This window comes from Aminobacter aganoensis, from assembly GCF_014206975.1.
Classification (GTDB): Bacteria; Pseudomonadota; Alphaproteobacteria; order Rhizobiales; family Rhizobiaceae; genus Aminobacter; species Aminobacter aganoensis.
Window position 1 is genome coordinate 560,974 of sequence record NZ_JACHOU010000001.1, and the last position, 56,475, is coordinate 617,448.

The following is a 56,475-nucleotide window of genomic DNA, read 5'->3' on the forward strand; positions in this document are numbered from 1 at the left end:
CTCCAGCAGATAGGCGCCGGTCGCAGCGGAGTTCTCGATCAGCCCCTCGTCGTAAAGCACGTTGAGCGTCTCAATTGCAGTGATGCAGCCTTCGCCGATGCCGCCGAAAGTCGCCATAGCGTGGATCATCGCCGTCTTGGGGGTGCCGTAGGATTTCATGTAGACGTCGCGGCGGGCGATCATCGCCGCCATGGCCGCCTTGCCGCCGCCGAGCGACTTGGCGACGGCTGTGATGTCGGGCACGACATCGTAATGCTCGAAGGCGTAGAAACGGCCCGAGCGACCGACACCGCATTGCACCTCGTCGGCAACCCAGATGACGCCGTACTTGTCACAGAGCGCGCGCAGCTTCTGCCAGTATTCAGCCGGTGCCTGGTTGATGCCGCCACCGCCCTGGATGGTTTCGAGCACGATGGCACCGATTGCCGGATCGGAACGGAACGCATTCTCGACAGCGTCGATGTCACCGAAGGGCACGCGCGCGGTGTTGTCGGTGAGCCGAAACTCACCACGATAAAGCGCGCCGTCGGTGATCGAGAGCACGCCCTTGGTCTTGCCGTGAAACGAGTTCTCGGCATAGACGATCTTGGGACGCGCCGGACCCGCCGCGCGCTCGGCAAGCTTGACCGCCGCCTCCATCGCTTCCGAGCCGGACGAGCCGAAGAAGACCATGTCGAGGTCGCCGGGCGAAATCTGGGCCAGATTGTAGGCCAGCGCCGACGCGTATTGCGACATGAAGGCGATCCCGATCTCGTGACGCTTCTCGTCCTGGAATTTCTTGCGCGCCTCGGTCACGCGCGGATGGTTGTGGCCGAGCGCCAGCGAGCCGAATCCGCCGAAGAAGTCGAGGATCTTGCGGCCGTTCTGGTCGATGTAGTGCATGCCCTCGGCACGCTCGATCTTGATCTTGTGAAAGCCGAGCAGCTTCATGAAATGCAGCTGGCCCGGGTTGAGATGCGCTTTGAACAGGTCGGTCATCTTGACTACGTCGAGCGACTTGGCCTGCTCGACGGTCATCAGCTTCGGCTTGGCGATCGCCGTGGCCGACATTGCGGGGGCACCGCCAATGGCGAGGGAACTGGCCGCATCCGGCTTGGTAACGAGCGTCATGGTCATATCCTTCATTCGGCCGGGGCGTGGTGCGCGCCAGCAGCGACGCCGTCCTTCTTGGCGCGGTATTCCTTGTAGGCAGCGATCAGCATGTCTTCGTCGCGATACTTTGGCACCCAGCCGAGCTGACGGTCGCCCTTGCTGACGTCGAGCACGCATTCCTCGTCGGCGATCAGATATTGCTCGGGGTCCATGATCGGCATTTTCAGGAGGTCGAGCAGGTCGAGCGTCCGCTTGACCGCCCAGGCCGGCGTCGGCAGCAGGATCGACTTCGAGCCGGCATGCTTGACCAGGTCGCCGAGGAGTTTGCGCACCGGCGGCGGGTTGAGCGAACCGAGGTTGTAGGCCTCGTTGGGCACGCCGGCCTTCCAGGCCAGACGTGCCGCCTCGGCGCAATCGAACACCGAGATGAACTGATACGGGTTCCTGCCCGAGCCGATCATCGGCACGGGAAGGTTCCAGTCGATCAGCTTGAACAGCTTTTCCAGGATACCGAGACGGCCGGGGCCGATGATCAGGCGTGGCCGGAACAGCGAAATGTTCATGCCGCGGCCGCGCCACACCGCGGCCAGTTCCTCGGTCTTCTGCTTCGACCAGCCATATTCGCCCAGCGGCGCCACCGGATGCTCCTCTGTCATCGGATAGGTGACCGTGTGGCCGTAGATCATGTCGGTCGTGTAGTGCACGAGCTTCGACGCGCCCGCATGGTCCATCGCCTTGATGATGTTCTCGGTGCCGAAATAGTTGACCGGGAAGAAGAAGTCGTGCCGCTTGGCCCGGACCTGGATCGGCGACAGCATCTTGGCCGACAGATTGTAGACCACGTCATCGATCTTGAGGCCGAGTGCCGCGATCGACGCAGGGTCGGTCACGTCGCACTGGACGAAACGCACGTTTCGATAATGCGCCAGCTCGCTCTTGACGATGTCCGCGACGATAACTTCCTCGCCGTCGGCGATCAGCTTTGGCGCAAGATGGCGACCGACGAAACCGTCGCCTCCGAAAATGACGTGTCTCATCGCAGGAGCTCGCTTGTCTTGGTGGGTTCGGTGGAGGCGGTGACGACCGTTTCATCATGGTCGCGGCCGCTCTGGGCGATCAGCACGGTGCCGACGCAGATGAAAGCAATGCCGGCGATGCGCCAGGCATTCAGGTCTTCCCGGAAAACGAAATAGGCAAACACCGCGACCGCGACATAGGCCAGGCTGAGGAACGGATAGGCAAAGCTGAGCTCGACCTTCGACAGCACATAGAGGTGCGACGCCATCGAAATGACAAAGGTCAGAAGTCCGGCAAAGACCCACGGACTGAAGACAATCTGCAGCAGCTTTACCAAGGGATTTGCACCCTCGAACGAAATCGCTCCAAGCGACATCATGCCTTGCTTGAGCATCAACTGTGCAGCGGCGTTGGTCATCACTGTGAAAAGAATGAAGGGCAGGTATTTCATTGCTTTATCCGTTCTCTTCACAAGCTAGCGGCAAGCCGCGAATATTCCGTGAAACTTTCCGTACAATTTGAAACGCCTGTGCATTTCTCAACCGATTGCAGGCTGCCTACTCGGCCGCTTGCGCAGCCCTACCGTTGCGCGACGCCAGTCGACCCGCGGTGCGCACCCAGAAATCCGACATGAACGCTGGATCGCGCATCGTTTCGAGCCGCTGCCAATCCGGAAAGGAGGCCGCGAAGGTCGCTGCCGACATGCGGGCGTCCTTGTAGGGATTGACCGCGCCACCGGCCTCTACCGTGATGCGGTCGAGTTCGGCGAGAAGCTTCAGCGTGCGCTGGCCATGGTTGGGAAAATCCAGCGTCAGCGTGTAGCCGGGCCGGGCAAACGACATCAGGGCTGGCGACCGCTGCGCGCCGAAACGCTTGAGCACCGTCAGGAACGAGCCCTGCCCCGCCTGTCGTGTCGCCGCCAGCAATGCCGACATGGTCTCGCGCGCCGCATCGACCGGCACGGCACTCTGGTGCTGGAAAAGCCCATTCGGGCCATAGAGCCGGTTCCAGCCAGCCACGCGGTCGAGCGGAAAGAAGAATTTCCGGTAGCTTGCCGTGCTGGTCGCGGCCCGTCCGCGCCGCCAGCCATAGGCAGCGTTGAACAGCCTCAGGAACGGCCGGTTGAGCAGGGTCAGCGGCGGCTGGAACGGCACCGACAGTCTCGCCGCCCCTTGCTCGACCGCGCGCGCACCATCGGCAGCGTGATTGCCGGCGAGCAAGAGGCCGCGCCCGGCGCTTCTTCCGCCCGCCATTTGGTCGATCCAGGCGACCGCATATTCATTATCGCGGTCGGCCGCCTCGGCCAGGTCGAAATATTCTTCCAGGCTGCCGAACGGCTTGACCGTCTCGGCGATGTCGAGCGACGGCACGCGCATGAGACGGATGGCGGCGGAAAGAATGATGCCGGTCAGCCCCATCCCGCCGATCGTCGCCCAAAACAGCCGTGCGTTTTCCAATGGCGAACAGGCATAGGTGAGGCCATCGGAGCGCAGCAGCGTCAGCCGTTCGACATGGCAGCCGAAGCTGCCGCGGCGATGATGGTTCTTGCCATGGACGTCATTGGCGACCGCGCCGCCGAGCGTGACGAACTGGGTACCGGGCACCACGGCAGGGAAAAAGCCGTGCGGCGCTCCCGCCGCGATGATATCGGCAAGCAGCACACCTGCCTCGGCCTCGATCACGCCGGTCTCCACATTAAAGGAGAGGATTCGATCGTGCGAGCGCATGTCAACGACGGCGCCGCCACTGTTCTGGCAACTGTCGCCGTAGCTGCGGCCATTGCCATAGGCGAGCAGCGACGCTGCGCGCGCCGATCCGCTGGTCAGCAATTCGGTCGCCTCGGCAACATCGATCGCCTGGCGAGCAGGTGGGTTGGTGCGGCCGAAGCTTTGGTAGTCGCCAGCCGCCATGCTCACCACCCCGCGACCAGAAGCAAGGCAGCACCGATCAGAACCACGATCTGGCTGCGCCAGTCGCGAATGATGAAGACCACAGGATCGTCATGCAGTTCGTCGCGGCGGGCGAGTATCCAGACGCGCATGGTGAGGTAGAGCACGATGGGCGCCAGCGGCCATATCAGCCAAGGCTCCCGGTAAAGTTCGCGCACGGCGCTGCTGTCGATGTAGAGCGCCAGCACCAGCACCGACGAAAAGGCCGAGGCCATGCCAGCCTGTGCGACGATGTCCTGGTCTTCGATGCGGTAGCCGCGCCCGGCAATGCGTTCGCCGACATTCAGCGTCGACGAACGCAGTTCGACGTAGCGCTTCACCAGCGCCAGCGACAGAAAGAAAAAGATGGAGAAGGCAAGCAGCCAGAACGAAACGTCGACGCCAGTCGCTGCCGCACCCGCCAGGATGCGCAGGGTATAAAGTCCCGCCAGCGTCAGCACATCGAGCAGCAGCATGCGCTTGACCGCCAGCGAATAGGCGGTCGTGGCGACGAGGTAGATGAGCAGTACAGCCAGAAATTCGATCGACGTGAAGGCAGCCGTCGCCAGGCTGATGACGAGCAGGATGGCAACCGAGGCAAGCCCGAAGGGTATCGATAGCTTGCCGCTGGCGAACGGTCGATCGCGCTTCGTCGGATGCGACCGGTCGAGCGTCAGGTCGAAGAAATCATTGACGATGTAGATGGCCGATGCCGCCGCACTGAACGACACGAACGCCAGCAAGGCCGGCGCCAGCATGTCGAGATTGACGTATTTGTGCGCCAGCACCAGAGGTACCGCGATCAGCGAATTCTTGAGCCACTGGTGGACACGCAGCATCTTGAGGATCGTACGCAGGCTCGGCTGCTGCGTCGCGATCAGCTCCGAGCCGTGGCTTGCCTGCCAGCGCGCGGCGGCGCGGTCGGGGGCAACGACGATCGCCGCGCGCGCGGCCTCGAATACCTTGAGATCGTGACGGCTGTTGCCGGCATAATCGAAGCCGCCGTCGCCATAAGCCGCCACCAGGGCGTTGCGCTTGCGCTCGGAGGTCAGGTTTTCGCCGCCGTCACTGGCAAGCACGGCATCGAACAAACCAAGATGCCGGGCAATCGCATCGGCAAACTTTCGCGGAGTGCCGGTGGCAAGCACGATCTTGCGGCCATTGGACTGTTCGTCACGAAGCCGCTTCAGAACTTCAGGCCTGTAAGGCAGCGTTGCCGGATCGATGTCGACCGCAGCCGCAATCGCCTGCTTCAGACGGGCCGGCCCCCCGAGCAGCCAGAACGGCACCAGAAAGATGTTCAGAGGGTTCTTCTTGAGAAGTGCAAACAGCCCTTCCCATAGCAAATCGGTCGCAATCAGCGTACCGTCGAGATCGACCGCGAGCGGTATTGCGCTGTTTTCTGATCGCGCGTCCATCGTCCTGCCTGCCCTGCCCTTGCCGGACGGCATTACCCTCCGGACCCCCACCAGTCCGCTATAGCGGGCCACCGGGTTCGGGATGGTTAAGGCGGCAGCGGAATGCTGGAGGCGCGCCGGTCATTTCCTCGGTCATGCTTAAACAGATGTTAGCAACATACGCAAAAGGCCGAGCATCCGCCCGGCCTTTCGATCAGTTGCCAGCAATGGGCCGCGATTTACTTGATGCGGGCGACCCCGCCCGAAATCTCTACCGTCTCCGCACCGGTCAGCGCTTCGCGGTCGCCATTCGGCATCGTCACGAAGCAGCCATTCGAGCAGAATTCGACCGTCTCGCCGGCGGCAAGAGCGAGTTCGGTCTTGGAACCGCCCTCCGTCACGATCAGCGTACGCGGCTCGGTATCGAGGTTTACCGCGCTCGCGGCATGCGCCGCACCCGACATGGCCAGGAAGAGCGCGCCTGCGGCGACAAGAAACCTTTTCATTCTCATCATCGGTGTTTCCACCGCCTCTGTTCATTTTCGCAAGGCATTCTCGCCGTTTGCAAGAGAGCTTATATGAGTCCGAAGCTGAACGGCAACTGAATGCCTTGTTCATGCCACAATTGGTTGGCGCGACGCCGACGTTTCATTCCGGGTCGGCTTTTTTCCTTCCAGGCTTGCGCCTGGCCGCAGCTTCGGCGGTGCGTTTGCTGCGCGCTTCTTCCACCTCCGCCACCAGCGCTTCGGCCTGCTCGTCATCGGCAGGCCATTTCTCGGCGGGCTTGGGGTCGTGCGCGCGCGGTGTCGACGGGATAAAGATATGCTCGCGCTCGAAGGCTTCCAGGATGGCGAAACGGATGTCGTTCTGGACCGAATTGCTGCCCGTCACGTCACCGAGGAAGAAGCGAATCTCGAATTCCAGCGCCGCCGTGCCGAAATTTGCGAACAGCACGAAGGGTTCCGGGTTCCTCAGGATCATCGGATGCGCCCGCACGATGTCGAGCATGACGTCATGGGCGCGCTTGACGTCCGAATCGTAGGCGACGCCAACCTTGATGTCGACGCGGCCGAGCTTGTTGCGATGGGTCCAGTTGCCGACGGCGCTGTTGATCAGGTCAGAATTCGGCAGGATCACCGACTGGCGCTGGAACGTCTCGATCTCGGTGGCGCGCACGCTGATCTTCTTGACCGTGCCCGACACCTGGCCGGCAACGATCCAGTCACCGACCTTGAAGGGCCGCTCGGCAAGCAGGATCAGGCCCGAGACGAAGTTGGAGACCACGTTCTGCAGGCCGAAACCGATGCCGAGGGAAAGCGCACCGGCAACGAGCGCGAGATTGGAAAGGTCGATGCCTGCCGCCGACACGGCGATCAGCCCGGCAATCGCCACGCCGGCATAGCCGACGGCCAGCCGGATCGAATTGCGCACACCGGCATCAACCTTGCCGCGCGCCATGACCGAGCCGTCGAGCCAACCCTGGAACCAGCGCGTCACGAAATAGCCGATGGCAAACACCATGACGCCCGAAAGCAGACCGGCCGGCGAGAAGTTGAAGCTGCCGATCTGGAAGCCCGAGCCGATGCGGTAGAGCCAGGTGATCATGTCGCCGGGCTGGAAACCCCAGGTAAACAGGATCAGCGGCACACCGACGATCAGCACCAGCAGGTTGATGATCATGCTGGTGACGAGGCCAAGCTGGTCGAGCGTTGCATCGTCGAGGGTGAACATCCGCTTGATGCGCCGGCCGACAGTCGTCTTGATGAAGGCGTCTTCCTCGTTGATCGCCTGGGACGACAGGAAGCCGATATACATGGTGGCCAGGATCGTGCCGGTAATGACGATCTGCTGCGACACGAAGCGGGCCAGGCCGATGTACCCCAGCAGGGCCGCGGCGATGGTGACCCCGCCCAGCGCAAGCACGATGTAACGGAAAAGCCGCGGCCAGGGCTTCGGACGGCCGTCTTCATCGACGAACGGTCGCACCAGTCCGATGAGGATGACCAGCACGCCGATCACGACCGTCGACGTCAGCGCCTCGCCCACCGTCAATGCCAACGGCGAACCGAGCACCTGGTAGACCGAACTCAGGAAATAATCGAGGCCGGTAAAGAAGGCGGTAGCGGTGATGAGCAGCATCAGCCAGCGCGCCGCGCCGCTTTCGACCGGAATCAGCCGCCATTTGGGCAGCCTGGGCGAAAGCACCGCCACGCCGAGGCGCGAGACGAAGAACACGATGGCGATGACATAGAACAGCGACCACAGCATCGCGCCGATATCACCACGCAGCACCTCGAAATAATCGAACAGGTAGTAGGTGACGCCGAGGAACACGACCAGCGCCGTCGACTGCATGAAGGTCGACCAGAACGCCACCGAAAGCCGGCTGAGATAGGACGGCTCCTCTACCCTGCCGTCGGGCTCGAACATCCGGCCGAACATGCGCCGGCCGCCGAGAATGATGACCGCCGCCGCGCCAAGGGCGAAGAATGTTGCCGCAAGCATCGACTTGAGCTTGAAGCTGACAACGAAACGGACCCAGGACGAGACCGTGCGGTAGAGGTCGCTCATCTCCGTCCTGAAGGCGTCGACCACCTCCGATCCCAAGGCGAAATTGATCTGGTAGCGCTTGGTCAGGAGGTTCTGGAACAGGCTGCGGCGTATCTCTGTGATCTGGCTGATCAGCTTGTCGATACGGATCGAGAGGTTTTCGGCAACGCCGAGCACGGCGTTGATCTCGGTTTTCTCCGCGGCCAGGGCCTCGCGCTCGCTGGTCACCACCGCAGGTTCAGCCGGCTGGCCCTCCGCGGGCGGTTTGCCGAGCTGCTCCAGGCGGGTGTTGATCTCGGTCAGGCGCGGACGGAATGCGACACCGCTTTGCAGCAGGTCGCGCGACAGCTGCTCGAGCTGCAGTCGGATGTCGACAAGCCCGGCATCGTCCTCGGCGCTGGCATCCATCTTCTTCTGCAGCCCGTCGACCTTCGACGACAGGCTGGCGATGACTTCCTGCTGGTCTGCAATGACACCGGCAGGCGCTTTGCCGAGATCTTGCGCGACGGCCTGCGACAGGAGCACCGCCGCGAAAATGAACAGGGTGGCGCCGATGCGCCGGACTGCGGAGAAAAGCATGGTTTGTCAGCGACTCACGGTCTGTTTGCCAAGTTCACGGCGCGCCATTGATAAAGACGCCCAACCTGCCGGGCAAGCCGGCCCCGGATGGGCTGGTGGGAAAGTCGGCCTAGCGAAAGGCCATGGCGGAATATTGGCTTTGAATTCCGGAAGCTGCCTGTAGTGTCCGCCCACAGCCCATGGGATGATTTGCAGTATGGCGGAATATTCGGCCTTTTCGCTTCTCAGGAACGCGCTCAGCGGAAACCGCGACTGGAAACCGGCATGGCGCAAGCCAAGTCCCAAGGCATCCTACGATGTGGTGGTCATCGGCGGCGGCGGGCACGGGCTGTCGACTGCGTATTATCTCGCCAAGGAACACGGCATCACCAATGTGGCGGTGCTCGAGAAAGGCTACCTCGGTTCCGGCAATGTCGGCCGCAACACCACCGCCGTCCGCTCGAACTACCTCTTGCCGCAGAACACGCGCTTCTACGAGCACTCGATGAAGATGTGGGAAAACCTTTCCCACGAATTGAACTACAATGTCATGTTCTCGCAGCGCGGCGTGCTCAACCTCGCCCACACCCCGGGACAGCTCGACGACCTGGCGCGCAAGGGCAACGCCATGCGTCATCTCGGCGTCGATGCCGACCTGATGACGCCGGCCCAGATCGGCCGCCGCGTGCCCGGGCTCGACATGTCGCAGTCAGCACGTTTCCCGATCTATGGCGGACTGATCCAGGAGAGCGCGGGCACTGCACGGCACGATGCGGTTGCCTGGGGCTATGCCCGCGGCGCCGACCGCCGCGGCGTCGACATCATCGAGAATTGCGAAGTCACCGGCTTCCTGCGCGACGGTGACCGGGTCACCGGCGTCACCACCAGCCGTGGCGAGATCCGTGCCAAGAAGATTGCGGTCGCGGTCGCCGGCAGCACCGGACGCGTCATGCAGCTTGCCGGCATCGAACGCATGCCGATCGAAAGCCACGTCCTTCAGGCCTTCGTGTCGGAATCGCTCAAGCCGTTCCTCGACACGGTGGTGACTTTCGGCATGGGGCACTTCTATGTCGGCCAGTCCGACAAGGGCGGCCTGATCTATGGCGGCGACCTCGACGGCTACAATTCATATGCCCAGCGCGGCAGCCTGCCCATCGTCGAGGAAGTGATGAGCGAAATGCTGGCGCTGTTCCCGTCGCTCGCGACGGTCCGCGTTCTGCGGTCATGGGGCGGGGTCTGCGACATGTCGATGGACGGTTCGCCTATCATCGCCACGGGGCCCCTGCCCGGCATGTATCTCAATTGCGGCTGGTGCTACGGCGGCTTCAAGGCGACGCCGGCCTCCGGCTTCTGCTTTGCCCACACCATCGCCCGGGACGCGCCACACGAACTCAACGCGCCCTTCACGCTCGACCGTTTCAGCCGCGGCACCGTCATCGACGACAAGGGCCAGGGTCCGACACCGCGCATGCACTAGGGTTTGAACCATGCTGATCACCTGCCCCTATTGCGGTCCCCGCGACGTTTCCGAATTCGCCTACCAGGGTGACGGCAACCGCAGCCGGCCCGACCCGTCCTCGACCGACCTGGCCGCCTGGAACGCCTATGTCTATGACCGGCTCAACCCGGCCGGCGCGCATAACGAGATCTGGCAGCATGCCGGCGGCTGCCGGGCCCATCTGGCAGTGGTGCGCGATACGCTGAGCCATGAGATATCAAGCGTGCGCTTTGCCCGCGAAAAGGGCGCGCCTGCCCATGGCCGCCGCAAGTCGGGAGCCAAGCCATGAGCCCGCGCCGCAGGCCCTCGGGTGGCCGGATCGACCGGCTCCGCACCATCCGCTTCACCTTCGACGGCACGGCCTTTACCGGTCACCAGGGCGACACGCTGGCGTCCGCGCTGCTTGCCAACGGCGTTTCCCTGTTCGGCCGTTCGTTCAAGTACCATCGCCCGCGCGGCCTGCTGACCGCGGGCGTCGACGAACCCAACGCGCTGGTGACGGTGTTGCGCGGCGATGTTCGCGAACCCAACATTCCAGCGACAATGGTCGAAATCCACGACGGCCTTGTTGCCGTCAGCCAGAACCGCTTCCCCTCGCTCGCCTACGACGTCAGCGCCGTCAACCAGCTCGGCGGCAAGGTCCTTTCGGCCGGCTTCTACTACAAGACCTTCATGGGACCGGTGGTTGGCCCGCTGAAGGGCACACGCTTCTGGATGCTGTGCGAGAAGATCATCCGCCGCGCCGCCGGCCTCGGTCGCGCCGGCCATGCGCCCGACACTGCCCGCTACGAGCGCATGAACGCCTTCTGCGACGTGCTCGTCGTCGGCTCAGGTCCGGCCGGGCTCGCCGCTGCGCGCGAGGCAGCGGCTTCAGGCGCCAACGTCATCCTTGCCGAGCTCGACCCGCAATTCGGCGGCTCGGCCAACTGGTCCGGCGAAACGATCGACGGCGAACCGGCAGCCGCCTGGGCGTCCGACATCGTCGGCGAACTCAGGGACCAGGCCAACGTCCGCCTGCTCAAGCGCACCACCGTCTGGGGCTATTATGACGACAATACGCTTGCCGCCGTCGAGCGCGTCAGCGACCACAAGGCCTCCCCCGCCAAGGGTGCGCCGCGCCACCGCCATTGGACGATCAGGGCCGGCAAGGTGGTGCTCGCCACCGGCGCGTTCGAGCGGCCGCTGGTGTTTCCCGGCAACGACCGCCCGGGAGTGGTAATGGCGAGCGCGGCACAGCGCTATGCCAACGAGTTTGGCGTGCTTCCGGGCGACAAGGTCGCGGTGTTCACCAACAACGACAGCGCCTACCGGTCGGCCGTCGCCCTCAACAACGCCGGAGCAACGGTGGCGACCATCGTCGACGTGCGCGCCGAAATCTCCGAGGAGTGCCATACGCTTGCCCGCCAATGCGGCGCCGAGCTGATCGTAGGCCATGCCGTAACCGCCACCGAAGGCGGCAAGAAGCTGACCGGCATCAAGCTCGCGCCATTCACCGAGGCAGCCGGAGCACTGTCCTCCGGCGCCCGCAGCGTCGAGGCTGACTGCCTGCTGATGTCCGGCGGCTGGTCGCCGACGATCCACCTCGCCAGCCAGGCCGGCGCACGGCCGCTCTGGGATGCCGAGCTCCAGGCATTCCTGCCGCCCGAGGCCGGCAAGGGCTGGGTTGGCGCCGGCGCATTCAACGGCACCTTCTCGACCGCGCAAGCCATCGCCGAGGGTTTTGCTGCCGGCCGTGTCGCGGCAGACCTTGCCATGGTGGAGATCGGCACGCTGCCCGACGTCGAGCCGGCGGCACTCGATCCGCGCCCGGCGCCGGTTTTCGAGATCAGGGCCAAGGGCAAGTCGTTCGTCGACTTCCAGCACGACGTGACGTCCGACGATGTGCGCCTTGCCCATATCGAAGGCTTCGTCTCGGTCGAGCACCTCAAGCGCTACACCACGCTCGGCATGGCAACCGACCAGGGCAAGGGCTCGAACGTTCCAGGCCTCGCCATCATGGCCGAAGCCCTGGGCAAGCCGATCCCCGAGGTCGGCACCACGCGGTTCCGGCCACCCTATGCGCCGGTTTCGGTCGGTGCGCTCGCCGCCGAGCGCTTCGGCGATCTCAAGCCCGAACGGCTGACGCCTATGCACGACTGGCACCTCGACAACGAGGCCACCATGTATTCGGCCGGGCTCTGGTTCCGCCCCATGATCTATGGCGGCCCGGGCGAAACCATCGAGCAGGCCTATGTCAGGGAAGCGCGAGTGACCCGCGAGACAGCCGGCATCGTCGACGTCTCGACCCTGGGCAAGATCGCCGTGCAGGGGCCGGACGCAGCGGAACTCCTCGACCGCGCCTATTCCAACGTCTTTTCGACCCTGCCGGTCGGCAAGGCACGCTACGGCCTGATGCTGCGCGAGGATGGACTGGTCTTCGACGACGGCACCACCTGGAGGCTTGGCGACAATGACTTCCTGATGACGACCACCACGGCCAATGCCGGCAAGGTCATGCAGCACCTCGAATATTTCCTCGATGTTGTCTGGCCCGATCTCAAGGTGCATCTGACCTCGGTCACCGACCAGTGGGCGGGGGCGGCGATCGGCGGGCCGAAGGCACGCGAAATCCTCGCCGCCTGCGTCACCGGCACCAAGGTCGACAACGAGGCCCTGCCTTTCATGGGCATCGTCCATGGCGAGATCGCGGGTGCCCCCGTCATGATCTGCCGCCTCTCCTTTTCCGGCGAAATGGCCTTCGAGGTCTATTCCGGCGCCGGCCATGGCATCCACGTCTGGGAAGCGCTGATCGAGGCCGGACAGCCTTTCGGCATGGTGCCCTACGGGCTCGAGGCGCTGGGCACGATGCGCATCGAGAAGGGCCATGTAACCGGCGCCGAGATCGACGGCCGCACCTCGGCCCGCGACCTGCATCTCGGTTGGATGCTGTCCCGGAAAAAGCCCTTCATCGGTTCGGCCATGATGGATCGCGAAGGCCTGGTTGCCTCGGGCCGGCTCGAACTCGTCGGCCTGGTTTCGCTCGACAATCGCCCGCTCAGCGGCGGCGCCCACATCGTCGAGGACGTCGACATGGACAACCCGCACGGCTCGCTCGGCCACATCACCGCGGCATGCTTCTCGCCGGCACTCGAAAAATACATCGCGTTGGCGCTTGTCGCGGACGGCAAGGCAAGGCACGGCAAGCGCGCCCATGTCTCAGATCCCCTGCGCGACCGGTTCGGCCCGGTCGAGATCGTCAGCCACCACTTCTTCGACCCCGAAGGGAAGCGCATGCATGGTTGAGCAGCTTTCACCGCTCGCAGCAGTGTTCCGGCCCGGTTCGCACGGCAATTTCGTCGACGGCGTCGGCGTGACCCTTTCCGAGATGGCTCCTGGTTCCATCGTCCAGCTTGCCGCCTGGCCGGGCGAGGAGAAGAAACTGATCGCAGCCATCACCTCCCTCACCGGGCTCAAGCTTGCCGATGGCGCCGGCGCCGGGGCCGCATCCGAACGCCACACTGTCTTCGGCTTCGCACCGGGCAAGTTCTTGCTCACCGACACGGCGGAAGGGCTTGTATCTGCGGCCGGTGTAGTCACCCCGGCCATGGGCACCATTACCGACCTGTCCCATGGCCGAACCGCCATTCGCGTTGCCGGCCCAAGGTCCGAATGGGTGCTGGCAAAGCTGTTCGCCGTCGATTTCTCGCTCGTCGCCTTCCCCCAGGGGTCCGGCATCTCGACCGCCCACCACGACATCTTCGCCCAGATCCAGCGCAGCGGTCCCGACCGCTTCGACCTCTACGTCTTCCGTTCCTTCGCCCGATCGTTCTGGAAGATGCTGTGCCATGCCTCCGACGAGGTCGGCTACGAGGTGAGGTAGCGGTGGCCGGCCCCTCTGCGATGGACTAGGATCCCCGTAGCCCGCCATGCCCTGGCGAGGCCGATCTCGGTGTCTGAAGGTGCCGGGCCATGGCGAGCAATTCGTTCCGCTTCGATGAGGTCTGGGAAATTCGTGAGGTTCCGCCGCAAGAGGTGTGGGAGGTGCTGGCCGATCCCCGCCTGCTGCCGCTCTGGTGGGGCGACGTCTACAAGGAGGTCGAGAAACTGACCTCGCATGACCGGCCAACGGTCGGCGCCAGGGCGCGCGCCCGCGCCCGCGGCTTCCTGCCCTACGAACTGAATTTCATTCTCGAAGCGGTCGAACTCGAGCCCGGCAAGGTCGTCGGCGTCAGGACCACGGGCGATTTCGACGGCCATTGGCGTGCCGTGCTGTCGCCGGCCGATGAGGGAACCCACATAGACCTCACCTGGCAGGTGCTGGTCGAACGGCCGATCCTGCGCCTGCTTTCGCCCCTGCTCCGCCCGGCCTTCGCGTGGAACCATCGCTGGACGACGCCGCGCGGCGAAGCAGGCCTGCGCCGCTATCTCGCCGAGCGGCACAAGAAATCAGGCTAGCCGGCCTGCCTTCCAGCCGGCAATATGCGGCCACCGAGGGGAAAAATCATGGAATTCATCAATTCGGCAGAAGCCAAGGCACTCAAGCTGCCGTTCAGCCAGGCCGTCCGCGTCGGCGACGTGCTCTATCTCTCCGGCGCCCTGGGCAACCGCCCCGGCACGCTGGAACTCGTTGCCGGCGGCATGGAAGCCGAAACGCGCCAGACGATGGAGAACATCAAGGCGGTGCTGGAAGAGAACGGCCTCGGCATGGCCGATATCTTCAAATGCACGGCCATGCTGGCCGACATGTCGAGATGGCCCGACTTCAACAAGGTCTATGCCGGTTATTTCGACCCCGACCGACTGCCGGCACGGTCCGCATTCGGCGCCAATGGCCTGGCGCTCGGGGCGCTGGTCGAACTGGAATGCTGCGCCTACATGGGCAACCGGCCCAAGGTCTGACCTATTTCAGGAACTGCACCCATTGGTCCTGCGGGGCGCGCTCCGTGCGGAAGGTGCTTTCCGGCTTGCTGGTGTCCTCGTGGCCAAGCGCCATGCCGCAGACCACCACCTCTTCTTCGGGAATGCCGAGCACCGGCCTGATCTGGCGGTGGTAGGGCGCAAACGCCGCCTGCGGGCAGGTATGCAGTCCCCTCGCCCGTGCCGCAATCATGATGTTCTGCAGGAACATGCCGTAGTCGATCCACGAACCCTGGTTCAGCCGGCGGTCGATGGTGAAGATCATGCCCACGGGCGCGTCGAAGAAAACGAAGTTGCGGTCGTGCTGCGCGCGCATCCTGTCGACATCGCGGCGACCGATGCCAAGCACGCCATAGAGGCCAAAACCGTTGGCGCGGCGACGGCCAAGATAGGGTTCGAAAAACTGGTCGGGATAATATTTGTACTCGTCCCAGACCGCCTTTTCGGCACGCACACCCGAGTTGAGGATAGCGTCGCTGATGCCGCGCAGCGTCTCGCCCGAGGTCACGTAGACCTTCCAAGGCTGCATGTTGGTACCCGAAGGCGCGCGCGCAGCGACTTCAAGGATGTCGCTGATGACGCTGTCTTCAACAGGAGTCGGCAAGAAAGCGCGCACCGAACGCCGAGAGACAATCGCTTCGTCGACGATTTCTGTGTCAGTCAGTTCCAACGGTTTTTGGTCCGGTGCCAGCATCAGCTGTCCCTATGGCATCGATATTGTCGGAACGCCCCTCACCGCCCGTTCGAAATCGAGCCTTTGCACTCTCTCCCGGAGTCTCGCAAGCGAAACTTGCTGGGTCATGAAAATGAGCTTGAATTTTTCACAGCGATGACGTTTCATGAAATTCTGCAGTAAATTTTCACGAGGCCATTTTGAGTCCGACCGCAACAGCCTCCCTTCGCAAGGAAAGCGATGTCGCGAGCGACCTGCTCGCCAACGACCTGCGCGCGCTGCGCAAGTCGCGCGGACTGACGCTGGCCGAAATAGCCCTGAAGCTGGGCCGCTCCGTTGGCTGGGTCAGCCAGGTCGAGCGCGGACTGTCGACGCCGTCGATCGGCGATCTCAGGGAGTTCGCCGCGCTGTTCGGCGTGCCCATCAGCCTGTTCTTCGCCCATGAAGCCCCCGTCGAAGCCGAGCGCGGCGTTGTTGTCCGCTCCGGCCGCCGCCGGACATTGGGCAGCAGCGAATCCGGCCTTGTGGAAGAACTACTGTCGCCCGACCTTGGCGGCAGCTTCGAAATGCTGCGTTCGATCTTCGCCCCGGGCGCCGGCATGGCCAAGCCGGTGACGCGCCCCACCGAGGAGGCCGGCTACGTCGTCTCGGGCGGCTTCGACATCGAGATCGACGGCACCTGGCATAGCCTTGGCGAAGGCGACAGCTTCCGCTTCGACCACAAGCCGTTCCGGTGGAGGAACCCGGGAACGGCACCGGCAGTGGTCATCTGGGTCGTATCGCCGCCAGTCTATTGATTGCGTTTCTGGGGAGAAAGTCATGGCTGAGTTGCCGAGCACGGCACGCGTGGTGATCATCGGCGGAGGCGCGGTCGGCGTCTCCTCGCTCTACCACCTCGCCAAGGCGGGCTGGACCGATTGCGTGCTGCTCGAAAAGAACGAGCTGACCTCGGGCTCGACCTGGCATGCGGCCGGCAACGTGCCGACATTCTCGTCGTCCTGGTCGCTCATGAACATGCAGCGCTATTCGACCGAGCTCTATCGCGGGCTGGCGGCGGAAGTCGACTATCCGATGAACTACCACGTCACCGGCTCGATCCGGCTCGCCCACTCCAGGGAGCGCATGCAGGAATTCCAGCGCGCCAAGGGCATGGGCCGCTACCAGGGCATGGACATCGACGTCATCGGGCTCGAGGAGATCAAGCGCCGCTATCCCTTCATCGAGACGCACGACCTCAAGGGCGCGCTCTATGACCCCAATGACGGCGACATCGACCCGGCCCAGTTGACCCAGGCCCTGGCCAAGGGCGCGCGTGACATGGGCGCGAAGATCGTCCGCTTCTGCCCGGTGATTTCAGTCCGTCGCGACAAGGGCGAATGGGTCGTCGCGACCGAAAAGGGCGAAATCCGCTGCGAGAAGGTGGTCAACGCCGCAGGCTACCGCGCCGCCGAGGTCGGAAAGATGTTCGGCCGCGACGTGCCGATGATGGTCATCAGCCACCAGTACATCCTGTTCGACGAAATCCCCGAGCTCGCCGCATGGTCGCGGGAAGCCGGCCACAAGCTGCCGCTGCTGCGCGACGTCGACACCTCCTACTACCTCCGCCAGGAGAAGAACGGCATGAATCTCGGCCCCTATGAGCGCAACTGCCGCGCCCATTGGGCAACGCCCGACGACCGAATGCCTGAGGATTTTTCCTTCCAGCTTTACCCAGACGATCTTGAGCGGCTGGAATGGTATCTCGACGACGCCGTTCGCCGCGTGCCGATCCTCGGCACCGCCGGCCTGTCCAAGATCATCAACGGCCCGATCCCCTACGCTCCCGACGGCAACCCGCTGATAGGCCCGATGCCCGGGGTGCCAAATGCCTTCGAGGCCTGCGTCTTCACGTTCGGCATCGCCCAGGCAGGCGGCGCGGGCAAGGTGCTGGCCGAGTGGGTCACTCAGGGCGAAACGGAGTGGGACATGTGGTCCTGCGACCCGCGCCGCTTCACCTCATTTGCCTCTGCCCCTGACTACGCTGTCGCCAAGGGCATGGAGGTCTACGGCCACGAATACGCAATCCACTTTCCCCGGCACACATGGCCGGCTGCACGGAACCGCAAGCTCTCGCCCATCCACGCCCGCATCGCCGCTCTCGGCGCCCAGTTCAACGCCTACAATGGCTGGGAGCGCGCGACCTGGTACGCCCAGCCGGGCGACGATGTTTCGGCTGAGTCGACCCAGACCTTTGCCCGCTCCGGCCCATGGGAAAAAAGAATCCGCGAGGAATGCCTGGCTGTGCGCGATACCGCAGGCATCCTCGACCTGCCCGGCTTCAGCCGTTTCAATCTCGATGGACCCGGTGCCGCGGCATGGCTTGAGACGCAGGTTACCGGCACCGTGCCCAAGGTCGGCCGCATCGGGCTTTGCTATTTCGCCGACGATCACGGCCGCATCGTCACCGAGATGTCGGTTGTCCGCCACTCGGAGGACCTGATGACGCTGATCACGGCTGCCGTGGCGCAATGGCACGACTTCGAATGGCTAAAGTCACATATGCCTGCCGATGCAACCTTCAAGCTCATCGACCGCACCGAGGAATACTCGACGCAGATCCTTGCCGGGCCCAATTCGCGGACAATCCTGGTCGAGGTCTGCGGGGCCGACCTTTCCGCGCCGTGGCTGACGCACCAGGAGACCACCATCGCCGGACGCTGGGCCAAGCTGGTGCGCGTCTCCTTCGCAGGCGAACTAGGCTGGGAAATCCACACGAGGATTGCCGACACCGCTACCGTGTTCGACGCGATCTGGGCAGCCGGCCAGAAACACGGACTGAAGCCGTTCGGCATGTTCGCGCTCGACGCACTCCGCCTAGAAAAGGGCTACCGCGCCTGGAAGGGAGACCTTTCCACCGACTACACCATCCTGCAGGGCGGATTGGAACGCTTCGTCAGATGGGACAAGCCCGTATTCCGCGGCAAGGCGGCGCTGCTCAACGAGAAGCAGCAGGGCGTTTCGAAGCGCTTCGTCACCCTCGTCATCGACACCCCAGGCGACTGCGACGCGCCCTACATGTCGACGCTCTGGCACAATGGCGCCATTGTCGGTGAGACCACGTCAGGAGGTTGGGGCCACAGGGTGGACAAATCGATCGCGCTGGGCATGCTGCGTGCCGATCTGGCCGTGCCGGGCGCAACCATCGAAGTCGAGATTTTCGGCGAGCGCTTCAGCGCCACGGTCCAGCAGGACAAGCCCTTGTGGGATCCCGAAAACGAAAGGCTACGCTCATAATGTCCCTTCCCCATTCCGGTCGCGCCTTCGGCGCCTTCATGTTCGACATGGACGGCACCATCCTGAGCTCGATCGCATCGACTGAACGCGTCTGGAGCGCATGGGCAGTCAGGCACGGCCTCGACGTCGAAAGCTTCCTGCCGACCATCCACGGCGTTCGTGCCTATGAGACCATCCGCAACCTAAACCTGCCCGGGGTCGACGTGATGGCCGAGGTCGAGGCGCTGACCCAGGCCGAGTTCGACGATGTCGACGGTATCGAATCGATCCATGGCGCAGCGAGCTTCCTCAAAGCCCTGCCCCTCGACCGCTGGGCGATCGTGACTTCGGCGCCGCGCCGACTGGCGCTGCGTAGGCTCGAAGCGGCCGGCCTGCCTGTCCCCCCGATCATGGTCACCGGCGAGGAAGTCACCAACGGCAAGCCCGCCCCCGACTGCTTCCTGCTCGGCGCCCAGCGGCTTGGCCAGAAGCCCGAGGACTGCCTGGTGTTCGAGGATGCCCCTGCCGGCATCCGCGCCGGCGAGGCCGCGGGCGCCAGCGTGCTGGTCATCACCGCCACGCACAACCATGCCGGCGGCACGTCACATCCTTCGGTCTCCGGCTACGGAGCACTGACAGCGCGGCTCGACAGTGCGAGCCGGCTGACGCTCGCCACCCTGCTGGCTGCGGGAGCCTGACATGCCGAAGCCCTCTTCCCGCATCTCCGGCATCGTCCCGTCAGGCAAGGACGGCTGGGAAGTGCATTTCGCCGCCATGACGCGCAAGCAGGCGGGCGAAGAGATCATCATGCTGTCCGTCGGCGACCATGACTTCGACACGCCCTCGGAGACGGTCGAAGCCTGCGTCGACGCCGTTCGTGCCGGCTACCACCACTACACGCAGTTGCCCGGCCTGCCGCGCCTGCGCGCCGCCATGGCCAAGATCTCGACCCGCTGCAGCAGCATCGACACCGCGCTCTCGGAGATTATCGCCACGCCCGGCGGCCAGGCCGCACTTTACGCAGCAGTGCAGGCCACGCATGATCCGGGCGACCATGCCGTGGTCGTGGCGCCCTATTATGCCACCTACCCCGGCACCTTCCGCGCCGCCGGTGCCAGCTACACCGTGGTCGAGGCGCACGCCGCCGACGGCTTCCAGCCGCGCGCTGACGAGATCGAGAAAGCGCTGAAGCCCGACACGCGCTCGATCCTCATCAACACGCCGAACAACCCGACCGGCGCCGTCTATAGCAGGAAATGCCTGGAGGAGATCGCCGAACTCTGCGTCCGTCGCGACCTCTGGCTCTTGTCGGACGAGGTCTACTGGACGCTCGGCGGCGGCGAGCATGTGTCGCCGCGCGCGCTGCCCGGCATGGCCGAGCGCACGTTGGTCATCAACTCGATGTCCAAGAGCCACGGCATGACCGGGTGGCGCATCGGCTGGCTCACCGCCCCTGCCGACCTCGTCTCGCTGGTCATCAACCTCAACCTCGTCACCACTTACGGCCTGACCGATTTCGTCAGCCGGGCGGCGATCGAGGCGCTGGAGAACGATTTCGGCGTCGAGCAGATAGCAAGCACCTATGCCGGGCGCCGCACCCTGTTCATCGACCAGATGCGCGGCCTGAACAACGTCACCGTGCGCGGTTCGGAAGGCGGCATGTATGTCATGCTCGACGTCAGCGCTATCGAGCCTGACTGCGAGAAGTTCGCCTGGGACTTGCTCCAAAGCGAAAAGGTCGCCGTCATGCCAGGCAAAAGCTTCGGCGACGCCGCCTCGGGTCACATCCGCATCAGCCTGTGCCAGCCTGACGACGTGCTGAGGGAGGCCGCCGGTCGCCTGAGGCGCTTTGCCAACAGCTACGAGAGAACGGCCGCATGACCGAAATCCCCGCCCGCGCCCGCGCCGTCATCATCGGCGGCGGCGTGTCCGGCTGCTCCGTCGCCTATCATCTGGCGAAGCTCGGCTGGACCGACATCGTGCTTCTGGAGCGCAAGCAGCTCACATCAGGCACGACATGGCACGCGGCGGGGTTGATCGGACAGCTCAGGGCGTCGCAGAACATGACGCGGCTGGCGAAATATTCGGCCGACCTCTACGTCAAGCTGGAGGAAGAGACCGGGGTCGCCACCGGCATGCGTCAGGTCGGCTCCATTACGGTCGCGCTGACCGAGGAGCGAAAGCACGAGATCTACCGCCAGGCGTCGCTTGCGCGCGCGTTCAATGTCGACGTGCGCGAGATTTCACCTAGCGAAGTCAAGCAGATGTACCCGCATCTCAACGTCGCCGACGTGGTCGGCGCGGTGCATCTGCCGCTCGACGGCCAGTGCGATCCGGCCAACATCGCCATGGCCTTGGCCAAGGGCGCACGCCAGCGCGGCGCCAGGATCGTCGAGAACGTCAAGGTGTCAAAGGTTCATACCAAAGATGGCCGCGTCTCTGGCGTGTCCTGGGCGCAAGGATCCGAGCAGGGAACCATCGACACCGATATCGTCGTCAACTGCGCGGGCATGTGGGCGCGCGAACTCGGCGCGCAGAACGGCGTTACCATCCCACTGCATGCCTGCGAGCATTTCTACCTCGTCACCGAGGCCATCCCCGGCCTTGGCCGACTGCCGGTGCTGCGGGTGCCCGACGAGTGCGCCTACTACAAGGAAGACGCCGGCAAGATGATGCTTGGCGCCTTCGAGCCGGTGGCCAAGCCCTGGGGCATGGACGGCATCCGCGAGGACTTCTGCTTCGACCAACTGCCCGAGGACATGGACCATTTCGCCCCAATCCTCGAAATGGGCGTCAACCGCATGCCGATGCTGGAAACCGCCGGCATCCACACCTTCTTCAACGGTCCCGAGAGCTTCACCCCCGACGACCGCTATTATCTCGGCGAAGCGCCGGAACTCGGCGGCTACTGGGTCGCCGCCGGCTACAACTCCATCGGCATCGTCTCCTCGGGCGGTGCCGGCATGGCGCTGGCGCAGTGGATCCACGATGGCGAGGCGCCCTTCGACCTGTGGGAGGTCGACATCCGCCGCGCCCAGCCGTTCCAGAAAAACCGCAGCTACCTCAGGGAGCGCGTGTCGGAGACACTCGGCCTGCTCTACGCCGACCATTTCCCCTACCGCCAGATGGCGACGTCGCGAAACATCCGCCGCTCGCCGTTGCACGAGCATCTGAAGGCGCGCGGCGCCGTTTTCGGCGAAGTCGCCGGCTGGGAGCGCGCCAACTGGTTTGCCCGCGAGGGCCAGGAGCGCGAGTATCGCTATTCCTGGAAGCGGCAGAACTGGTTCGACAACCAGCGCGACGAACATCTCGCCGTCCGCAACGGCGTCGGCCTGTTCGACATGACCTCCTTCGGCAAGATCAGGATCGAGGGCCGCGACGCGCTGGCCTATCTCCAGCGCCTCTGCGCCAACGACATGGACGTCGAGCCTGGAAAAATCGTCTACACTCAGATGCTCAACCAGCGCGGCGGCATCGAGAGCGACCTGACGGTCACCCGCCTTTCGCCAACTGCCTTCCTGGCCGTTGTCCCTGGCGCGACCTTGCAGCGCGACCTCGCCTGGTTCCGGAAACATCTGGGCGACGCGTTCGTCGTCATCACCGATGTGACGGCCTCCGAGAGCGTGCTCTGCCTGATGGGGCCGAACTCGCGGGAACTGCTCGAGAAGGTCAGCCCCAACGATTTTTCCAATGACAAGAATCCGTTCTGCACCTGGCAGGAGATCGAGATCGGCATGGGCCTCGCCCGCGCCCATCGCGTCACCTATGTCGGCGAGCTCGGCTGGGAGCTTTACGTCTCGACCGACCAGGCGGCGCACGTGTTCGAGGCGATCGAGGACGCCGGAGCCGATCTCGGCCTGAAGCTCTGCGGTCTGCACACGCTCGATTCCTGCCGCATCGAAAAGGCGTTCCGCCATTTCGGTCACGACATCACCGACGAGGACCATGTCCTGGAAGCCGGACTCGGCTTTGCGGTGAAATCAGGCAAGGGCGAATTCATCGGCCGCGATGCGGTATTGCGCAAGCGCGACGCCGGCCTTACCCGCCGACTGGTCCAGTTCCGCCTGGCGGACCCCGAACCACTGCTCTTTCACAACGAAGCCATCGTCCGCGATGGCAGGATCGTTGGCACGATCACGTCGGGAAACTACGGCCACCATCTCGGCGGCGCCATAGGCCTCGGCTACGTGCCCTGCGCCAACGAAACGGAAGCCGATGTGCTCGGCTCCAGCTACGAGATCGAGATCGCCGGCGAGCGTTTCGCCGCCGAGGCCTCGCTCAAGCCGATGTATGACCCGAAGGCCGAGCGCGTCCGAATGTAACCGCCTCTTACAAAATCGCCCGCGCTGACATATTCAGTCGGAGGCGAGTTTCATGCGGCGAGGCCAGACAGTGACGAAAAAGCAGCGACGCGTCTGGTGGGGCGACTTCAAGGCGGCCGATTTTGCGGCGATCGACCCCGAGGCGACGATCGCCGTCATCCCCGTCGCCGCGATCGAGCAGCACGGCCCGCACCTGCCGGTTTCGACCGACCTCGCCATCATGGAGGGCATGCTGGCCGAGACCTTCGCCCATATGCCCGACGATCTCGACGCCCGCTTCCTGCCGATCCAGGCGGTTGGAAAATCCGACGAGCACATCCATGCGCCCGGCACGCTCAGCCTGCCGGCCAACATGCTGGTCGACGCCTGGACCGAACTCGGCGCATCGATTACCCGGTCGGGCATCCGCAAGTTCGTGTTCGTCACCTCGCATGGCGGCAACGAGGAGGTGATGGGCATCGCCTCGCGCGAACTGCGCGTGCGTTACGGCGCGCTCTCGGTGCGCTCGAGCTGGGGCCGTTTCGGCACGCCCGACGGTCTGTACCCTGCCCGCGAAATGCAGCTCGGTATCCATGGCGGCGACCTCGAGACCTCGCTGATACTGCATTTCCGGCCGGAACTGGTCGACATGGCCAAGGCGCAGGATTTTTCCTCGAGCTTCGAGCGTGCCGAAGGCGCGTTCGACCTGCTGCGTTCGCATGGCCCGCACGGATTCTCGTGGATTGCTTCCGATCTCAATCCACATGGCGTCGTCGGCAATGCGGCTATCGCTACCGCCGAAAAAGGTCGCCTGACGGCAGGCCATCAGGCCAAGGGCTTCGTCCGCCTGCTGCAGGACATCCGCAAGGCCAAGCTGGCAGAGTGGATCGCTTAGAGACTTGTTTTCGTGCTCGCCCGCCATCAGGCGAATACAGCTCAGTAGTCCTCATGGTGAGCCTGTCGAACCACGAGGACGCCGAGCGCCATATCTGATGACCCCAAAACCCATGGTTCGACAGGCTCACCATGAGGATTTGGTGCGCTCGTCATCTACGGGCTAAACCTCCAACCCGAACGGCACACCCTCGAAGCAATCTGCACCGCGGCCGAGGGCAGCGATGGCGGTCACCATCCTCCCGTCGCGCCCGAGAATCTGGTCGGCCACCGCAATCAGCCTTGGATTGGGCGTCGCGGTCGGCGAAAGCCGGCGCAACAGCGCGGCAAGCTCGGCCTCATCGCGCGACGGATCGAGCGCTGCCGCGATGATGTAGGCGGACGCCGTCGAGCGGCTGACGCCGGCCCAGCAGTTGATCGCCAGCGGCCGCGAGCGGTCCCAGGCGCGGGCGAAGTCCAGCAACTGCCGCACATGCGCCTCACCGGGCAGTGTCATGCCATCCTGCTCGGCTGCGATGTCATGCATGTTCATCAGCAGGTGGTTTTCGGCGCGAATTGCCAACGGCCGGGTCATCTCCGTGCCGGCCGAGAGCAGCGAGATCAGCCGTTCGGCGCCAATACGGGTGACCGTCTCGTCGACCTTCGACAACGGGCAGACATAAATCACCGCGCCGCCTCCTTCTTGGTCGCTTCCCGGTCCTGCGCCCAATCGCCCAGGGCCACATCGAGTCTGCGCCATTCGACCTCGTGCCCCGGGAGGCCGCAGCGCAGTTGCGTCGGCCGGTCGGCAAAACTGCGCACCAAAATGCCCTCGCGCCCCAGCGCTTTGAACAGCCCAACGGCGTCGGGAATGTCGACATGGCGAAACAGCGATGTGCCGCCGGTAACGATCACACCGGCGCGGGCGAAGGCCTGGTCGAGCCGGTGCGCGGCATGCGCCAGCGTCGTCCGCATCTCGCGCTGCCAGTCCACGTCCGACAGCGCCTTGATGCCGTATTCCAGCGACGGCACCGCCACCGACCACGGCCCCAGCTCTTCCTCCAGCCGTCCAGCGATATCGGGGTGAGCCAGCGCAAACCCAAGCCGAATGCCGGCAAGCCCATAAAACTTGCCGAAGGAGCGCAGAACGACAAGACCACCCATGTCGACATCACCGGCAAGGCTCTGCGCCTGCGGCCCGACATCCATGAACGCCTCGTCGACCACGAGCAGCCCGCCGCGCGCGCGCAGGCTGGCTGCGAGTTCGAGCAGGTCCTTGCGCTGGACGACGCGGCCGTCGGGATTGTTCGGATTGACCACGACGGCGAGTTCCGCCTCGAAAAGCTGGGCGAACTCCCTTGTCTCGGCCACCTGATGGCCTGCAATCGCCGCGGCGCGGGCATGTTCCTGATAGGTGGGCCCGAGCACGAAGGCGCGGCCCGGCCGTACCAGCGAGGCGATGCGCGGCAGGAGGATCTGGGTGCCCGGCGCAGGCACCAAATTGGCCGCCGAGGGCGCGCCATAGGCGGTGGCGGCAACGGCTGCGAGGTCGCGCGCGCGGCCCGGTTCGGGCAGACGCGACAAGGCTGTGGCAGGCAGCTCGAAAAGCGGATAGGAGTTCGGATTAATCCCGGTCGACAGGTCGACGAACGGCTCGGGCGCTCCCGGAAACAGCGCCCTCGCCCGTTCCAGGCTGCCACCGTGGTCCACGGTCCCTGTCCTACGTCCTGCAAGAAGCGTCATGTCTTTTCCGCTCGCCTTCCTGTCGCTTCTGGTTGAACTCGGTCTCGGCTACCCGGACCGGCTGGTTCGCAAGATCGGCCATCCGGTGATCTGGATCGGCAATCTGATATCCTTTCTCGACACCAGCCTCAACCGAGCCACCGATACCGACGCTCAGCGCCGCTTCTGGGGCGTGGCCGCGCTCGTCGTCATCGTCTTTGTGCCCGCCACGATCGCCTTCGCCATCGAACGCCTGTTCGGCCTGTTGCCTCTAGGCATCCTTCTCACCGCCATCGCCGCCTCCAGCCTCGTCGCCCAACGCAGCCTCGGCAGCCACGTCAAGGCGGTCGCCGACGCGCTCGACAGCGGCGGCATCGTTGCCGGCCGCAAGGCCGTCTCCCAGATCGTCGGCCGCGACCCCGAGCGCCTGGACGAAGCCGGCGTCAGCCGCGCGGCCATCGAGAGCCTGGCCGAAAACTTCTCCGACGGCATCACCGCCCCTGCCTTCTGGCTCGCCATCGGCGGTTTCGCCGGCGGCGCTGCCTACAAGGCCGCCAACACCGCCGACTCGATGATCGGCCACCGCACCAAGCGGCACGAGGCCTTCGGCTGGGCGGCGGCCCGTTTCGACGACCTCGTCAATCTGCCGGCCTCACGCCTGACCGCGCTCGCCATCGTGCTGGCCGCCTTCCTCATACCCGGTGCCGACCCGAAGGCGGCATGGGAAGCCGTCTGGCGCGACGCGAACAAGCACCGTTCGCCCAATGCCGGCTGGCCCGAGGCCGCAATGGCCGGCGCGCTTGGCCTCGCCCTTGCCGGCCCGCGCGCCTATGGCGGCGTGATGGTCGAGGACGCCTTCATGGGATCGGGCGGCCGCCGCGAGGCCAATGCCCAGGACATCCGCTCGGCACTGCGCCTCTACTGGACGGCCGACGCCATCCTTGTCGTCGCCATCGGCCTTGTCGGCCTCGCCATCTGGCTCTGACGCACCGAAAGCTAGAACTCGATCCCCTTCTGCGCCTTCACGCCGGCAGCGAAGTGATGCTTGGTAGCGCCCATTTCGGTGACGAGATCGGCAGCCTCGACCAGTGCCGGCTTGGCGTTGCGGCCAGTGACCACGACATGCAGGCCCTCGCGCCGGCCCTTGAGCGTCGAGACGACAGCATCGAGATCGAGATAGTCATAGCGCAGCGCAATGTTGAGTTCATCGAGCACGACGAGTGAGATGCTCGGGTCTGCCAAAAGCTCCTGCGCTTTCGCCCAGGCAGCCTCTGCAGCAGCAATGTCGCGCATCTTGTCCTGCGTCTCCCAGGTGAAGCCCTCGCCCATCGTGTGCCACACGACGCGGTCGCCGAAGGCGGCAAACGCGTCCTGCTCGCCGGAATGCCAGGCACCCTTGATGAACTGCACGACGCCGACGCGATGGCCATAGCCGAGCATGCGCAGCGCCAGCCCGAAGGCCGCCGTCGACTTGCCTTTACCGGGACCGGTGTTGACGATCAGCAGTCCCTTCTCGACGATGGTCTTTCCCGCCACCTCGGCATCCTGCACCGCCTTCCGCTTGGCCATCTTGGCGCGGTGGCGCTCAGCTTCCTGTTCGTCGATCGTCTTCATCATTTCACCTTCATCGGCAGACCGGCGACCATGTACAGCACCGCGTCGGCCACGGCCGCCACCTTCTGGTTGAGGCGGCCAGCATCGTCACGGAAGCGACGGGCCAGTGCATTGTCGGGCACGATTCCGAGCCCGACCTCGTTGGAGACCACGAACCACGGCCCTCGCGGGCGCGACAGCACGTCCGCGAGGGCGGCGCATTCGGCCTCGACATCGTGATCGGCCAGCATGTGATTGGTGAGCCAGAGCGTCAGGCAGTCGACCAGCACCGGCGCGCCCTCGGGCACGCTGCCAAGCGCGCCCGCGATATCCAGCGGTGCGTCGAGCGTTTGCCAGCCTTCGCCGCGGCGATCACGATGGATCGAGATGCGCTCGCGCATCTCGTCGTCATAGGCCTGCGCCGTGGCGATGTAGGTCCACGGAGCAGGAATTTGCGTGATGAGCCGCTCGGCATGCGCGCTCTTGCCGGAGCGCGCACCGCCGAGCAGGAAGGTCAGCGTCTCAGGCAAGGCGACCGTTCAGCGACTGTGCGGGTTCGCTCATGAAGCGATTGCGCACGTAGCCTGCCACCGCGCCCAGCACGACCCAGAACACCAGGTTGGAGATGGTGACAGCGACGACAAAGCTGTGGTGCAGGTCGGCCGGGATCGGTGACTCATGGCTTTCCGGCTGCGGCGCCCCGACGATGTGCGGCGCGACGATCAGCGCAACGCCGAGGACAGCCAGCGGCAACGACTGCTTGAAGGCAATCAGCGCGAGGCCAGCAGCGGTGGCCACGACAGTCAGCGTCCACCATATCTGGCGCGAGACGAGATCGGCGGCAGGCATGGCCGGCAGTTCCGGCGGCAGGCCGAGACCAGGCGCCAAGGTGAAGACGGCAAAGCCGGCAAAACCCCAGAACACGCCCTGGCGCCAGTTGGCGATGCCGCCGGCAAACTCGGAGACGGCGACCAGGATCAGTCCGAAAGCGATGCCACTGACGATGTTGGCGAGCGCCGAGTAAGCGAAACGCTCGAAGCCGTCGGCAGGCGCCCACGCTTCTTCCTCGGCCGGCGCCACAGCCTGTGCGTCGGCAGCAGGCGCGGTCGCTTCGGTACCGGCCACGGGTGCCGCGCCGTGGTCGTGGCCGCCGGCGTTTTCATAGGTCTCCGCCTTGAAGATCAGCGGATCGGTTGAATAGGTCTGGAGCGCAGCAAGGATCACGCCGGCCAATAGGCCACTGATCGCCGCGATGAACACGACGTTGCGAAAGACGGACATGGTTGGCTTGCTTTCGTTAGTGGCAGGGGAAAGCCATCGAGTGGCGATAGTCGTGGGCAGCATTGTGCACCACTTCCATGTGCGAGAACCCGAGGAAGCCAACAACGAAAAGGCCGAGCAGCGCGGCAAGAGCCAGCTGCATGATACGCGACTGCGAGGAGACGTCGGTGCCGAGAGCAGAAACAGTGTTCATCATAAGTCCTTTCGCCCTCCACCCGAGGGCACAGAGATAAGTGCCTGTCGCCGGCAGGTCTCCTGGCTTGCGGATTGGCACCCTTCCCCGCCTTCCCGAAGCAAGCTTCAGTGGCATTTGGGGAGGACTAGCCGCATACAGTTGCGGGGGCAGCCACGGCTTCGGACCCTCTAATGGACCTTACCGCATTCCCTCTTGATTCCGTAACGGAACCGACGACGCCGCAACTATAGAAACAAATGGCTTGGGCGGCAAACCAAATTCCGACGCCGCGGCGCTCGAATGCGGCGTTCTTGCGATCAGCCGCGCGCGGTGATTCGTTCGGCCACCAGGTGCTGCAGCCGCCACAGATGCCGGTCGTGGATGGAACGCTGCTCCAGGTTCTTGACCACATTGTAGAGATAGTCGGCGGCCGAGCCCCAGTGGCCGCAGGTCGTGGCCAGACGCTTTACGACCTCGTCCTCGCCAAGCGCCCCGGCATAGGCATGGCCTTGACGGTTGATGACGAAAGCGAGTGCGGTCAACGGCCCCTCATCGGTGGCGAGGTTCAGCCAGCGCGGCTTGTAGGTCGAGGGCTTCAGCGTCATCTCGCGGCGAAACAGCTTGTCCAGTTGCTCGCGCCGGTCGCCGTCCGTCAGCCTGAGCGCCACGCCCTTGCATTGGCCGCCGCGATCCATGCCCATCATCAGCCCGGGCTCAGTCTTTGTGGCGCGCCAGCGGGTCATGTTGATGCAGAACGAACGGTGCCAACCGCGCGCCAGCGCCACCCTTTCGTCGGTGTGTTCGACCTCGGGCTTCCAGATCAGCGAGCCATAGGCAAACAGCCACAGCGGCCCATTGCCGGGATAGGCGGCAAGCGTCTTGTCGATCATGCGTTCGTAATCGGCATCGTCGAGGTGCTGCGCATCAGGATCGGGGCCGGCATCAGCCACCTCACGATGGCAAAGTGCCACCAGTTCCTCGGTCAGCGACATCACACGACCGTTCATTGCAGGCATCCCCGAACCCTGTGCATGACGTTGGCTAGTCCCTCTCTTGCCGCGGTTCAACCATGATAGTGCTGCATGGGCGGCGAAACACCCGAAGCCCAAGCGAATGGCCATGACGATGCAACCGACCACCGACCAACTTCAAGCCCGGACACCGCGCGTTAAGGTGATCGACATTGCCCGTGGCGTGGCCCTCGTCGCCATGGCCGTCTACCATTTCGCCTGGGACCTCGAGTTCTTCGGCTACGCCGACCCTGGCATGACCGCCTTCGGCGGCTGGAAGCTGTTCGCCCGCTCGATTGCGTCGAGCTTCCTGTTTCTTGTCGGCGTAAGCCTCGTCCTTGCCCACGCAAAAGGCATCCGTTGGCGCGGTTTCCGCAAGCGGCTGGCGATGGTGGTTGCCGCCGCCGCGGCAATTTCGGTGGCGACATGGTTCGCCATGCCCAACACTTTCATCTTCTTCGGCATCCTGCACCAGATCGCCTTTGCCAGCGTCGTCGGCCTCGCCTTCCTGCGCCTGCCGCCGCTGTTGACGCTGGCCGCCGCCGTGCTGGTGATCCTGGCGCCGATCTATCTGCGCAACGATGCCTTCAACCACCCGGCCCTGCTCTGGATCGGCCTTAACACCGTTGCCCCGCGCTCCAACGATTTCGTGCCCGTCTTCCCCTTCTTCGGTGCGGTTCTGGCAGGCATGGGCGTTGCCGGGCTGGCGCTGAAATCCGGCCTGTACGACCGGCTGGCGCAGTTGAAACCCGGCACTTGGTCGAAACCGCTCGACTTCTTCGGCCGCCACAGCCTCGCCTTCTACCTCATCCACCAGCCCGTGCTGATTTCCTTGGTCTGGGCCTGGGCGCAGGTCTTCCCGGCACCCGTCGAAACCCGCGAAGTCGGCTTCCTCAAGTCCTGCCAGATCTCGTGCGAGCAAAGCCGCGACACCGATTTCTGCACGCGCTACTGTGTCTGCATGCTCGACGAGCTGCAGAAGGACGATTCGCTCGACCGCCTCTATGCCAGCGACCAAAGCCCTGAACTGAAGTCGCGTGTCGGCGACACCGCCGCCATGTGCACCGCAAGGACGGACGGCGAAATACCATCGGGAGGATCGCAATGACCGACATCAAGGCAGCCCCCAACCGGGTGCCATGGCCGCCTATCATCTACCTGCTGGCGATTGCCATCGCCATCGTGCTTGGACTGCTCTATCCGCTGCCCTGGATCACCGAGCCGATCTCGGATCTCTTGTTTGCCGCCGGCTGGCTGGCGATCGCCGGCTTTGTCGCGATCGAGGTGTCGGCGATGCGCGCCCTGAAGCGCGGCAACACCACCATCCGGCCGGACAAGGCCTCGGACCATCTGGTGACGAACGGGCCGTTCTCCTTCACCCGCAACCCGATCTACTTCGGCAACACACTGCTGATGATCGGCATCGGCATGGTCAGCGGCAGCCTCTGGTTCATCCTCCTGGCACTGATCGCCGCTTTCGCAACCCAGAAGCTCGCCATCGAGCGCGAGGAAAAGCACCTGCAGGCGCGCTTCGGCAAGAAATACATCGACTACGCGAAGAAGGTCCGCCGCTGGATCTGAGGCGTTCCCCATTTTCGGCAATGCGCTTGATCGATGGCGGCGGCCAAGTCGTGCGTCCTTCGACAAGCTCAAGATGAGGACTATAGGCGCTGCCTCAGGATGAGGACCGTAGACGCTGCACTCAAGACTGCGCCCCCTAAGACTGCGGTCCCAAGAAGAGTCGAAGGCTCTGATTTTCAACCAGAATCGAAGGCGCTGACCGTCAACACCTGCCGGCAACGCCAACGGTCCTCATCCTGAGCTTGTCGAAGGACGCACAACCCTCCAACCGCCGCAGCTCACGCAACCCGCGTCAGGTATTGACGCCCAGTTCCACCAGCCGCTCGACACAGGATTCTTCGGCCTGGTCCAGTTCGGCGAGCGTCTCCTCGAGGTCGCGACGCTTCTGGCGCAAATCCTCGCGCTTCTCCTCGATGCGCTTGATCATCAGCTTGAGCTGGCCGACCTCGCCGGGCGGCTCGCGATACATCTGGATGATCTCGCGGATCTCGTTGATCGAGAAACCAAGGCGCTTCCCGCGCATGATCTGGCGAATGAGATGCCGGTCGGACGGCCGGAACAGCCGGGTCCGGCCGCGACGCACCGGCTGCACCAGCCCTTCATCTTCATAGAAGCGCAAGGTCCGCGTCGAGATGTCGAATTCGCGGGTCAGTTCGGTGATCGAATAATATTCCCGCATCGTTCCTCCACCCCGCGAGCAAGACCGCCCCGCCTCAAAATCATGCCGGGCACTAGCCGAGGCGAATATGCCGGGTGACGGCAAGCGCCACACGGCAAGGACCATGGTTGATCCGCGCGGAGTCTCGCACGCGATTTACGTAAAAGTCAATTGAACTCAACCGTCTCTGTAGCCGGCAATACTCCGCTCGACCACACACGCGGAGGACACGCCAGGGTTGCAGTTCCGGCAAGGCCCTGGCGAAAGCCGAACCCGGATTTCGGCGTCATCCGCCGCCGAGATGCAACCACCATGTCGCGAGGCTGAGGAAGGCAAGAAAGCCGATCACGTCGGTGATCATGGTCGTGAAGATCGATGACGAAATCGCCGGGTCGGCGCCGACCTTGTCGAGCAAAAGCGGAATCAGGATACCGCCGAGTGCCGCCGCCAGCATGTTGAGCACCATCGCCGCGGCGATGACAAAGCCCAGGTCGGGATTGTGGAACCACAGACCGGCGACCAGGCCGAGGATGGCCGCAATCACCGCGCCGTTGAGCAGCCCGACCATCACCTCGCGGCGAATGACGCGGCCGGCGTTGTAGATGTCGAGGTCGCGCGTGGCGAGCGCCCGCACCGTCACTGTCATCGTCTGGGTGCCGGCATTGCCGCCGAGCGAGGCAACGATAGGCATCAGCGCGGCCAGCGCCACCATCTCCTCGATGGTCGCGCCGAACTGGCTGATCACCGACGCCGAAATGAAGGCGGTGCCGAGATTGACCAAAAGCCAGGGCACGCGCGAGCGCGAGGTGGCGGCGACGGTGTCCGACAGCTCTTCGTCGCCAACGCCACCCATGCGCAGAAGATCTTCTTCGGCCTCCTGCTGGATGACGTCGACCACGTCGTCGATGGTCAGCACGCCGACCAGCCGCTCGTTCTCGTCGACGACGGCGGCGGACAGCAGATCGTATTGCTCGAATTCGCGCGCCGCCTCTTCCTGGTCCATCGTCGCGGGAATGGCGTGCCGCGTCTCGTGCATCACCTCTTCGATCTTGACCGCGCGCTTGGTGCGCAGGATCTGGTCGAGATCGACAGCCCCAAGAAGCTTGAAGGTCGGGTCGATCACGAAGACCTGGCTGAATTGGTCGGGCAGGTCCTTGTCGTCGCGCAGATAGTCGATGGTCTGGCCAATGGTCCAGAACGGCGGCACCGCGACGAATTCCGTCTGCATGCGCCGGCCGGCCGATTCTTCGGGATAGTCGAGCGAGCGGCGCAGCCTGATGCGCTCGGTGAACGGCAGTTGCGCCAGGATCTCGTTCTGGTCCTCGGCGTCGAGATCCTCGAGGATGTAGACGGCGTCGTCGGAATCGAGCTCCTGGACGGCCTGGGCGATCTGCTCGTTGGGAAGGTTGTCGACGATGTCGAGGCGGATCGCCTCGTCGACCTCGGTCAGCGCCGAAAAGTCGAAGTCGGACCCCATCAACTCGACCAGTGCAAGCCGCTGTTCGGGCAGCAACGCCTCCAGCAGGTCGCCGAGTTCGGATTGGTGGAGGCCAGAGACGTCGCGCTTCAGCGACAGCGTGTCGCGATCTGCGATCGCCGCGCCGATATGGGCGAGGTACGACGCAAGGATGGCCCCATCCTCGCCGTAGATTTCGGCGCGGACAGAATCAGCGGCGTCGGCGCCGTGCATATGGTCGTGTCGGGCTTCCATCGGCGCTTCCCGCTTGCGGATTTCGGGATTCGAGGTGGGTTATCCCTAGCCCGCCAAGGGTCGGAATATCAAATGAAATACCGCACGATCAGGCCTTGCGGATCAGCCATTTCCACCCTGTTCCAATCAGGCCGCATGCTCGCTTGCGCATTGCCTGTGATCGGCCAGCACCTCGATGATGCGACAGTCGCAGATACGGCCGTGGCCGCATTCGTCGATCATCCGCGACAGCTCGCCGCGCAGCGCCTGGAGCCGTTCGATGCGCCTGTCCACCTCCAGCAGATGCGCCTTGGCGATGCTGTCGGCCTGATGGCACGACGCCTGCGGTTCCTGCGACATGGCGAGAAGCCCGCGGATGTGCTCGACCTCGAACCCAAGCTCGCGGGCATGGCGGATGAAGTTCAGCCGATCGACCTCCGGTTTGCCGTAGCGGCGCTGGTTGCCCTCGGTGCGCGGTGGCGCTGCAATCAGCCCGATCTGCTCGTAGAAGCGGATCGTCGGCACTTTCACGCCGGTGCGCCGGGCCAGTTCGCCAATCGGAATGTTCATCTCGAAAAACCTCTTGATCCTCTAGTGGCTAGAGATTCTAGCATCAGGTCATATAGGATTGAAAGGACTTGAAATGAACGATGCCAGCATCGGCAGGACGCGCTTTCGCGTCGGCGGCATGGACTGCGCCTCCTGCGCGACCAAGATCGAAAACGCGGTGACCCGCCTCCCCGGGATTACCGAAGTTGGCATCTCGGTCTCGGCAGGCACCATGACGGTGTCGCATCGCGGCCCGGCCCCGACCACCGAGATTTCGCGGCAGGTCAAGGCGCTCGGCTATTCCGTCGCTTCGCTGGGCGCGGCGCGGACCGCGGAACCGAAGGCCAAGGCGCACGAGCACGGCCCGGGCTGCAGCCACGATCATGATCACAAGGGGCATGACCATTCAGGTCATGATCACTCAGGCCACGACCATCCGGGACACGACCATTCCGGGCATGATCACAAGCACGATCACTCGGGTCACGATCACACGGGCCACGGCCACGGCGGTGTTGCTGCCCATGACGAACCTGCCGACGCGGGCCACAACCACTTCGACCTCGATGACGGACCCTGGTGGAAAACCCGCAAGGCGAAGATGACCATCGCCTGTGGCACGGCGCTTGTCGCCGCCTACGCCATCGGTCAGCTGATGCCGCAGATCGGACACTGGGCCTTCCTGGTGGCGCTGGCCGTCGGCCTGATCCCCGTCGCCCGCCGCGCCTATGCCGGCGCCATCACCGGCACGCCTTTCTCCATCGAGACGCTGATGACGATCGCCGCCGTGGGCGCGGTCTTCATCGGTGCCACCGAGGAAGCGGCGATGGTGGTACTGCTGTTCCTCATCGGCGAGCTGCTCGAGGGCGTTGCTGCCCGCCGCGCCCGCGCCAGCATCCGCGGCCTAGCCGACCTCGTCCCCAAGACCGCCTTGGTCGAAGAAGGTGGCGTGACGCGTGAAGTCCCAGCCGACTCGCTGGCGCTCGGCTCGGTGATCCTGATTCGCCCCGGCGACCGGGTCGCGGCCGACGGCACCGTCGTCGAAGGCTCGAGCACGCTCGACGAAGCGCCTGTCACCGGCGAAAGCGTGCCGAAGCTGAAGAGCGTCGGCGACGCCGTCTTTGCCGGCACCATCAACACCGACGCCGTGCTCAAGGTTCGTGTCACGGCAACCTCGGCCGACAACACCATCGCCCGCGTCATCCAGCTGGTCGAGGAGGCCCAGGAGAGCAAGGCCCCGACCGAGCGCTTCATCGATCGCTTCTCGCGCTACTACACGCCCGCGGTGCTTGTCGTCGGCGCGCTGGTCGCCGTCATGCCGCCGCTGGTTGCCGGTGGCGACTGGCAGGAATGGATCTACAAGGGCCTCGCCATCCTGCTGATCGGCTGCCCCTGCGCCCTGGTCATCTCGACACCCGCTGCCATTGCCGCCGGCCTGTCCGCTGGCGCGCGCCGCGGCCTGCTGCTCAAGGGTGGCGCCGTGCTGGAAGGGATGCGCCGGGTGACCTCGGTCGCGCTCGACAAGACCGGCACGCTGACCGAAGGCAAGCCGAAGGTGACGGACATCGTCGCCATCGGCCGTTCCGAGGCAAATGTCCTGTCGCTGGCCGCAGCACTCGAGACCGGCTCCAGCCACCCGCTGGCGGTTGCCATCCTCGGCCGCGCCAAGGCCGATGGCGTGCCTGTGCCCCCGGCCGTGGCGGCGAAGGCCGTCGCCGGCAAGGGCGTCACGGCCAAGGTCGGCGGCGAAGAGGTGTTCCTCGCCTCCCCGAATGCCGCCGACGATCTCGCGGCTCTCAGCGCCGAGCACAAGGAACGGATTGCGGCCTTCAATGCCGAGGGCAAGACCGTCTCGGTGCTTCTGGTCGACAGCAAGGCAATCGGCCTCATCGCCATGCGCGACGAGCCGCGTCCCGACGCCGTCGCCGCCCTAGCGAGGCTGAAGGCCGAAGGCATCTCAACGGTGATGCTGACCGGCGACAACGAGGCCACCGCACGTGCCATCGGCAAGGGCCTCGGCATCTCGGTACGAGCCGGCTTGCTGCCCGACGACAAGCAGCGCATCGTTCGCGAGTTGCAGCAGCAGGGCCAGGTGGTCGCCAAGGTCGGCGACGGCATCAACGACGCCCCTGCCCTTGCGGCCGCCGATTTCGGCATCGCCATGGGCGGCGGCACCGACGTCGCGCTGGAGACCGCCGATGCAGCCATCCTCCATGGCCGCGTCAGCGATATCCCCGACATGATCGCACTTTCGAAGTCGGTGATGGGCAACATCACCCAGAACATCACCATCGCGCTCGGCTTGAAGGCCGTGTTCCTGGTAACGACGATCATTGGCCTCACCGGCCTGTGGCCGGCGATCCTGGCCGACACCGGCGCGACGGTCCTTGTGACGGCAAACGCCATGCGGCTGCTCGCCTGGCGCGGCCGGTGAAGCGGCCGGAGAAATGACAGTCTTGCGGGCCGCCCGGGTCAGACCCGGGCGGCCCGTTTGACAATCCTGCCCATATGGCCGAGATATCGGCCATGCAAAAATCCTTTGCCATCCTCGTCATCTGCAAAGGCGGCCTCCAAATAGGCTGATAGCCTGGTGCCACTACCTGCGAGAGCAAGAGCGGCACCAGGAACGCGACACCCTCACCACATCACGAATCTGCCTGTCCCGGCCGAGCGATCTGCTGCGTTGTCGCGCGCCGCTCGTTGCCGACGGCATTCCTTTGGACTGTTCAAATGACCTTCAAATACAGCTTCACCTTCCCGATCAGCGGCGCAAACAAGCTGCCTCGTTTCAAGGACTGGGCGGCACAACACGCGGCCGATATCGACGTCAGCCTGCCGCCTCAGGTTCCGGTGAAGAGCGAGAGCCTGACGATCCGCCTCAAGTCCGCCGACGACCGGCAACAGCTCATGACCAAGCTTGCCGGCGTCGACCTGTAACGCCTAGCGACGGTGACGGGCCAGCCCCGTCACCGCTCACTTGCGGCAGGTCATGCACCATAGGCCGCACTGCCCCGGACAACTCGGCATCCTTCTTGCCCCGGCCCCGCAATCGGCATCAGGCTGGGCCGGGCATTTTGACAACCTTGCCCACACCCCATAAGTTCGCCGGACCAGCAGTCGTCCGCTCCGGATGGAGCAGGCCTTTCGAAGAGATCGGCGACATGATGACCTCGGCATTGGCACTTCTTCTGGCGATGTTCACCTCCTCCGCAGCGATTGCGGACGAGAATGCCTTTCTCGAAGCTCTTTCCGGCAATTGGCATGGTGGTGGGCAGGTACGATTGAAACCCGGCGCGATGCCGCTTTCCGTCTCCTGCAGCCTCGATTCCCGCGCCGACGGCACGGCCCTCAACCTCGCTGGCGCCTGCCGCGCTAAAGTCATGTTCTCCCGCCGCATAGGTGTCGATCTTCAAGCCAACGGCAGGCGCTACACCGGCTCATATGTCGGTTCGAGGCGTGGTGCCGCGCGGCTTTCCGGCACCCGCACCGGCGACACGCTCAATCTCCAGATCGTCTGGCCGGACAAGGGCTCCGGCTCGCGCGTCGCCAGCATGCAACTGGCAAGCGTCGGCACCGGGCATATGCGGATCGTCACCATCGAACCGCATCCCCAGACAGGAAAGAAGGTCGTGACGGCGACAATCGAGCTGACCCGCAACTAGCTGGCCTCGCATCGAGCTTTCAGGACATCCGTTCACTTCCGAAGCGCTGCTGTCGCGGCTACGGAACCGACACGATGCCCAGCCCTTGGGGCGGCTGGCATCCCAGGACGCCGCAATCAACGGCAGCAAGGCTGCGCAACTCTCTGTAATTCCTGAAAAACACCGGCGAGCCCCGGGGTGGCTCAAGCTGTTTCATCCTGGATGGAACAGCTCGCTCAGGTGATTTGGTATTCACCTGAAAAGTGATGGTGCGGTCGAGAAGACTCGAACTTCCACGGGTTGCCCCACAGCGACCTCAACGCTGCGCGTCTACCAATTCCGCCACGACCGCACTGTCACGAAGGGCCGGTCCGAACCGGCTCGCGGCATGTAGCAAATCGTTTCCGGGGAAACAAGCGCCCTGTGCGATATTCGTCCATCATTCTTGCTTGCCGCAGCGGAAGACGCCGCCACTTCAGGCAATAGCCGGCTTTCCGGGCGCGGGGACTGGACGTTTTGGCCGCAAGCGGCCATATCAGGCCGAAGAACGGACCGTCCAGATGACCGAACGCAGCCTGATCGCCACGTCGTTTCTCGCCCTTCCCGGCTCAGCCCCGGTCGAATGGCGAATCGAACCCGGCCTTACCCCCTACGACCAGGCACTCGCGATCATGGAAGAGCGCGCCGACGCGATTCGCCAGGGCAGTGCCGGCGAGATGGTCTGGCTGGTCGAGCATCCGCCGATCTACACCGCCGGCACCAGCGCCCAGGAACAGGATCTGGTCGAGCCCGACCGCTTCCCCGTCTTCAAGACCGGCCGCGGCGGCGAATACACCTATCACGGCCCCGGCCAGCGTGTGGCCTACGTCATGCTCGACCTCAAGCGCCGGCGCGAGGACGTGCGCGCCTTCGTCGCGGCACTCGAGGCCTGGATCATATTGGCGCTCGCCGCCTTCAACGTGAAGGGCGAACGCCGCGAGGACAGGGTCGGTGTATGGGTGGTCAGACCCGACCGCCCGGCCCTGCCGGACGGTTCACCCGCGGAAGACAAGATTGCCGCCATCGGCATACGCCTGCGTCGCTGGGTGAGCTTCCACGGCATCGCCATCAACGTCGAACCCGAGCTCGGCCACTTCTCCGGCATCGTGCCTTGCGGCGTCACCGACCACGGCGTCACCAGCCTTGTCGACCTTGGCCTGCCGGTGACGATGAGCGACCTCGACGTTGCGCTCAAGGCGGCGTTCGAAGAGATATTCGGACCGGCAGACATGATCGCCGAGAGCGTCCGAAAGACCGCCTAGGAACCCGCCTGCCGCCCCCAACATTGCGGCGGGCTTCAAGCGCAGTGTCGAGCCCTCGGCTCATTCCGGCATCGGGATATGTCCCGGTGCCGCATTCCTCATCGGTTCAGAACCCCATCGAAAAGAGGCCGAACCGGCATTCAATCACAGTGCGCCGATCCACATCGCCATGGTGACGAGGAAGGTGCTCATGCAGACCATCGAAATGACATCCTGTACCAGCTCAGCCATCTGTCGCTCCTGTTTTTAATATGTTCGTAATTTGTTCTATTTTTGTTCAAATGTCAACGTGCGCCAATTGCATTCGGGCGCCGGCGTTCGCGCCGAGCGATTCGACAGTAAATGAAGGGTTTATGCGCGCGAACGACCACCGCCGCGCGTTAACGAACGCGCGTCAGCCATCACCGGCATTGAAGTGAAGTCTGCAGGAATAGGCGCCCGGGGTGACCGCCCGCAGCTAGCGCAGCGGAACGATCTTGCCCTCGGCGAGCGTCACGCGGCGGTCCATGCGCCCGGCCAGTTCGTGGTTGTGCGTGGCAATCAGCGCCGCCAGACCGGATTGCCTGACGAGCGCCGAAAGCGCGTCGAAGACATAGCCTGCCGTCACCGGGTCGAGATTGCCGGTCGGCTCGTCGGCCAGCAGCACCAGCGGCGCATTGGCCACCGCTCGTGCGATCGCCACGCGCTGCTGCTCGCCGCCGGAGAGCTCGGACGGCCGGTGCTCGGCGCGCTTGCCGATCTTCATGTAGTCGAGCAGTTGCGCCGCACGCTCGCTCGCCTGGGCAGGGCTGAGCCCCTTCAGCAGCTGCGGCATCATCACATTCTCCAGCGCCGAGAATTCGGGCAGCAGGTGATGGAACTGATAGACGAAGCCGACGTCGTTGCGGCGGATCGCGGTACGCTCGTCGTCCGAAAGCCGCCCGCAGGCGCGTCCGTTCAGGATGACGTCGCCGCCGTCCGGGCGCTCCAGCAGGCCGGCGGTGTGCAGCAGCGTCGACTTGCCGGCGCCCGACGGCGCCACCAACGCCACCATCTCGCCCGGCGTGAGCGAGAAGTTGGCGTCATTCAGGATCGTCAGCTTGCGCGAGCCCTGCTCGTAATGGCGTTCGACGCTCTTGAGTTCGATAACGGCTTCAGTGGCCATCATTCGTACCTCAGCGCTTCGACCGGATCGAGCGTTGCCGCCCGCCATGCCGGAAACAGTGTCGCGAGGAACGACAGCACAAGCGCCATGAGAACCACCGATACCGTCTCACTCACATCCATCTTGGCCGGCAGCTGGCTGAGGAAATAGAGCTCGGGATTGAACAGAACCGTGCCCGACAGCCACGAGAAGAACTGCCTGATGCGCTCGACATTGAGGCAGATGACGACGCCGAGCAGCACGCCGGCAATGGTGCCGGTCATGCCGATGGCCGCGCCCGTCATCAAGAAGATGCGCATGACGGCACCCCGCGTCGCGCCCATCGTGCGCAGGATGGCGATGTCGTGACCCTTGTCCTTCACCAGCATGATGAGGCCTGAAATGATGTTCAGCGCCGCGACCAGCACGATCAGCGTCAGGATCATGAACATGACGTTGCGTTCGACCTGCAGCGCGGAAAAGAAGGTCTGGTTGCGCTGGCGCCAGTCGGTCAGGAAGATCGGCCGCTGGGCCGCCTCCTCCACCTTGGTCTTCAGCGCATCGACATCGTCGGGATTGTCGACATAGATCTCGATCGAGCCGACCTTGCCTTCGGAATTGAAGTAGAGCTGGGCCTCGTTGAGCGGCATGAAGACGATCGAGCTGTCATACTCGGACATGCCGACCTCGAAGATGCCGGAGATCGGATAGGCTTTCGCCCGCGGCGTCGTGCCCATCGGCGTGACGTCGCCGTCTGGCGAGATCAGCCGGATGGAATCGCCCAGCACCAGGCCCATGTTCTCGGCCATGCGCTTGCCGATGACGACGCCCTCGCCCTCGTCGAAGCCGACGATCGAGCCCTGCTTGATGTTGTTGGCGACCAGCGTCACCTTGCCGAGGTCGCTGCCCCTGATGCCGCGCACCAGCGCGCCGGCACCCGCGCCGACATTGCCCTGTGCCAGCACCTGGCCCTCGACCAGCGGGATGGCATATTTCACGCCGGCAACGCCGTTGATGCGGTCGGCGACCGCCGAATAGTCCTCGAGCGGCGTATCGATCGCGGTCACGACCAGATGGCCGTTGACGCCGAGGATACGGGTCAGGAGTTCGGCGCGAAACCCGTTCATCACCGCCATCACCACGATCAGCGTGGCGACGCCGAGCATGATGCCGAGGAACGAGATCGAGGCGATGACCGAGATCACCGTTTCCTTGCGCTTCGAACGCAGGTAGCGCCAGGCCACCATGCGCTCGAACACCGAGAACGGCCCGGCTCCGGCTGGCTTGGCCGCCGTCACTTGGCTCATGCCTTGGCGCCCAGCTTGGCGAGTGCGGCAGCCACCGGCAGCGTTTCGCGCTCGCCGGTCTTGCGGTTCTTGATCTCGACCTCGCCGGCAGCAGCACCGCGCGGACCGACGATGACCTGCCACGGCAGGCCGATCAGGTCGGCGGTGGCGAACTTGCCGCCGGCGCGCTGGTCGGTGTCGTCATAGAGCACGTCCTTGCCAGCGGCTTCGAAGGCCTTGTAGGCCTCGTCGCAGATCCGGTCGCACTCGGCGTCGCCGACCTTCATGTTGATCAGGCCGATGTCGAACGGAGCCACCGCTTCCGGCCAGATGATGCCGTTCTCGTCATGGCTCGCCTCGATGATCGCGGCGATCAGCCGCGACGGGCCGATGCCGTAGGAGCCCATCGAGACGAAATGCTCCTTGCCGTCGGGGCCCATGACCTTGGCGCCCATCGGCTTGGAATACTTCTCGCCGAAGTGGAAGATGTGGCCGACCTCGATGCCGCGCGCCGACACCTTGTCGGCCTCGGGCACTGCATCCCAGGCCGCTTCGTCGTGCATCTCTTCGGTCGCCGCATAAGGCGTCGTCCACTGCTTGACGATGCCGTCGATCTCGCCGTCATTACCGAAATCGGTTTCGGCGCCAGGCACTGGCAGCGCCAGGTAATCGCGGTGGCAGAACACCTGGCTTTCGCCGGTTTCGGCCAGGATGATGAACTCATGGCTCAGGTCGCCACCGATCGGGCCGGTATCGGCACGCATCGGGATAGCCTGCAGGCCCATCCGCGTGAAGGTACGGAGATAGGAGACGAACATCCTGTTGTAGGCGGCCTTGGCGCCCTCGAAGTCGAGGTCGAAGGAATAAGCATCCTTCATCAGGAATTCGCGGCTGCGCATGACGCCGAAGCGCGGGCGCACCTCGTCGCGGAACTTCCACTGGATATGGTAGAGGTTGAGCGGCAGGTCCTTGTACGTCTTGACGTAGGACCGGAAGATTTCCGTCACCATCTCTTCGTTGGTCGGGCCGAACAGCATGTCGCGCTCGTGCCGGTCCTTGATGCGCAACATCTCCTTGCCGTAGTCGTCGTAGCGGCCGCTTTCGCGCCACAGGTCGGCCGACTGGATCGTCGGCATCAGAATTTCAAGCGCTCCGGCACGATCCTGCTCTTCGCGCACGATGCGGCAGATCTTGTCCAGCACGCGCTTGCCCAGCGGCAGCCAGGAGAAGCTGCCGGCCGCCTGTTGCCTGATCATGCCCGCACGCAGCATCAGCCGGTGGGAAATGATGTCCGCCTCGCGGGGATTTTCTTTCAGGATAGGCAGGAAATAGCGCGACAGACGCATCGAATGTTCCATGAAAACGATGATGCCGGAATCGGCACGGGAAAGGCTTGCTTGAACGCGCTTCATAGCCATTTCATGGCCGAATGGAAACCCGCGCACGCCGTTTCGACGCAGCGTCAGAATGACCTGTCGCGTTGCCCCGCTCGTCCTGCCAAACAATTGTGCATTGCAGCACAGGATTGCTCTTGCCGAAGCAAAATTCTGCGTGACATTTCATTTCGGCTTGGTCTAATGTGCCCCGATAACCGAGAGGGCGGAGAAAAATCCGCTCTCCTACGCGGTCAAAGTCTTGGGAGGATGCGATCTAGGCGCGATAACTCGCAGCCGCCGGCAACGGAAAGCAGATCGGACGCGTTTAAATTGCAAGGCTTCGCGCCTTGCATTTTTTTTGGGCAATCATCAACTTACGATGCGCTGTTGAAGTAACGACTTCAACAGACGAGTCTTCCGGCTATACCCGAATGACATGAAAGGCAGCCTATGCCTGCCGCACGTCCGGCAGGGCGCGCGGTGGCCGTCGCTCAGTCGATCTTCGGCAGGAACAGCGGAAAGTCGTTGAAGCTGTAGCCGAGGCCGAGGGTGACGCCATAGAACGCGCCCATCAGCACCGCCGTCACCACCGTTGTCCACAGCACGGCGCGCAGCATGTGCGGCCCGCGCGGCGCACTCGCCTCGGTGCCCATCGTGACGTTGTTATCGTCGTCCTGCGTCTTCACGCCGAACGGCAGGATGGCAAACAGGGTCAGCCACCAGAAGACGAAATACATCGCAATGATCGAAATCCAGGTCATGCCTGTTCGAGCTCCACGAGCGTACCCTGAAAGTCCTTGGGGTGCAGGAAAAGCACCGGCTTGCCATGCGCGCCGGTCTTTGGGTTGCCGTCGCCGAGCACGCGCGCGCCCGAGGCCTTGAGATGGTCCCGCGCAGCCAGGATGTCGTCAACCTCGTAGCAGACATGGTGCATGCCGCCCGAGGGGCTCTTGGCCAGGAATGCCGCGATCGGCGAGCCCTCGCCCAGCGGCTCGAGCAGTTCGATCTTGGTGTTGCCGACGTCGATGAAGACGACCGTCACGCCATGCTCGGGCAAGGCCTGCGGCTCGGTCACCCTTGCGCCCAGCGTATCGCGGTAGACCGCGCTCGCCGCCGCCAGGTCCGGCACGGCAATGGCGACATGGTTCAAGCGTCCGAGCATATCAAATCCTGCCTTCAGCGGGTGACGAACACCGTCACCAGCGGTTTCTTGCCCCAGGCCTCATTGGCGGCACCACGCACTGCGCGACGCACGGCCTCCTGCACCAGGTCGAGGTCTTTTCGGCGCGCACGGGGTATGGAGTCCACGGCGCCGATTGCCGCATCGAGCATCAATTCCTCGAGCGCCTCGCCGCCGGCATCGACTTCAGCGACACCAATGGCCACCAGGTCCGGATCGCCCGACAGCTCGTACTTATCGTCGAGCACGACATTGACCGCAACATGGCCGGCAAACGACAGCTTGCGCCGATCGCGGATTCCCATCGCCTCGTCAGAGCCGATCAGCTTGCCGTCCTTGTAGACGCGGCCGAACGGCACCTGGTCGATGATCTCCGCGGCGCCCGGCCACAGCCGGAGCATGTCGCCATCGCGGATCTGCGCCACTTCCGGAATGCCCGACATCGACATCAGCGAGCCCTGGCCCACCAGATGCGCTGCCTCGCCGTGGACCGGCACGCCGATGCGCGGGCGGACCCATTCGTACATGCGCTTCAGTTCGCTGCGGCGCGGGTGACCGGAAACGTGGACCAGCGCATCGCCGTCCTCGATGATCTTCATGCCCTGGTCGATGAGCAGGTTCTTGATCTCGAGGATCGCCTTTTCGTTGCCGGGGATCGTACGCGAGGAAAACACCACCGTGTCGCCGGGCGACAGCGCCACCGACTTCATCTCGTCGCGGGCCAGCTTGGCCAGTGCCGCCCGCGGCTCGCCCTGGCTGCCAGTGCAGATGACGACGAGGTTTTCGCGCGGGATGTAGCCGTAGTCTTCCTCGGAAACGAATTCCGGCAATCCGTCCATGTAGCCGAGCTCGCTCGACACATCGATGACCCGCTTCAGCGATCGCCCCATGACCAGAACCTGGCGGCCGGCGTCGCGCGCGGCTTCGGCGATCGAGCGGATGCGGCCGACATTCGACGAGAAGGTCGTCACCGCGACACGGCCCTTGGCCTCTTCGATCACCTTGCGCAGCCCCTGCCCGACCTGCTGCTCGGACGGCGAGTCGCCCTCGCGCAGCGCATTGGTAGAATCGCAGACCAGCGCCAGCACGCCCTTGTCGCCATAGGCGCGGAACCGCGCCTCGTCGGTCATCGGGCCGATTTCCGGCGCCGGGTCGATCTTCCAGTCGCCGGTGTGGATCACGGTGCCGGCAGGGCTGGTGATCGCCAGCGAAACCGGCTCGGGGATGGAGTGGCTGACGGCGATCGCCTCGATCTCGAACGGACCGACGGTGAACTTCTCGCCGGCACGATAGACGGTCACCGGGATTTTCGGCGCACCCTGTTCCGACTGCCGCTTGGCTTCCAGCAGGCCGGCAGCAAAAGGCGTCATCCAGACCGGGGCCTTGAGCCTCGGCCAGGTGTCGTGCAGCGCGCCGTAATGATCCTCATGCGCATGCGTGATGATGATGCCGCGGAGGTTTGTCAGTTCCTCCTCGATGAAACGCGTATCGGGCAGCACCAGATCGACGCCGGGCAGGCTCGCATCGGGGAAGGTCACGCCGACATCGATGATGATCCACTCACGCGCGTCCGCCGGGCCGAAGCCATAGAGCGCGAAGTTCATGCCGATCTCGCCGACGCCGCCCAGCGGCACGAATACGAGTTCGGCCTTATCCGATTTCGCCATGTCAGAAATCCTTTCAGCCCTGTCAGGCCGCGCCGGCCGAAGCGACCGCGCCGAAATGCACATCGCCAGCGGCGATCTTGACCGTTTCACCTTTAGCGTCACGGATAACGAAGCGGCAATCCTCGTCGATCGTCTCGAAGATGCCGCGCACCACATTTCCCTCGACCCGCACGGCAACTTCGCTGCCCAGGCCGGCGGCGCGAGCCAGCCAGCGCTTGCGGATCCCGGCCAGGCCCCTGCCCTCGGCCCAGAGGCGTTCGTTCTCGCTCCACGCATCGGAAAGCGCCAGGAACAGCGTTTCGGCATCGACGCCGGCACCGAGGCTGGCGAGCGACGTCGCGGGATAGGGAACGTCGGTCGGATGGGCAACGACATTGACGCCAATGCCGATCGCGATGCCGAGCCGTCCATGCCCAAGCAATGTCGATTCAAGCAGGATACCGGCAAGCTTGGCGCCCGACGCCAGGACGTCGTTCGGCCATTTCAGCTCGAAGCGCTTGACGCCCGGCCCACTGCCGCCATCGACACCGACGGAAAAACGGGCATTGGGCGCCACCGCATCCAGCGCATCTGCAAGCGCCAAGCCGGCAACGAAGCCGAGCGTCGCCGCATAATGCAGATCGTGATCGAGAACCTTGAGCAGGGTCGCGGCGAGATTGCCTTCCGGCGTCGCCCACACGCGGCCGCGCCGGCCGCGACCGCTGTCCTGCTTCTTGGAGACGATCCAGAGCTTGCCCGGATCGCCCGCCATTGCACGCTCCAACGCCATCGCATTGGTCGACCCTACCGCCTGGTGGGCCTCCAGCCTGAAGCCTTGGGCATTTGCGGTCGGTGCGAGTTGGAATCCCATCCCGTCAGAAGAAGGTCTTGGCAGCAGCGCCAGCCATCTGCCCGACAGGGCCGCCGATCAGAACGTAGAACAGCACGAAGATGCCGGACAGGCCAAGCACGAGGCGAAGCTCGCCCGCCATCGGCTGGAAGCCGCCGACCGGCTCGTCGAACCACATGATCTTGATGATGCGCAGGTAGTAATAGGCACCCACCACCGAAGCCAGCATGCCGATCACCGCAAGCGCGTAGAGCTTGGCGTCGATCGCCGCGAGGAAGACGTACCATTTCCCCCAGAAGCCCGCCAGCGGCGGGATGCCGGCCAGCGAAAACATCAGGATGGTCAGGATCGTCGCCATCATCGGATTGGTCGAGGACAGGCCGGCCAGATCGCCAATCTGTTCGACATTGCCGTCCTTGCGGCGCATGGCGAGGATGAAGGCGAAGGTGCCCAGCGTCATCACCAGGTAGATCAGCATGTAGATGACCACGCCGCGCACGCCGGCTTCGCTGTTGGCGGCGAGGCCGACAAGCGCGTAGCCCATGTGACCGATCGACGAATAGGCCATCAGGCGCTTGATGTTCTTCTGCCCGATTGCCGCGAAGGCGCCCAGAACCATGGAGGCGATCGAGACGAAGACGATGATCTGCTGCCAGTCGAGGCCGATCGGCTCGAACGCACCCATGGTCACGCGCACGATCAGCGCCATCGCAGCCATCTTGGGAGCTGCGGCGAAGAATGCCGTCACCGGAGTCGGCGCGCCTTCATAAACGTCGGGCGTCCACATGTGGAACGGCACCGCCGAGATCTTGAAGCACAGGCCGGCGAGCACGAACACAAGGCCGAAGACCAGTCCGAGCTGGCGCTCGCCGCCGGTCAGTGCCGCTGCGATCGCCTCGAACGAGGTATGGCCGGTGTAGCCGTAGACCAGGCTGATACCGTACAGCAGCATGCCCGACGACAGCGCACCGAGGACGAAGTACTTCAGGCCCGCCTCGGTCGAACGCACGTTGTCGCGGTTGATCGCGGCAATGACGTAGAGCGCCAGCGACTGCAGCTCGAGCCCGAGATAGAGCGCCAGCATGTCGTTTGCCGAAATCATCAGCAGCATGCCGAGCGTCGCCAGCATGGCCAGTACCGGGAATTCGAACTTGTCGAACTTCTCTGCCTTGGCAAAACCCACCGACATGATGAGCGTCACCACAGCACCAACCAGCGTCAGCAGCTTCATGAAGCGCGCGAACGGGTCGGAGATAAAGGCCGTGCCATAGCCCTGCCCGTCATGGCCGAACACCAGCATCCAGGCGCCGGCCGCAATCAGCAGCGCAACGGCCAGTCCGGTCACGGTCGTGTTGGCGCGCTCGCCGGAGAACACGCCGATCATCAGCAGCGCCATCGCGCCGACGGCGATGATCAGCTCCGGCATGGAGAGCGAGAGGCTCGAGAGGAGTTCGGGCGTCATGGTTCGCAAAACCCCTGTCAGTTCGCCGCCGCGGTCTGCGCGGCGTCGATCGATACGGTTACGTTATTGACCAACGCCTTCACGGAAGCCGCCGTGGCGTCGAACACCGGTGCCGGGTAGACACCGTAGAAGATGACCAGGATGACGAGCGGGTAGAGCACCACCTTTTCGCGGCCCGACAGGTCGAACAGGCCCTTCAGGCTTTCCTTGGTCAGCGCGCCGAAGACGACGCGGCGGTACAGCCACAGCGCATAGGCAGCCGACAGGATCACGCCGGTTGCGGCAAGCAGTGCCACCCAGGTGTTGACTTTGAAGATGCCGAACAGCGTCAGGAACTCGCCGACGAAGCCGCTGGTGCCGGGAAGGCCGACATTGGCCATGGTGAAGATCAGGAACGCCACCGCATATTTCGGCATGTTGTTGACCAGGCCGCCATAGGCCGCGATGTCACGCGTGTGCATGCGGTCGTAGACGACGCCGACGCAGAGGAACAGCGCGCCGGACACGAGGCCGTGGCTCAGCATCTGGAAGATCGCGCCCTGCACGCCTTCCTGGTTCATCGAGAAGATGCCCATGGTGACGTAGCCCATGTGGGCCACCGACGAATAGGCGATCAGCTTCTTCATGTCCTCCTGCATCAGCGCCACCAGCGAGGTGTAGATGATGGCGACGACCGACAGCGCGAAGACCAGCGGGGCGAAGAACTCGGAGGCCAGCGGGAACATCGGCAGCGAGAAGCGCAGGAAGCCGTAGCCGCCCATCTTCAGCAGGATGCCCGCCAGGATGACCGAACCGGCCGTCGGCGCCTCGACGTGCGCGTCGGGCAACCAGGTGTGAACCGGCCACATCGGCATCTTCACCGCAAACGAGGCGAAGAAGGCAAGCCACAGCCAGGTCTGCATGTTCTCCGGGAAGCCATGCGACAGCAGCGTCGGGATGTCGGTCGTGCCGGCCTGCCAGAACATCGCCATCACCGCCAGCAGCATCAGCACCGAGCCGAGCAGCGTGAACAGGAAGAACTTGAAGCTGGCATAGACGCGACGCTTGCCGCCCCAGACGCCGATGATGATGAACATCGGGATCAGCACGGCTTCGAAGAAGACGTAGAACAGCACGATGTCGAGCGCGCAGAACACGCCGATCATCAGCGTTTCCAGGATCAGGAACGAGATCATGTATTCCTTGACGCGCTTCTCCACCGAATCCCAGCTGGCCAGGATGCAGAGCGGCATCAGGAAGGTCGTGAGGATGACGAACAGCATCGAAATGCCGTCCACGCCCATGTGGTACGAGATGCCGGAATCGAGCCAGGCGAACTTTTCGACGAACTGGAAGCCAGCCTCGTTGTTGTCGAAATAGATCCAGATCAGCAGCGACACCGCGAAGGTGAAAACCGTGGTCAGCAGCGCGACGTTGCGGATATTGCGGCGCGCGGCATCACCATCGTCCCTGATCAGCAGGATCAGGAACGCACCGACCAGCGGCAGGAAGGTGACCAGCGACAGAATGGGAACGCCAGACATCAGAAGGAGCTCCCGAGCATCATCCAGGTAACGAGGGCCGCCACGCCGATCAGCATGGCGAAGGCGTAGTGATAGAGGTAACCGGTCTGCAGCTTGACGACACGGTTGGTGACGTCGACGACGCGGGCCGAGATGCCGTCGGCACCGAACCCGTCGATCAGCCAGCCGTCACCCTTCTTCCACAGGAAGCGGCCGAGCCACTTGGCTGGGCGCACGAACAGGAAGTCGTACAGCTCGTCGAAGTACCACTTGTTGAGCAGGAAGGCGTAGAGCCCGCGATGGCGTTCCGCCAGTACCTTCGGCATCTCCGGCGAGCGGATATAGAACAGGTAGGCCATCAGGAAGCCGGCGATCATCGCGACGAACGGCGCGAGCTTCACCCACATCGGCACACCATGGAAGTCGTGCAGGATATGGTTGGTCTCGAGCGTGAACAGCGCGCCCTTCCAGAATTCGTTGTAGCCCTCGCCGATGAACTGGTCGTGGAACACGACGCCTGCGAACAGCGCGCCGACGGCCAGGATGAACAGCGGCACCAGCATCACCGGCGGCGATTCATGCACATGGTGCATGACGTCGGCGGTGGCACGCGGCTTGCCGTGGAAGGTCATGAAGATCAGGCGCCAGGAATAGAAGCTGGTGAAGCAGGCGGCGATCACCAGCGCCGCGAAGGCCAGGCCGGCGACCGCATTGTGGCCGACGAATGCGCCCTCGATGATGGCGTCCTTGGAGAAGAAGCCGGCCGTGCCGATGATCGTCGCCGGGATGCCGACGCCGGTCAGCGCCAGCGTGCCGATGACCATCATCCAGTAGGTCGTCGGGATCAGCTTGCGGAGGCCGCCCATCTTGCGCATGTCCTGCTCGTCGGAGACGGCATGGATCACCGAGCCGGAGCCCAGGAACAGCAGCGCCTTGAAGAAGGCGTGCGTGAACAGGTGGAAGATGGCCGCCGAGTAAAAGCCCATGCCCAGCGCCACGAACATGTAGCCGAGCTGCGAGCAGGTCGAATAGGCGATGACGCGCTTGATGTCGTTCTGCACCAGGCCGACGGTCGCGGCAAAGAAGGCGGTGAAGGCGCCGATGAAGGTGACGACCGTCAGCGCCGAATGCGACAGCTCGAACACCGGCGACATGCGGGCCAGCATGAACACGCCAGCGGTCACCATGGTCGCCGCGTGGATCAGCGCCGACACAGGCGTGGGGCCTTCCATGGCGTCAGGCAGCCAGGTGTGCAGCGGCACCTGCGCCGACTTGCCCATGGCACCCATGAACAGCAGCAGGCAGACGATGGTCAACGCACCCTGCTTGTCGAGCGCATAGCCGAGGAAGGTGAGCACGGTTTCGCTGCTCGCTGCCGCCCCTTCGGCCGGCAGATAAGAAGCGGCGCCCGCAAAGATCGTGCTGAATTCGACCGAACCGAACAGGACGAACAAGCCGAAGATGCCGAGCAGGAAGCCGAAATCGCCGACGCGATTGACCACGAACGCCTTGATGGCGGCGGCATTTGCCGACGGTTTCTTGTACCAGAAGCCGATCAGCAGGTACGACGCCAGGCCCACGCCTTCCCAGCCGAAGAACATCTGGACGAGGTTGTCCGAGGTCACCAGCATCAGCATGGCGAAGGTGAACAGCGACAGATAGGCGAAGAAGCGCGGCCGATGCGGATCGTGATGCATGTAGCCGATCGAGTAGATATGGACGAGCGCCGACACCGTATTGACCACGACCAGCATGACCGTGGTCAGCGTGTCGATGCGCAGTGCCCAGTTGGCCTGCAGGCCGCCGGAATCGATGAAGCGCAGCACCGGAACGGTGAACACTTCGACATCGCCGAGACCGACGGTGATGAAGGCAACCCAGGACAGGGCAGCCGACACGACCAGCAGGCCGGAGGTGATGTATTCGGACGCCTTGGCGCCGATCGAGCGGCCGAACAGGCCGGCGATCAGGAAGCCAAGAAGCGGAAGGAAGACGATGAAGTGGTACATCATTGGCCGATCAGCCCTTCATCATGTTCACGTCTTCGACCGCGATGGAGCCGCGGTTGCGGAAGAAGACGACAAGGATTGCCAGACCGATCGCTGCTTCGGCGGCAGCGACGGTGAGTACGAAGAGCGCAAACACCTGCCCGACCAGGTCGCCGAGCTGGGCCGAGAACGCCACGAAGTTGATGTTGACCGCGAGCAGGATCAGCTCGACCGACATCAGGATGACGATGACGTTCTTGCGGTTCAGGAAAATGCCGAACACGCCGAGCGTGAACAGGACCGCCGAGAGGGTGAGATAGTGCCCGATACCGACAACCATGATCAGATTCCCTTGCCCGTCTCGACCTTCTTGACCTCGATCGCGGTGGCCGGCGTGCGGGCGACCTGAGCCGGAATGCTCTGGCGCTTGACGTTTGGCTTGTGGCGCAGCGTCAGCACGATGGCGCCAATCATGGCGACCAAAAGCACGAGGCCGGCGATCTGGAAGAAGTAGATGTAGTTCGTATAGAGGATGTCCCCGAGCGCAGCCGTGTTGTGGCGCGTGGCGATATCGGGCGTCGGCTGCGCAACCGCTGTCGCGAGCTTCGGCGCGAAGGCATAGCCGCCGGTCACCACGATCAGCTCGGCAGCCAGGATCAGGCCGACAAGCGCCCCGATCGGCGCATATTGCAGCGCGCCCGACTTGAGCTCGGCGAAGTCGACGTCGAGCATCATGACCACGAACAGGAACAGCACCGCCACCGCGCCGACATAAACGACGAGCAGGATCATCGCCAGGAACTCGGCGCCGGTCAAAAGGAACAGGCCCGCGGCGTTGAAGAACGTCAGGATCAGGTAGAGCACCGAGTGAACCGGGTTGCGCGCCGAGATGACCATGAAGGCCGACGCCACCGCGATGAAGGCGAAGAGGTAGAAAAATACCGCTTCAAGTCCGTTGAGCATGGGTTCCCCCGGTTTTCCTTTCGGGCCGAGCGCGCCTGCGCCCTGCCCTGTTCACGTCCTTGCTCCGCCTCCGGTGCAGGTCGCGCGTTCCTTAGACGAGCCGACTTGGCCCGTCCATTGTTCAAGCCTCAGCGATAGGGCGAATCCATAGCGATGTTGCGCGCGATCTCGCGCTCCCACCGGTCGCCATTCGCAAGCAGCTTGTCCTTGTCGTAGTAAAGCTCCTCGCGCGTTTCCGTCGCGAATTCGAAATTCGGCCCCTCGACGATGGCGTCGACCGGGCATGCTTCCTGGCAGAAGCCGCAATAGATGCACTTCACCATGTCGATGTCGTAGCGCACCGTGCGGCGGGTGCCGTCGTTGCGGCGTGGGCCGGCCTCGATGGTGATGGCCTGCGCCGGACAGATCGCCTCGCACAGCTTGCAGGCGATGCAGCGCTCTTCGCCGTTGGGATAGCGGCGCAGGGCATGCTCGCCACGGAAGCGCGGGCTGACCGGACCCTTTTCATGCGGATAGTTCAGCGTCGCCTTGGGCGCGAAGAACTGGCGCATGGACAGGAAGAACGCACCGACGAAGTCCTGCAGCAGCAGCGATTTGGCGGCTTGGGCTAGCGCAGACATCATGCGGCTCCCGAAAGCTTGAGGACGGCGGCGGTGATGACGACCATCGCCAGCGAGATCGGCAGGAACACCTTCCAGCCCAGGCGCATCAGCTGGTCGTAGCGGTAGCGCGGCACAAAGGACTTCACCATGGCGAACATAAAGAACACCATGCAGACCTTGAGAACGAACCAGATCACGCCTGGAACCCAGGTGAAGGGTGCGAAGTCGAATGGCGGCAGCCATCCGCCGAGGAACAGGATCGTCGTCAGCGCGCACATCAAAACGATCGCGACATACTCGCCGAGGAAGAACAGCAGGAACGGCGTCGACGAGTATTCGATCATGTGACCGGCGACGAGTTCCGACTCGGCCTCGACCAGGTCGAAGGGCGGGCGGTTGGTCTCGGCCAGCGCGGAGATGAAGAAGATCACGAACATCGGGAACAGCACCAGCCAGTTCCAGTCGAGGAACGTGTTCGGCAGGCCAAGCCGCGTGCCGATGCCGTCGCCCTGCGACAGCACGATGTCGGTCAGGTTCAGCGAGCCGACGGTGAGCAGCACGCAGACGATGACGAAGCCGATCGAGACTTCATAGGACACCATCTGGGCAGCCGAACGCAGCGCGCCGAGGAACGGATACTTCGAGTTCGAGGCCCAGCCGCCCATGATCACGCCATAGACCTCGAGCGAAGAGATGGCGAAGACATAGAGGATGCCGACATTGACGTTGGCGATAGCCCAGCCTTCACTGACCGGAATCACCGCCCATGCCGAGATCGCCAGCACCGCCGAGACGACGGGAGCGAGCAGGAACACGCCCTTGTTGGAGCCTGACGGGATCACCGGCTCCTTGAAGACGAACTTCAAAAGATCGGCGAAGGCCTGGAGCAGGCCCCAGGGACCGACGACGTTCGGACCGCGGCGCAGCTGTACAGCCGCCCAGATCTTGCGGTCGGCGTAGAGGATGTAGGCGACGAAGATCAGCAGAACGACGATCAGGACGACCGACTTCAGGAGAATGATCAACGCCGGCAGGACGTAGAAGGAGAAAAAGGTATCCATGACAGCCCTTACTCCGCCGCCTGCTTGAAGCCGTTTTTGGCCAGTGCCGAACACTCGGCCATCACCGCCGACGCGCGCGCGATCGGGTTGGTGAGGTAAAAGTCCTTCACTACCGAGGTGAAGGCTGCCTTGTTCAGGCGGCCGCCGAGCTTGGCGACCTTGGCGATGTCGTCATTGTCGCCGGCATCGATCTCGTCGATGCGCGCCAGATGCGGGAACTCCGCATAAAGCCTGGCGCGCAGCTGCTGCAGCGAATCGAAGGGCAGCTTGTGACCGAGCACGTCGGACAGCGCCCGCAGGATCGCCCAGTCTTCCTTGGCCTCGCCCGGCGCGAAGCCGGCGCGGCCGGTCACCTGGACGCGGCCCTCGGTGTTCACATAGGTGCCCGACTTCTCGGTGTAGGCAGCACCCGGCAGGATGACATTGGCGCGGTGTGCGCCGGCATCGCCATGCGTGCCGACATAGACCACGAAGGCGTCGCCGGTCTTGCTGAGGTCGAGCTCGTCGGCGCCGAGCAGGAACAGCACGTCGCTGTCGCCGAGCATGCCGGCAACGTTCTTGCCGCCCTCGCCCGGCACGAAGCCGACATCCAGGCCGCCGACGCGGGCGGCCGCGGTGTGGAGCACGGCAAAGCCGTTCCAGTCCGGACGGCTCGCCTTGACGGCGCCGGCAAGCTTGGCCGCCTGGCCGAGCACGGCCGCACCATCGGTCCGCGCGATCGCGCCCTGACCGACGATGATCAGCGGATGCGAAGCCTTCTTGAGGACCGAGAAGAACTTGCCGTTGCCTTCGGCCAGATCCTTGAGCGTGTCCGGACCCGAGCCCAGTTGCTCGTAGTCATAGCGGGTGTCGCCGACCTCGCCGATGACGGCAACCGGCACATTGGCTGCACGCCAATGCTTGCGGATGCGGGCGTTCAGCACCGAAGCCTCGAAGCGCGGGTTGGCGCCGATGATCAGGATGGCGTCGGCCTGCTCGATGCCTTCGATGGTCGGGTTGAAGATGTAGCTGGCGCGGCCCAGCGACGGATCGAGTGCTGCACCATCCTGGCGGCAGTCGATGTTCTTCGAGCCGAGCGACGCGATCAGCTGCTTCAGCGCATACATTTCCTCGGTGGTCGCGAGATCGCCGGCGATGGCGCCGATGCGTTCAGGCGACGCCTTGGAAACGGCATCCTTGATCGCGGCAAAGGCTTCCGGCCAAGTCGCGGGCGCCAGCTTGCCGCCCTTGCGGACGTAGGGCCGGTCGAGACGCTGCGTGCGCAGGCCGTCCCAAATGAAACGGGTCTTGTCGGAGATCCACTCCTCGTTCACCTGCTCGTTGATGCGCGGCATGATGCGCATCACTTCGCGGCCACGCGTGTCGACGCGGATGGCCGAACCGACGGCATCCATCACGTCGATGGATTCGGTCTTGGTCAGCTCCCACGGACGCGCCTGGAAGGCATAGGGCTTCGAGGTCAACGCGCCGACCGGGCACAGGTCGATGACGTTGCCCTGCAGCTCGGAGGTCATCGCCTGCTCGAGATAGGTGGTGATCTCGGCGTCCTCGCCGCGGCCGATCAGGCCGAGCTCGGAAATGCCGGCCACTTCGGTCGTGAAGCGGACGCAGCGCGTGCAGTGGATGCAGCGCGTCATGATCGTCTTGACCAGCGGGCCGATGTACTTGTCTTCGACCGCGCGCTTGTTTTCGTTGTAGCGCGAGCCGTCGAGGCCGAAAGCCATCGCCTGGTCCTGCAGGTCGCATTCGCCGCCCTGGTCGCAGATCGGGCAGTCAAGCGGATGGTTGATGAGCAGGAACTCCATCACGCCTTCGCGGGCCTTCTTGACCATCGGCGTGTTGGTGAAGATTTCCGGCGTCTCGCCGTTCGGACCCGGGCGCAGGTCGCGCACGCCCATGGCGCAGGATGCCGCCGGCTTGGGCGGGCCGCCCTTCACCTCGACAAGGCACATGCGGCAGTTGCCGGCAATCGACAGCCGCTCATGGAAGCAGAAGCGCGGCACTTCCGCGCCCGCCTCTTCCGCCGCCTGCAGCAGCGTATAGTGGTCGGGTACCGAAATCTCTTTCCCGTCGACCTTAAGCTTTGCCATAGCGCCTCAAATCCCGCGGCTAACCCGCATTCCGTCCTGCAAGGGGCGCGGCTTGCGCTGCGCCCCGAAATCCACAATTCACGCGGCTGAGTTGCCGCCGGCAAGCGTCA

Annotated in this window: 53 protein-coding genes, 1 tRNA gene and 1 riboswitch (2 of these 55 cut by a window edge); of the genes, 19 read left to right on the forward strand and 35 right to left on the reverse strand. The window is 64.1% G+C overall.

Annotation, left to right across the window (positions count from 1 at the left end):
* The 7 genes from GGR00_RS02755 to GGR00_RS02785 form a co-directional block, all read right to left on the reverse strand.
* Positions 1-1,050: the 5' portion of an aspartate aminotransferase family protein gene (locus GGR00_RS02755; RefSeq protein ID WP_246441275.1), read on the reverse strand. Its footprint begins 363 nt before the window's first position; only the first 1,050 of its 1,413 coding nucleotides appear in the window; the start codon lies at positions 1,048-1,050; the stop codon falls past the left edge of the window.
* Between the two features lie 71 nt (positions 1,051-1,121).
* On the reverse strand, positions 1,122-2,129 hold the full coding sequence (locus GGR00_RS02760; RefSeq protein WP_184697737.1) for an NAD-dependent epimerase/dehydratase family protein: 1,008 nt from the start codon (positions 2,127-2,129) through the stop codon (positions 1,122-1,124).
* A complete protein-coding gene (locus GGR00_RS02765; protein ID WP_055969236.1) occupies positions 2,126-2,560 on the reverse strand; it encodes an EamA family transporter in 435 nt (144 codons plus the stop codon). Before GGR00_RS02765 ends, GGR00_RS02760 begins: the two co-directional genes overlap by 4 nt.
* A gap of 106 nt (positions 2,561-2,666) precedes the next feature.
* The gene (locus tag GGR00_RS02770; RefSeq protein WP_184697739.1) at positions 2,667-4,019 is read right to left on the reverse strand and encodes an FAD-binding oxidoreductase; all 1,353 of its coding nucleotides are present in this window, start codon (positions 4,017-4,019) and stop codon (positions 2,667-2,669) included.
* Between the two features lie 2 nt (positions 4,020-4,021).
* The gene (locus tag GGR00_RS02775) at positions 4,022-5,455 is read right to left on the reverse strand and encodes a UbiA family prenyltransferase (protein ID WP_184697741.1); all 1,434 of its coding nucleotides are present in this window, start codon (positions 5,453-5,455) and stop codon (positions 4,022-4,024) included.
* 218 nt (positions 5,456-5,673) lie between these two features.
* On the reverse strand, positions 5,674-5,940 hold the full coding sequence (locus tag GGR00_RS02780; RefSeq protein ID WP_055969246.1) for a hypothetical protein: 267 nt from the start codon (positions 5,938-5,940) through the stop codon (positions 5,674-5,676).
* Between the two features lie 142 nt (positions 5,941-6,082).
* On the reverse strand, positions 6,083-8,563 hold the full coding sequence (locus GGR00_RS02785) for a mechanosensitive ion channel family protein (protein WP_184697743.1): 2,481 nt from the start codon (positions 8,561-8,563) through the stop codon (positions 6,083-6,085).
* Positions 8,564-8,759: 196 nt separating this feature from the next.
* Between GGR00_RS02785 and GGR00_RS02790 the strand changes: the two genes are divergently transcribed.
* From GGR00_RS02790 to GGR00_RS02815, 6 genes are all read left to right on the forward strand, one after another.
* Positions 8,760-10,019 (forward strand): sarcosine oxidase subunit beta family protein, encoded by a 1,260-nt coding sequence (locus tag GGR00_RS02790; protein WP_184697744.1) that lies wholly within the window; start codon positions 8,760-8,762, stop codon positions 10,017-10,019.
* 10 nt (positions 10,020-10,029) lie between these two features.
* Positions 10,030-10,329 carry a sarcosine oxidase subunit delta family protein gene (locus GGR00_RS02795; RefSeq protein ID WP_184697746.1) on the forward strand — a complete coding sequence of 100 codons (300 nt, stop codon included), beginning with the start codon at positions 10,030-10,032 and terminating at the stop codon, positions 10,327-10,329.
* On the forward strand, positions 10,326-13,322 hold the full coding sequence (locus GGR00_RS02800; RefSeq protein ID WP_184697749.1) for a sarcosine oxidase subunit alpha family protein: 2,997 nt from the start codon (positions 10,326-10,328) through the stop codon (positions 13,320-13,322). Before GGR00_RS02795 ends, GGR00_RS02800 begins: the two co-directional genes overlap by 4 nt.
* Entirely contained in the window at positions 13,315-13,899 is a 585-nt protein-coding gene (gene soxG, locus GGR00_RS02805; protein ID WP_184697751.1) for a sarcosine oxidase subunit gamma family protein, read from the forward strand. Before GGR00_RS02800 ends, soxG begins: the two co-directional genes overlap by 8 nt.
* Positions 13,900-13,988: 89 nt before the next feature.
* On the forward strand, positions 13,989-14,474 hold the full coding sequence (locus GGR00_RS02810; RefSeq protein WP_184697753.1) for an SRPBCC family protein: 486 nt from the start codon (positions 13,989-13,991) through the stop codon (positions 14,472-14,474).
* A 48-nt stretch (positions 14,475-14,522) separates the two neighbouring features.
* Positions 14,523-14,918 carry a RidA family protein gene (locus GGR00_RS02815; RefSeq protein ID WP_055969267.1) on the forward strand — a complete coding sequence of 132 codons (396 nt, stop codon included), beginning with the start codon at positions 14,523-14,525 and terminating at the stop codon, positions 14,916-14,918.
* 1 nt (position 14,919) lies between these two features.
* Here GGR00_RS02815 and GGR00_RS02820 read toward each other — a convergent pair whose 3' ends face one another.
* A complete protein-coding gene (locus GGR00_RS02820; protein ID WP_184697755.1) occupies positions 14,920-15,630 on the reverse strand; it encodes a nitroreductase in 711 nt (236 codons plus the stop codon).
* Positions 15,631-15,809: 179 nt separating this feature from the next.
* On the opposite strand from GGR00_RS02820, the gene GGR00_RS02825 reads away from it, so the two are divergent.
* The 6 genes from GGR00_RS02825 to GGR00_RS02850 all read left to right on the forward strand — a co-directional run bounded on the left by GGR00_RS02825 (position 15,810) and on the right by GGR00_RS02850 (position 24,057).
* Entirely contained in the window at positions 15,810-16,406 is a 597-nt protein-coding gene (locus GGR00_RS02825; protein ID WP_246441257.1) for a helix-turn-helix domain-containing protein, read from the forward strand.
* A 22-nt stretch (positions 16,407-16,428) separates the two neighbouring features.
* On the forward strand, positions 16,429-18,882 hold the full coding sequence (locus GGR00_RS02830; protein WP_184697757.1) for a GcvT family protein: 2,454 nt from the start codon (positions 16,429-16,431) through the stop codon (positions 18,880-18,882).
* Positions 18,882-19,559 carry an HAD family hydrolase gene (locus tag GGR00_RS02835; protein WP_184697761.1) on the forward strand — a complete coding sequence of 226 codons (678 nt, stop codon included), beginning with the start codon at positions 18,882-18,884 and terminating at the stop codon, positions 19,557-19,559. The genes GGR00_RS02830 and GGR00_RS02835 overlap by 1 nt, the downstream gene beginning before the upstream one ends.
* Position 19,560: 1 nt before the next feature.
* Positions 19,561-20,742 carry a pyridoxal phosphate-dependent aminotransferase gene (locus GGR00_RS02840; RefSeq protein WP_184697764.1) on the forward strand — a complete coding sequence of 394 codons (1,182 nt, stop codon included), beginning with the start codon at positions 19,561-19,563 and terminating at the stop codon, positions 20,740-20,742.
* Positions 20,739-23,183, forward strand: a complete 2,445-nt coding sequence (locus GGR00_RS02845; protein ID WP_055969283.1) for a GcvT family protein — start codon at positions 20,739-20,741, stop codon at positions 23,181-23,183. Before GGR00_RS02840 ends, GGR00_RS02845 begins: the two co-directional genes overlap by 4 nt.
* Positions 23,184-23,253: 70 nt before the next feature.
* Positions 23,254-24,057, forward strand: a complete 804-nt coding sequence (locus GGR00_RS02850) for a creatininase family protein (RefSeq protein ID WP_055969287.1) — start codon at positions 23,254-23,256, stop codon at positions 24,055-24,057.
* A gap of 162 nt (positions 24,058-24,219) precedes the next feature.
* Here GGR00_RS02850 and GGR00_RS02855 read toward each other — a convergent pair whose 3' ends face one another.
* Both GGR00_RS02855 and cobD read right to left on the reverse strand, forming a co-directional pair.
* Positions 24,220-24,723 carry a tyrosine phosphatase family protein gene (locus tag GGR00_RS02855; RefSeq protein ID WP_055969290.1) on the reverse strand — a complete coding sequence of 168 codons (504 nt, stop codon included), beginning with the start codon at positions 24,721-24,723 and terminating at the stop codon, positions 24,220-24,222.
* Entirely contained in the window at positions 24,720-25,778 is a 1,059-nt protein-coding gene (cobD, locus tag GGR00_RS02860) for a threonine-phosphate decarboxylase CobD (RefSeq protein WP_184117356.1), read from the reverse strand. The genes GGR00_RS02855 and cobD overlap by 4 nt, the downstream gene beginning before the upstream one ends.
* Between cobD and cbiB the strand changes: the two genes are divergently transcribed.
* Complete coding sequence (gene cbiB, locus GGR00_RS02865) at positions 25,777-26,742, forward strand: adenosylcobinamide-phosphate synthase CbiB (protein WP_184697767.1); 966 nt, start codon at positions 25,777-25,779, stop codon at positions 26,740-26,742. The two genes, cobD and cbiB, sit on opposite strands and share 2 nt — an antisense overlap.
* Positions 26,743-26,753: 11 nt before the next feature.
* Here cbiB and cobO read toward each other — a convergent pair whose 3' ends face one another.
* The 5 genes from cobO to GGR00_RS02890 form a co-directional block, all read right to left on the reverse strand.
* Positions 26,754-27,371, reverse strand: coding sequence for a cob(I)yrinic acid a,c-diamide adenosyltransferase (gene cobO, locus GGR00_RS02870; protein WP_055969300.1), 618 nt, complete (start codon positions 27,369-27,371; stop codon positions 26,754-26,756).
* Positions 27,371-27,880, reverse strand: a complete 510-nt coding sequence (gene cobU, locus GGR00_RS02875) for a bifunctional adenosylcobinamide kinase/adenosylcobinamide-phosphate guanylyltransferase (RefSeq protein WP_055969303.1) — start codon at positions 27,878-27,880, stop codon at positions 27,371-27,373. Before cobU ends, cobO begins: the two co-directional genes overlap by 1 nt.
* Positions 27,873-28,631, reverse strand: a complete 759-nt coding sequence (locus GGR00_RS02880; protein WP_055969306.1) for a CbtA family protein — start codon at positions 28,629-28,631, stop codon at positions 27,873-27,875. Before GGR00_RS02880 ends, cobU begins: the two co-directional genes overlap by 8 nt.
* 16 nt (positions 28,632-28,647) lie before the next feature.
* Positions 28,648-28,824, reverse strand: coding sequence for a CbtB domain-containing protein (locus GGR00_RS02885; RefSeq protein WP_055970598.1), 177 nt, complete (start codon positions 28,822-28,824; stop codon positions 28,648-28,650).
* 35 nt (positions 28,825-28,859) lie between these two features.
* A riboswitch (cobalamin riboswitch) is annotated at positions 28,860-29,056 on the reverse strand.
* Positions 29,057-29,123: 67 nt separating this feature from the next.
* Complete coding sequence (locus GGR00_RS02890) at positions 29,124-29,813, reverse strand: gamma-glutamylcyclotransferase (protein ID WP_055969309.1); 690 nt, start codon at positions 29,811-29,813, stop codon at positions 29,124-29,126.
* A 112-nt stretch (positions 29,814-29,925) separates the two neighbouring features.
* Between GGR00_RS02890 and GGR00_RS02895 the strand changes: the two genes are divergently transcribed.
* Both GGR00_RS02895 and GGR00_RS02900 read left to right on the forward strand, forming a co-directional pair.
* Complete coding sequence (locus GGR00_RS02895; RefSeq protein WP_184697769.1) at positions 29,926-30,924, forward strand: acetyltransferase domain-containing protein; 999 nt, start codon at positions 29,926-29,928, stop codon at positions 30,922-30,924.
* The gene (locus GGR00_RS02900) at positions 30,921-31,397 is read left to right on the forward strand and encodes a methyltransferase family protein (protein WP_055969312.1); all 477 of its coding nucleotides are present in this window, start codon (positions 30,921-30,923) and stop codon (positions 31,395-31,397) included. The genes GGR00_RS02895 and GGR00_RS02900 overlap by 4 nt, the downstream gene beginning before the upstream one ends.
* A gap of 292 nt (positions 31,398-31,689) precedes the next feature.
* On the opposite strand, the gene GGR00_RS02905 is transcribed toward GGR00_RS02900, so the two are convergent.
* From GGR00_RS02905 to GGR00_RS02915, 3 genes are all read right to left on the reverse strand, one after another.
* Positions 31,690-32,076, reverse strand: a complete 387-nt coding sequence (locus GGR00_RS02905; RefSeq protein ID WP_055969316.1) for a MerR family transcriptional regulator — start codon at positions 32,074-32,076, stop codon at positions 31,690-31,692.
* Between the two features lie 265 nt (positions 32,077-32,341).
* The gene (gene mgtE, locus GGR00_RS02910) at positions 32,342-33,766 is read right to left on the reverse strand and encodes a magnesium transporter (protein ID WP_055969319.1); all 1,425 of its coding nucleotides are present in this window, start codon (positions 33,764-33,766) and stop codon (positions 32,342-32,344) included.
* Between the two features lie 126 nt (positions 33,767-33,892).
* Positions 33,893-34,315: a MerR family transcriptional regulator gene (locus tag GGR00_RS02915; protein WP_184697771.1), complete on the reverse strand. Its 423-nt coding sequence runs from the start codon at positions 34,313-34,315 to the stop codon at positions 33,893-33,895.
* A gap of 73 nt (positions 34,316-34,388) precedes the next feature.
* Here GGR00_RS02915 and GGR00_RS02920 point away from each other — a divergent pair, with 73 nt between their 5' ends.
* The 3 genes from GGR00_RS02920 to GGR00_RS02930 all read left to right on the forward strand — a co-directional run bounded on the left by GGR00_RS02920 (position 34,389) and on the right by GGR00_RS02930 (position 37,956).
* Positions 34,389-36,728: a heavy metal translocating P-type ATPase gene (locus GGR00_RS02920; protein WP_184697773.1), complete on the forward strand. Its 2,340-nt coding sequence runs from the start codon at positions 34,389-34,391 to the stop codon at positions 36,726-36,728.
* A gap of 296 nt (positions 36,729-37,024) precedes the next feature.
* The gene (locus GGR00_RS02925; RefSeq protein ID WP_055969328.1) at positions 37,025-37,231 is read left to right on the forward strand and encodes a hypothetical protein; all 207 of its coding nucleotides are present in this window, start codon (positions 37,025-37,027) and stop codon (positions 37,229-37,231) included.
* 224 nt (positions 37,232-37,455) lie between these two features.
* Positions 37,456-37,956 (forward strand): hypothetical protein, encoded by a 501-nt coding sequence (locus GGR00_RS02930; protein ID WP_184697775.1) that lies wholly within the window; start codon positions 37,456-37,458, stop codon positions 37,954-37,956.
* A 246-nt stretch (positions 37,957-38,202) separates the two neighbouring features.
* Here the strand turns inward: GGR00_RS02930 and GGR00_RS02935 are convergent.
* Positions 38,203-38,287: transfer RNA gene (locus GGR00_RS02935), tRNA-Leu, on the reverse strand.
* 208 nt (positions 38,288-38,495) lie between these two features.
* Here GGR00_RS02935 and lipB point away from each other — a divergent pair.
* The gene (gene lipB, locus GGR00_RS02940) at positions 38,496-39,236 is read left to right on the forward strand and encodes a lipoyl(octanoyl) transferase LipB (RefSeq protein ID WP_055969334.1); all 741 of its coding nucleotides are present in this window, start codon (positions 38,496-38,498) and stop codon (positions 39,234-39,236) included.
* A 457-nt stretch (positions 39,237-39,693) separates the two neighbouring features.
* On the opposite strand, the gene GGR00_RS02945 is transcribed toward lipB, so the two are convergent.
* From GGR00_RS02945 to GGR00_RS03020, 16 genes are all read right to left on the reverse strand, one after another.
* Positions 39,694-40,380, reverse strand: coding sequence for an ABC transporter ATP-binding protein (locus GGR00_RS02945; RefSeq protein WP_055969337.1), 687 nt, complete (start codon positions 40,378-40,380; stop codon positions 39,694-39,696).
* Complete coding sequence (locus tag GGR00_RS02950; RefSeq protein WP_055969339.1) at positions 40,380-41,666, reverse strand: lipoprotein-releasing ABC transporter permease subunit; 1,287 nt, start codon at positions 41,664-41,666, stop codon at positions 40,380-40,382. Before GGR00_RS02950 ends, GGR00_RS02945 begins: the two co-directional genes overlap by 1 nt.
* A complete protein-coding gene (gene proS / locus GGR00_RS02955; RefSeq protein ID WP_055970600.1) occupies positions 41,663-42,991 on the reverse strand; it encodes a proline--tRNA ligase in 1,329 nt (442 codons plus the stop codon). The genes GGR00_RS02950 and proS overlap by 4 nt, the downstream gene beginning before the upstream one ends.
* A 521-nt stretch (positions 42,992-43,512) precedes the next feature.
* Entirely contained in the window at positions 43,513-43,782 is a 270-nt protein-coding gene (locus GGR00_RS02960; RefSeq protein WP_055969342.1) for a DUF1467 family protein, read from the reverse strand.
* Positions 43,779-44,183 carry a methylmalonyl-CoA epimerase gene (mce, locus tag GGR00_RS02965; protein WP_184697778.1) on the reverse strand — a complete coding sequence of 135 codons (405 nt, stop codon included), beginning with the start codon at positions 44,181-44,183 and terminating at the stop codon, positions 43,779-43,781. The genes GGR00_RS02960 and mce overlap by 4 nt, the downstream gene beginning before the upstream one ends.
* A 14-nt stretch (positions 44,184-44,197) precedes the next feature.
* Positions 44,198-45,868 (reverse strand): ribonuclease J, encoded by a 1,671-nt coding sequence (locus GGR00_RS02970; protein WP_184697780.1) that lies wholly within the window; start codon positions 45,866-45,868, stop codon positions 44,198-44,200.
* Between the two features lie 22 nt (positions 45,869-45,890).
* Positions 45,891-46,718, reverse strand: coding sequence for a biotin--[acetyl-CoA-carboxylase] ligase (locus GGR00_RS02975; protein WP_184697782.1), 828 nt, complete (start codon positions 46,716-46,718; stop codon positions 45,891-45,893).
* Positions 46,719-46,722: 4 nt separating this feature from the next.
* The gene (gene nuoN / locus GGR00_RS02980) at positions 46,723-48,159 is read right to left on the reverse strand and encodes an NADH-quinone oxidoreductase subunit NuoN (protein ID WP_055969359.1); all 1,437 of its coding nucleotides are present in this window, start codon (positions 48,157-48,159) and stop codon (positions 46,723-46,725) included.
* Positions 48,160-48,176: 17 nt separating this feature from the next.
* Entirely contained in the window at positions 48,177-49,682 is a 1,506-nt protein-coding gene (locus tag GGR00_RS02985) for an NADH-quinone oxidoreductase subunit M (RefSeq protein WP_055969362.1), read from the reverse strand.
* A complete protein-coding gene (gene nuoL / locus GGR00_RS02990) occupies positions 49,682-51,670 on the reverse strand; it encodes an NADH-quinone oxidoreductase subunit L (RefSeq protein ID WP_184698080.1) in 1,989 nt (662 codons plus the stop codon). Before nuoL ends, GGR00_RS02985 begins: the two co-directional genes overlap by 1 nt.
* 10 nt (positions 51,671-51,680) lie before the next feature.
* Positions 51,681-51,989, reverse strand: a complete 309-nt coding sequence (gene nuoK, locus GGR00_RS02995) for an NADH-quinone oxidoreductase subunit NuoK (RefSeq protein WP_055969368.1) — start codon at positions 51,987-51,989, stop codon at positions 51,681-51,683.
* Positions 51,990-51,991: 2 nt separating this feature from the next.
* On the reverse strand, positions 51,992-52,612 hold the full coding sequence (locus tag GGR00_RS03000) for an NADH-quinone oxidoreductase subunit J (RefSeq protein WP_055969371.1): 621 nt from the start codon (positions 52,610-52,612) through the stop codon (positions 51,992-51,994).
* 128 nt (positions 52,613-52,740) lie between these two features.
* The gene (gene nuoI, locus GGR00_RS03005; RefSeq protein WP_055970601.1) at positions 52,741-53,232 is read right to left on the reverse strand and encodes an NADH-quinone oxidoreductase subunit NuoI; all 492 of its coding nucleotides are present in this window, start codon (positions 53,230-53,232) and stop codon (positions 52,741-52,743) included.
* Positions 53,232-54,275 carry an NADH-quinone oxidoreductase subunit NuoH gene (gene nuoH / locus GGR00_RS03010; protein ID WP_055969376.1) on the reverse strand — a complete coding sequence of 348 codons (1,044 nt, stop codon included), beginning with the start codon at positions 54,273-54,275 and terminating at the stop codon, positions 53,232-53,234. Before nuoH ends, nuoI begins: the two co-directional genes overlap by 1 nt.
* Positions 54,276-54,283: 8 nt before the next feature.
* On the reverse strand, positions 54,284-56,365 hold the full coding sequence (nuoG, locus tag GGR00_RS03015) for an NADH-quinone oxidoreductase subunit NuoG (protein WP_055969379.1): 2,082 nt from the start codon (positions 56,363-56,365) through the stop codon (positions 54,284-54,286).
* A 78-nt stretch (positions 56,366-56,443) separates the two neighbouring features.
* Positions 56,444-56,475 carry the 3' portion of an NADH-quinone oxidoreductase subunit E gene (locus GGR00_RS03020; protein WP_246441258.1) on the reverse strand. Its footprint extends 679 nt past the window's final position, so only the last 32 of its 711 coding nucleotides appear in the window; the start codon falls outside the window, past its right edge — the gene reads right to left on this strand; the stop codon is at positions 56,444-56,446.

What these genes read in the sequence shown, in the direction of transcription:
- GGR00_RS02760 (WP_184697737.1), bottom strand. Translation starts at nt 2,129, where the DNA reads ATGAGACACGTCATTTTCGGAGGCGACGGTTTCGTCGGTCGCCATCTT.
- GGR00_RS02765 (WP_055969236.1), bottom strand. Translation starts at nt 2,560, where the DNA reads ATGAAATACCTGCCCTTCATTCTTTTCACAGTGATGACCAACGCCGCT.
- GGR00_RS02770 (WP_184697739.1), bottom strand. Translation starts at nt 4,019, where the DNA reads ATGGCGGCTGGCGACTACCAAAGCTTCGGCCGCACCAACCCACCTGCT.
- GGR00_RS02775 (WP_184697741.1), bottom strand. Translation starts at nt 5,455, where the DNA reads ATGGACGCGCGATCAGAAAACAGCGCAATACCGCTCGCGGTCGATCTC.
- GGR00_RS02780 (WP_055969246.1), bottom strand. Translation starts at nt 5,940, where the DNA reads ATGAAAAGGTTTCTTGTCGCCGCAGGCGCGCTCTTCCTGGCCATGTCG.
- GGR00_RS02785 (WP_184697743.1), bottom strand. Translation starts at nt 8,563, where the DNA reads ATGCTTTTCTCCGCAGTCCGGCGCATCGGCGCCACCCTGTTCATTTTC.
- GGR00_RS02790 (WP_184697744.1), top strand. Translation starts at nt 8,760, where the DNA reads ATGGCGGAATATTCGGCCTTTTCGCTTCTCAGGAACGCGCTCAGCGGA.
- GGR00_RS02795 (WP_184697746.1), top strand. Translation starts at nt 10,030, where the DNA reads ATGCTGATCACCTGCCCCTATTGCGGTCCCCGCGACGTTTCCGAATTC.
- GGR00_RS02800 (WP_184697749.1), top strand. Translation starts at nt 10,326, where the DNA reads ATGAGCCCGCGCCGCAGGCCCTCGGGTGGCCGGATCGACCGGCTCCGC.
- soxG (WP_184697751.1), top strand. Translation starts at nt 13,315, where the DNA reads ATGGTTGAGCAGCTTTCACCGCTCGCAGCAGTGTTCCGGCCCGGTTCG.
- GGR00_RS02810 (WP_184697753.1), top strand. Translation starts at nt 13,989, where the DNA reads ATGGCGAGCAATTCGTTCCGCTTCGATGAGGTCTGGGAAATTCGTGAG.
- GGR00_RS02815 (WP_055969267.1), top strand. Translation starts at nt 14,523, where the DNA reads ATGGAATTCATCAATTCGGCAGAAGCCAAGGCACTCAAGCTGCCGTTC.
- GGR00_RS02820 (WP_184697755.1), bottom strand. Translation starts at nt 15,630, where the DNA reads ATGCTGGCACCGGACCAAAAACCGTTGGAACTGACTGACACAGAAATC.
- GGR00_RS02830 (WP_184697757.1), top strand. Translation starts at nt 16,429, where the DNA reads ATGGCTGAGTTGCCGAGCACGGCACGCGTGGTGATCATCGGCGGAGGC.
- GGR00_RS02835 (WP_184697761.1), top strand. Translation starts at nt 18,882, where the DNA reads ATGTCCCTTCCCCATTCCGGTCGCGCCTTCGGCGCCTTCATGTTCGAC.
- GGR00_RS02840 (WP_184697764.1), top strand. Translation starts at nt 19,561, where the DNA reads ATGCCGAAGCCCTCTTCCCGCATCTCCGGCATCGTCCCGTCAGGCAAG.
- GGR00_RS02845 (WP_055969283.1), top strand. Translation starts at nt 20,739, where the DNA reads ATGACCGAAATCCCCGCCCGCGCCCGCGCCGTCATCATCGGCGGCGGC.
- cbiB (WP_184697767.1), top strand. Translation starts at nt 25,777, where the DNA reads ATGTCTTTTCCGCTCGCCTTCCTGTCGCTTCTGGTTGAACTCGGTCTC.
- cobD (WP_184117356.1), bottom strand. Translation starts at nt 25,778, where the DNA reads ATGACGCTTCTTGCAGGACGTAGGACAGGGACCGTGGACCACGGTGGC.
- cobO (WP_055969300.1), bottom strand. Translation starts at nt 27,371, where the DNA reads ATGAAGACGATCGACGAACAGGAAGCTGAGCGCCACCGCGCCAAGATG.
- GGR00_RS02880 (WP_055969306.1), bottom strand. Translation starts at nt 28,631, where the DNA reads ATGTCCGTCTTTCGCAACGTCGTGTTCATCGCGGCGATCAGTGGCCTA.
- GGR00_RS02885 (WP_055970598.1), bottom strand. Translation starts at nt 28,824, where the DNA reads ATGAACACTGTTTCTGCTCTCGGCACCGACGTCTCCTCGCAGTCGCGT.
- GGR00_RS02890 (WP_055969309.1), bottom strand. Translation starts at nt 29,813, where the DNA reads ATGAACGGTCGTGTGATGTCGCTGACCGAGGAACTGGTGGCACTTTGC.
- GGR00_RS02895 (WP_184697769.1), top strand. Translation starts at nt 29,926, where the DNA reads ATGACGATGCAACCGACCACCGACCAACTTCAAGCCCGGACACCGCGC.
- GGR00_RS02900 (WP_055969312.1), top strand. Translation starts at nt 30,921, where the DNA reads ATGACCGACATCAAGGCAGCCCCCAACCGGGTGCCATGGCCGCCTATC.
- GGR00_RS02905 (WP_055969316.1), bottom strand. Translation starts at nt 32,076, where the DNA reads ATGCGGGAATATTATTCGATCACCGAACTGACCCGCGAATTCGACATC.
- mgtE (WP_055969319.1), bottom strand. Translation starts at nt 33,766, where the DNA reads ATGGAAGCCCGACACGACCATATGCACGGCGCCGACGCCGCTGATTCT.
- GGR00_RS02915 (WP_184697771.1), bottom strand. Translation starts at nt 34,315, where the DNA reads ATGAACATTCCGATTGGCGAACTGGCCCGGCGCACCGGCGTGAAAGTG.
- GGR00_RS02920 (WP_184697773.1), top strand. Translation starts at nt 34,389, where the DNA reads ATGAACGATGCCAGCATCGGCAGGACGCGCTTTCGCGTCGGCGGCATG.
- GGR00_RS02925 (WP_055969328.1), top strand. Translation starts at nt 37,025, where the DNA reads ATGACCTTCAAATACAGCTTCACCTTCCCGATCAGCGGCGCAAACAAG.
- GGR00_RS02930 (WP_184697775.1), top strand. Translation starts at nt 37,456, where the DNA reads ATGATGACCTCGGCATTGGCACTTCTTCTGGCGATGTTCACCTCCTCC.
- lipB (WP_055969334.1), top strand. Translation starts at nt 38,496, where the DNA reads ATGACCGAACGCAGCCTGATCGCCACGTCGTTTCTCGCCCTTCCCGGC.
- GGR00_RS02945 (WP_055969337.1), bottom strand. Translation starts at nt 40,380, where the DNA reads ATGGCCACTGAAGCCGTTATCGAACTCAAGAGCGTCGAACGCCATTAC.
- GGR00_RS02950 (WP_055969339.1), bottom strand. Translation starts at nt 41,666, where the DNA reads ATGAGCCAAGTGACGGCGGCCAAGCCAGCCGGAGCCGGGCCGTTCTCG.
- proS (WP_055970600.1), bottom strand. Translation starts at nt 42,991, where the DNA reads ATGCGTCTGTCGCGCTATTTCCTGCCTATCCTGAAAGAAAATCCCCGC.
- GGR00_RS02960 (WP_055969342.1), bottom strand. Translation starts at nt 43,782, where the DNA reads ATGACCTGGATTTCGATCATTGCGATGTATTTCGTCTTCTGGTGGCTG.
- mce (WP_184697778.1), bottom strand. Translation starts at nt 44,183, where the DNA reads ATGCTCGGACGCTTGAACCATGTCGCCATTGCCGTGCCGGACCTGGCG.
- GGR00_RS02970 (WP_184697780.1), bottom strand. Translation starts at nt 45,868, where the DNA reads ATGGCGAAATCGGATAAGGCCGAACTCGTATTCGTGCCGCTGGGCGGC.
- GGR00_RS02975 (WP_184697782.1), bottom strand. Translation starts at nt 46,718, where the DNA reads ATGGGATTCCAACTCGCACCGACCGCAAATGCCCAAGGCTTCAGGCTG.
- nuoN (WP_055969359.1), bottom strand. Translation starts at nt 48,159, where the DNA reads ATGACGCCCGAACTCCTCTCGAGCCTCTCGCTCTCCATGCCGGAGCTG.
- GGR00_RS02985 (WP_055969362.1), bottom strand. Translation starts at nt 49,682, where the DNA reads ATGTCTGGCGTTCCCATTCTGTCGCTGGTCACCTTCCTGCCGCTGGTC.
- nuoL (WP_184698080.1), bottom strand. Translation starts at nt 51,670, where the DNA reads ATGTACCACTTCATCGTCTTCCTTCCGCTTCTTGGCTTCCTGATCGCC.
- nuoK (WP_055969368.1), bottom strand. Translation starts at nt 51,989, where the DNA reads ATGGTTGTCGGTATCGGGCACTATCTCACCCTCTCGGCGGTCCTGTTC.
- GGR00_RS03000 (WP_055969371.1), bottom strand. Translation starts at nt 52,612, where the DNA reads ATGCTCAACGGACTTGAAGCGGTATTTTTCTACCTCTTCGCCTTCATC.
- nuoI (WP_055970601.1), bottom strand. Translation starts at nt 53,232, where the DNA reads ATGTCTGCGCTAGCCCAAGCCGCCAAATCGCTGCTGCTGCAGGACTTC.
- nuoH (WP_055969376.1), bottom strand. Translation starts at nt 54,275, where the DNA reads ATGGATACCTTTTTCTCCTTCTACGTCCTGCCGGCGTTGATCATTCTC.
- nuoG (WP_055969379.1), bottom strand. Translation starts at nt 56,365, where the DNA reads ATGGCAAAGCTTAAGGTCGACGGGAAAGAGATTTCGGTACCCGACCAC.